Source organism: Bacillus sp. SH5-2, assembly GCF_008368905.1.
GTDB lineage: Bacteria > Bacillota > Bacilli > Bacillales > Bacillaceae_G > Bacillus_A > Bacillus_A luti.
On record NZ_QOSD01000020.1, the window covers coordinates 458,561 to 515,281 of the forward strand.

The following is a 56,721-nucleotide window of genomic DNA, read 5'->3' on the forward strand; positions in this document are numbered from 1 at the left end:
TTTAGTGCACCATATGTACCAGGTTGGGATACGCATGGTTTACCAATTGAGCAAGCTTTAACAAATAAAGGTGTAAAACGTAAAGAAATGACGGTTGCTGAGTTCCGTAAGCTATGTGCAGAGTATGCATATGAGCAAGTAGAGCGTCAACGTGAACAATTTAAGCGTCTAGGTGTACGTGCAGATTGGGATAATCCATATATTACTTTAGAGCCAGCTTATGAAGCACAACAAATTAAAGTGTTTGGTGATATGGCGAAAAAAGGTTATATCTATAAAGGACAAAAGCCAGTTTACTGGTCTCCAACGAGTGAATCAGCTTTAGCAGAAGCTGAAATTGAATATCAAGATAAAAAATCAGCATCTATTTACGTAGCATTCCCTGTTAAAGATGGAAAGAACGTATTAGAAGGTGATGAGAAATTCATTATCTGGACAACAACACCTTGGACGTTACCTGCAAACTTAGGTATTTCTGTTCACCCAGAACTTGAATACAGCATCGTGAAAGTAAATGACGAAAAATATATTATTGCTTCTGAACTATTTGAAACAGTTGCAAAAACGTTAGAGTGGGAAAATGCTGAAGTTGTGAAAGCAGTAAAAGGTAGCGAACTTGAGTATACAGTTGCAAAACATCCATTCTACGATCGTGATTCATTAGTTATGCTAGGAGATCATGTAACAACAGATGCAGGTACAGGTTGTGTTCATACAGCACCAGGACACGGGGAAGATGACTTCGTTGTTGGTAAAAAGTATGGATTAGACGTACTTTGCCCAGTTGATGATAAAGGTGTATTAACAGAGGAAGCACCTGGATTTGAAGGCTTATTCTATGATAAAGCTAACAAGCCAATTACAGAAAAATTAGAAGAAGTAGGTGCGTTACTGAAACTAACATTCATTACGCATTCATACCCACATGATTGGAGAACGAAAAAACCAATTATTTTCCGTGCGACAGCACAGTGGTTTGCATCTATTGAAGCATTCCGTAAAGAGTTATTAGAAGCTGTTGCGGAAACAAAATGGGTACCAGCATGGGGAGAAACTCGTCTTCATAATATGGTTCGTGACCGTGGTGATTGGTGTATTTCTCGTCAGCGTGCATGGGGTGTGCCAATTCCTGTATTCTATGCAGAGAATGGCGATCCAATTATTACGGATGAAACAATTAATCATGTAGCAGATTTATTCCGTGAGCACGGTTCTAACGTATGGTTCGAGCGTGAAGCGAAAGATCTATTACCAGAAGGATTTACACATCCAGGTAGCCCAAATGGTGAATTCCGTAAAGAAACAGACATCATGGATGTATGGTTCGACTCAGGTTCTTCTCACCAAGCGGTATTAGAAGAGCGCGATGACTTACAACGTCCAGCTGATTTATATTTAGAAGGATCTGACCAATATCGTGGTTGGTTTAACTCTTCATTATCAACAGCAGTTGCTGTAACAGGCAAAGCTCCATATAAAGGCGTACTAAGCCATGGTTTCGTATTAGATGGCGAAGGACGTAAAATGAGTAAGTCGATTGGAAATATCGTTGTACCGAAGAAAATTATGGATCAATTAGGTGGAGACATTTTACGCTTATGGGTATCTTCTGTTGACTATCAATCTGACGTACGTATTTCAGATGATATTTTAAAACAAGTAGCAGAAGTGTATCGTAAAATCCGTAACACATTCCGTTTCTTATTAGGAAACTTAGACGATTTTAAGCCAAGTGAAAATACAGTAGCGGTAGCTGAACTTCGTGAAGTAGATCGTTATATGTTAGTGAAATTAAATGACTTAATTACAAAAGTAAAAGAAGCATATGAAACATACGACTTCGCTGCTGTGTATCATGCAATTCACAACTTCTGTACAATTGATTTAAGTTCATTCTACTTAGACTTTGCAAAAGACATTTTATACATTGAAGGTGCAAACCATGCAGATCGTCGTGCAATTCAAACTGTATTATATGATGTTCTTGTTGCATTGACGAAACTTGTAACACCAATCTTACCGCATACGGCTGATGAAGTATGGCCATATGTTCCAGGTGTAACTGAAGAAAGCGTACAATTAACTGATATGCCAGAAGCTGTACAATTAGATGGTGCGGAAGCATTAAAAACAAAATGGGATGCATTTATGACATTACGTGATGATGTATTAAAAGCGTTAGAAGTAGCGCGTAATGAAAAAGTAATCGGTAAGTCATTAAATGCAAGCATTACACTATATCCAACTGCAGAAATGAAAGCTATGTTAGAGTCTATTAGCGAAGACTTAAAACAATTATTCATCGTTTCTGAGTATAAGCTTGGTGGTCTGATGGAAGAAGCTCCAGCAGATGCGCCTAAATATGAGCATACAGCGGTTGTTGTTGCTCAAGCAACTGGTGAAACATGTGAACGTTGTTGGGTAGTTTCAGAAACAATTGGTAAAGATGCTGAACATGAAACATTATGTGAGCGTTGTGCAACAGTTGTTAAAGAAAACTATGTAAAATAATAAGGAATGGCTGCACGTAAAGTGCAGTCATTTTTTGTTAACAGTATATTGAAATAACTTTCACTCTCTTTCCTATGAAGGAAAAATGTGTGTGAGGTAAGCAAATAGATTTCGGACACACTAACTGTACATTACAGCTAGGAGGAATGTACACGTGAATGAAATCTACATGGAAATCAAAGAAGAATTGCAATTGATGAGAAAAGAGTTGCAAGAGAGACTAGCTAAAGAAGTAATGCATAAATACGATACGGAGTTTAGTGGGGAGCTCGGATATGAAATTCAGGAAGAGATAAAGAAAAAATTGCTATTACATGATATGAAAGAGGATTTAAAGGATGTAGAACGTGCATTATTTAAAATGGAAATAGATATGTACGGTATTTGTGAAGAAACGGGGAGAGTAATTTCGGTAAAACAAATGAAAACAATGCCCACTGCCCGTACGATTCATGAATTTTTCTATGAAAAGGTAAATGTATGAATACGCACAACGATATTATATTACCTTTTTTTAATTTATTTTATTCTTCTATAAAGGTTCATTGTGAAAAGGTAGCAGCTATGCTAAAATTTTGAGGTACACTGTCTTTGTGGGGGAAATGAAAATGATATATTATGTAATAGCGTTATTTGTCATTGCCATCGATCAAATATCGAAGTGGCTAATTGTAAAGAACATGGAATTGGGTACAAGCATTCCGATTATCGATAATGTATTATATATAACATCACATCGAAATAGAGGAGCTGCCTGGGGTATTTTAGAAAATAAAATGTGGTTTTTCTACATTATTACAGTCGTTTTCGTAGTGTTTATCGTATTTTATATGAAAAAATATGCGAAGACAGACAAGCTTCTAGGTATTTCATTAGGTCTAATTTTAGGCGGAGCAATTGGCAATTTTATTGATCGTGTATTTAGACAAGAAGTAGTGGATTTCATTCACGTGTATATTTTCTCGTATAACTATCCAGTATTCAATATAGCTGACTCAGCATTATGTATTGGAGTTGTATTAATTATTATTCAAACCGTATTAGAAGGAAAGAAAACAAAGGAGTAATTGAATGAGTGAAGTAGTACAAGTAACAGTTGCAGAAGAACAAAAAAGCGAGCGAATTGATAAATTCGTTGCAGGAATAAATAATGAATGGTCACGTACACAAGTACAGCAATGGATTAAAGATGACGTCGTGACAGTTAATGGAAAAGCAGTAAAAGGGAATTATAAAGTTAAAGAAAATGATGAAATTACAGTGACGATTCCTGAGCCAGAAGAGTTAGATATTCAACCAGAAGATATGAACTTAGAAATTTATTATGAAGATGCCGATGTACTCGTTGTTAATAAGCCACGTGGTATGGTTGTACATCCAGCGCCTGGTCATACAAGTGGTACGCTTGTGAACGGTCTTATGCACCATTGTACAGACTTATCAGGCATTAACGGTGTAATGCGTCCAGGTATCGTGCATCGTATTGATAAGGATACATCAGGCCTATTAATGGTTGCTAAAAATGATATGGCACACGAATCACTTGTAAATCAACTTGTAGCAAAAACAGTAACAAGACGTTACAAAGCGATTGTGCATGGTGTTATTCCGCATGATAAAGGAACTATCGATGCACCAATTGCTCGTGATAAGAAAGAGCGTCAAAGTATGACAGTGGATGAAAATGGTAAGAACGCTGTTACTCACTTCCAAGTGTTAGAGCGCTTCAAAGACTTCACACTTGTAGAATGTCGCTTAGAAACAGGGCGTACACACCAAATTCGTGTTCATATGAAATATATTGGTTATCCACTTGCAGGAGATCCAAAGTATGGACCAAAGAAAACATTAGACATGAATGGACAGGCACTTCATGCTGGTATTTTAGGATTTGATCACCCTCGTACTGGTGAATATATTCAGTTTGAGGCACCGATTCCAGAAGTGTTTGAAGATGCATTAAATATTTTACGAAAATAGTATTGACAAATCATAAGAAAACTGAGATACTGACAACAGTTAAATAATGATCCTTTAACACAGCCCCGTGAGGTTGAGAAGGTAACGGTTTGAAATACATAGGGTATGCTGTACCCTTTTTCAAAAGTCCTCTCGCACACGCTGAGAGGACTTTTTTTATACCATTACTCTCACGCAAGAAAAAAAGCTTGGAGGTGTAGAGCATGCAAGAGAAAGCTGTCGTTTTAGATGACCAAATGATTCGTCGCGCTTTAACACGAATTAGTCATGAAATCGTGGAACGAAATAAAGGTGTCGATAATTGTGTTCTTGTCGGAATTAAAACTCGTGGAATTTTTATTGCACAACGTTTGGCAGAACGAATTGGTCAAATTGAAGGAAAAGAAATGGAAGTTGGAGAGTTAGACATTACGTTATATCGTGATGATTTAACACTACAATCGAAAAATAAAGAACCACTTGTAAAAGGTTCTGATATCCCTGTAGATATTACGAAGAAAAAAGTTATCCTTGTGGATGATGTATTATATACAGGCAGAACAGTTCGAGCAGCAATGGATGCTCTTATGGATTTAGGTAGACCATCACAAATCCAACTGGCGGTTCTTGTTGATAGAGGTCATCGTGAACTACCAATTCGCGCTGATTATGTAGGAAAGAATATTCCAACATCAAGTGAAGAACGTATTGAAGTTGATTTGCAAGAGACAGATCAACAAGATCGAGTAAGTATATATGATAAGTAAGCCCTTTTAAATGTAGTCCTGTGAGGCTGCCAAAGGGTCTTGGCTTTCATATGTCAAATTTGGCATACGAAAGTATAGGACTCTTTGTGCACAGGCACAAAGAGTTTTTTTATTGTAAAGATTTCAACTGAAGGAGGATGTAACAATGGAACAAAAGCCAGTGTTAGACGTTAATGAAGTACCGAAACCGGGAAAATGGTTATTTTTAAGTATACAACATTTGTTCGCGATGTTTGGATCAACAGTGCTTGTTCCGTTTTTAACAGGATTGAATCCATCAGTAGCATTAATATCAAGTGGATTAGGAACGTTAGCGTTTCTTCTTATAACGAAAGGTCAAGTACCTGCCTATCTAGGATCATCATTCGCCTTTATCGCACCGATTATAACAGCGAAAACAGCAGGTGGACCGGGAGCAGCAATGCTTGGTGGTTTACTTGCAGGACTTGTGTATATCTTAATCTCACTCGGAATTAAGAAATCAGGATCAGCGTGGATTATGAAATTACTACCACCAATCGTAGTTGGTCCAGTAGTAATGGTAATCGGTCTAGCTTTAGCACATACAGCCGTTAACATGGCGATGAACGGTGCGGATGGAAAATATAGCTTTACACACTTTTCAGTAGCATTAGTAACATTAGCAATTACAATCATTTGCTCCATATTCGGGAGAGGGTTCTTCAGTATCATACCAGTTTTACTTGGGATCATCGGGGGTTACATCTTTGCTTACTTCCAAGGGCTAGTCGATTTAAAGCCGGTAGCTGAGGCAAAATGGTTTGTCATACCAGATTTCACAGTACCATTTGTAACATACACACCAGAGTTTTCATGGAAGATTGTACTCTTAATGGTACCAGTTGCACTCGTAACAATTTCAGAACATATCGGACATCAAATTGTACTAGGAAATGTTATTAAAAGAGATTTAATTGAAAAACCAGGTTTACATCGTTCAATCTTCGGTGATGGAGTAGCAACATTGATCGCATCACTAATCGGTGGACCACCGAATACAACGTATGGTGAAAACATCGGTGTGCTAGCAATTACGAGAGCGTACAGTGTATACTTATTCATCGGTTCAGCAGTGTTCGCAATCATGTTCGGATTTATCGGTAAGATTTCTGCACTGATTCATTCGATTCCAACACCAGTTATGGGTGGGGTGTCAATCTTACTATTCGGTGTAATCGCATCAAGCGGATTACGCATGATGGTAGATGATAAAACAGATTTAAGTGACAAACGAAATTTAATGATTGCATCAGTAATACTAGTAATCGGTATTGGTGGAGCGGTACTTCACGTAGGAGAATCGTTCCAAGTAGAAGGAATGGCATTAGCAGCAATTGTAGGTGTACTGTTAAATCTACTACTACCGGAAACGAAACAAATAAAACAATCTAAGCAGATTGCTTCATAATAATAACCTTTTAATTCAGTCCTGTGAGACAGAAAAGGGTGGCTTCTTCCTTGCACCCTAGTCTTACATGACTAGGGTATTTTTATACAAAGGTTGTTATAAAAATACAAAAGTGGTAACATAAAAATCAGAAAGATGAGGGATGACGATGAGCCATTTGTTAACGATGAGTGAATTATCGGAAGTAGAAATTTCAGAAATCCTAAAAGACGCAGAAGATTTTGCGAATGGAAAAGAGAGCAAAACGACAGAGCAAACTTTTGTTGCAAACTTGTTCTTTGAGAATAGTACCAGAACGAGATTTAGCTTTGAAGTTGCTGAGAAGAGATTAGGACTTGATGTTTTAAACTTTTCAGCAGATGCATCTAGCGTACAAAAAGGAGAAACTTTATACGATACGATAAGAACACTAGAATCAATCGGAACAAAAGCAGTGGTCATCCGCCATGAGCAAGATCGCTACTTCGATGAACTAAAAGATCAGGTGAATATCCCGATCTTAAACGCTGGAGATGGATGTGGAAACCACCCAACGCAGTGCCTACTCGATCTTCTTACAATTAAACAAGAGTTTGGAAGATTTGAAGGTTTGAAGATTGCAATAGTAGGAGATGTTCGTCATAGCCGAGTAGCACGTTCGAATGCAGAAGCATTAACGAAGCTCGGTGCAACAATTTACTTTGCAAGTCCAGAAGAGTGGAAAGATGAAGACAACACATTTGGAACATACAAACCATTAGATGAACTTGTTCCGGAAGTTGATGTAATGATGTTACTTCGTGTACAACATGAGCGTCATGATCATTATGAAACAGACATTATGAAAGAGTATCATGAGAAACACGGATTAACAGTGGAAAGAGAAAAGCGTATGAAAGAAGGAAGCATTATTATGCATCCAGCTCCTGTAAACCGAGATGTTGAAATTGCAAGTGAACTTGTTGAGTGTGAGCGTTCACGCATATTTAAACAAATGGAAAATGGAGTTTACGTAAGAATGGCTGTACTAAAACGCGCCTTACCAAATGTATTAGGAGGAATGAAACATGAATTACTTGTTTAAAAATGGTCGTTATATGAATGAAGAAGGAAAAATTGTAGCAACAGATCTTCTCGTACAAGACGGTAAAATCGCTAAGGTAGCAGAAAATATTACGGCAGATAATGCTGAAGTAATCGATGTGAACGGAAAGTTAATCGCACCTGGATTAGTAGATGTACACGTACATCTTCGCGAACCAGGTGGTGAACATAAAGAAACAATTGAAACAGGTACACTAGCAGCGGCAAAAGGTGGATTCACTACAATTTGTGCAATGCCAAATACACGCCCAGTACCAGATTGCAGAGAACATATGGAAGATCTGCAAAATCGTATTAAAGAAAAAGCGCATGTCAACGTACTACCATACGGAGCAATTACAGTACGCCAAGCGGGTTCTGAAATGACAGGTTTCGAAACATTAAAAGAACTTGGAGCATTTGCTTTCACTGATGACGGTGTAGGCGTACAAGATGCTAGCATGATGTTAGCTGCTATGAAGCGTGCAGCGAAACTGAATATGGCAGTAGTTGCACACTGTGAAGAGAACACACTTATTAATAAAGGTTGTGTACATGAAGGGAAGTTTTCTGAGAAACACGGATTAAACGGTATCCCATCAGTATGTGAATCTGTACATATTGCAAGGGATATACTGCTTGCTGAAGCGGCAGATTGTCACTATCACGTATGTCACGTAAGTACGAAAGGATCTGTACGTGTAATCCGTGATGCGAAACGCGCTGGAATTAAAGTAACAGCAGAAGTAACACCTCATCACTTAGTGTTATGTGAAGATGATATCCCATCAGCTGATCCTAACTTTAAAATGAACCCACCGCTTCGTGGAAAAGAAGACCACGAAGCATTAATTGAAGGTTTATTAGATGGAACAATCGATATGATCGCAACTGATCATGCACCGCATACAGCGGAAGAGAAAGCACAAGGAATTGAAAGAGCACCATTCGGAATTACTGGTTTTGAAACAGCATTCCCGCTTCTATACACAAACCTTGTGAAAAAAGGAATTATTACATTAGAGCAGTTAATTCAATTCTTAACAGAAAAGCCAGCTGATACATTCGGCTTAGAAGCAGGTCGCCTGAAAGAAGGTAGAGCAGCTGATATTACAATCATTGATTTAGAACAAGAAGAAGAGATTGATCCAACAACATTCTTATCAAAAGGAAAAAATACACCATTCGCAGGTTGGAAATGCCAAGGATGGCCGGTAATGACAATCGTTGGTGGTAAGATCGCATGGCAAAAGGAGAGTGCATTAGTATGAAAAGACAACTTATCTTAGAAGATGGAACAGTATTAATTGGAAAAGGTTTCGGAGGAGAAATCGAAAAGTCAGGTGAGGTTGTATTTACAACAGGAATGACTGGATATCAAGAAACATTATCTGATCCATCATATTGCGGTCAAATCGTAACATTCACGTACCCATTAATCGGAAACTACGGCATCAACCGTGACGATTTCGAATCGATTCACCCATCTGTAAATGGTTTAATCGTAAACGAAATTTGTGATCACCCATCAAACTTCCGTAATGAAATTTCGTTAAATGATTACTTAAAAGAAAGAGACATCCCAGGGTTAGCAGGAATTGATACGAGAAAATTAACGAGAAAAATTCGTCAATACGGTACATTACGCGGACGCCTTTGTAACATGGATGCAGATGTAGAATACATCGTGAGCCAATTAAAAGCGACAGTATTTACAGATCACGTGAAACGCGTATCAACGAAAGATCCATACCCAAGTCCAGGCCGCGGACACCGAGTTGTACTTGTAGACTTCGGAATGAAACATGGTATTTTACGAGAATTAAATAAGCGTGACTGTGATGTAATTGTAGTTCCTTACAACACAACAGCAGAAGAAATTTTACGCCTTAGTCCAGATGGAATTATGTTAAGTAACGGACCTGGGGATCCAAAAGATGTACCAGAAGCAATTGAAATGTTAAAAGACATTATCGGTAAAGTTCCTTTATTCGGAATTTGCCTAGGACATCAATTGTTCGCTCTAGCATCTGGTGCGAATACAAGTAAGTTAAAATTCGGTCACCGTGGTTTAAACCACCCAGTAAAAAATATTGCAACTGGAAAAGTAGCAATTACTTCTCAAAACCATGGTTACGCAGTAGAAGAAGAATCAGTTGAAAATACAGAGCTTGAAATTACACATGTTGCTTTAAATGATGGAACAGTAGAAGGTCTTCGTCATAAGAAGTTCCCAGCATTTACAGTTCAATACCATCCAGAAGCTTCAGCAGGACCAGAAGATGCAAATGATTTATTCGAAGATTTCTTAGAAATGATTGAAAACTTCAAGAAAGAAGGGGAAGAGTTATGCCAAAACGCCTAGACATTAACACAATTTTAGTAATCGGATCAGGACCAATTGTAATTGGGCAAGCAGCGGAGTTTGACTACTCTGGTACACAAGCTTGTCAATCTCTTAGAGAAGAAGGTTACAAAGTAATCCTTGTTAACTCAAACCCAGCAACAATTATGACAGATACTGCGACAGCAGATAAAGTATATATAGAACCACTAACATTAGAATTCGTAAGCCGCATTATTCGTAAAGAACGTCCAGATGCAATCTTACCAACATTAGGTGGTCAAACAGGCTTAAATATGGCTGTTGAACTTGCGAAATCAGGCATACTTGAAGAGTGTGGAGTTGAAATTTTAGGAACAAAATTATCAGCAATCGAGCAAGCGGAGGATCGTGATTTATTCCGTACATTAATGCAGGATTTAAATGAACCAATTCCATCTAGCACGATTATTCATACGCTGGAAGAAGCACATGAATTTGTAAAAGAAATTGGTTATCCAGTTATTGTTCGCCCGGCATTTACAATGGGAGGAACAGGTGGTGGAATCTGTAGTAATGAAGAAGAACTAATTGAAATCGTATCAGGCGGATTGAAACATAGTCCGGTAACACAATGTTTATTAGAAAAGAGCATTGCCGGTTGTAAGGAAATTGAATATGAAGTAATGCGTGATTCGAATGATAACGCGATTGTAGTATGTAACATGGAAAATATCGATCCAGTTGGGGTTCACACAGGTGATTCAATCGTTGTAGCACCGAGCCAAACATTAAGTGACCGTGAATACCAAATGTTACGTAACACTTCATTACGAATTATTCGTGCACTAGGAATTGAAGGTGGATGTAACGTTCAGCTTGCACTAGATCCACATAGCTTCCAATACTATGTAATCGAAGTAAACCCACGTGTAAGTCGTTCATCTGCACTAGCATCTAAAGCAACTGGATATCCAATTGCAAAATTAGCAGCGAAAATTGCAGTCGGTTTAACATTAGATGAAATCATAAACCCAGTAACACAAAAAACTTACGCTTGCTTCGAGCCAGCATTAGACTATGTTGTTTCAAAAATTCCACGCTGGCCATTTGATAAGTTTGAATCAGCAAACAGAACGCTTGGTACACAAATGAAGGCAACTGGTGAAGTTATGTCAATCGGACGTAACTTAGAGCAATCATTATTAAAAGCGGTTCGTTCTTTAGAGCTTGGCATTTATCACTTAGAATTAGACCACTTAAAAGAACTTGATAAAGAAACAATGAAAAAACGCATTATTAAAGCAGACGATGAGCGACTGTTTATCGTAGCCGAAGCGATTCGTCAAGGTGTAACGAAAGAAGAAATCAACGAATGGTGTGAAATGGACTTCTTCTTCTTACAAAAAATTGAAAACATCGTAAATATGGAACGCGAAGTAAAAGCGTATGTAGGAAATATGGAAGTACTACAAACTGCGAAAGAAATGGGCTTCAGTGATCACTACATTGCAGCTGCTTGGAACAAAACGGAGCGTGAAATTTACGATATACGTAAAGAAAGCAATATAACTCCTGTTTATAAAATGGTAGATACTTGTGCGGCAGAGTTTGAATCTGCAACACCATACTACTACAGCACATATGGTGACGAGAATGAATCGGTTATAACAGATCGTAAGAGTGTTGTTGTACTAGGGTCTGGTCCAATCCGTATCGGTCAAGGTGTTGAGTTTGACTATGCAACAGTTCACTCTGTATGGGCAATTAAAGAAGCTGGATATGAGGCAATCATTGTTAATAACAATCCAGAAACAGTTTCAACAGACTTCAGTATTTCTGACAAATTATACTTTGAACCATTAACAATCGAAGATGTAATGCACATCATTGATTTAGAAAAACCAGAAGGCGTTATCGTTCAGTTCGGTGGACAAACGGCAATTAATTTAGCGGCGAAATTAGAGGCTCACGGTGTGAAAATCTTAGGAACATCACTTGAAGACTTAGACCGTGCAGAAGATCGTGATAAATTCGAAGCTGCTTTAACAAAACTTGGTATCCCGCAACCAGTTGGTAAAACAGCAACGACTGTAGAACAAGCGGTAGCAATCGCAGAAGAAATTGGTTACCCAGTATTAGTAAGACCATCTTACGTACTAGGTGGACGTGCGATGGAAATCGTATATCGTCAAGAAGAACTGCTGCACTACATGAAAAATGCAGTTAAAGTTCATGCAGATCACCCAGTATTAATCGACCGTTACATGGTTGGTAAAGAAATTGAAGTAGATGCAATTTCGGATGGTGAGAATGTATTCATTCCAGGTATTATGGAACATATTGAACGCGCTGGAGTTCACTCTGGTGACTCAATTGGAGTATATCCACCACAAAGTTTATCTGAAAAACTAAAAGAACAAATCATTGAACATACAATTGCACTTGGAAAAGGATTAAACATTGTTGGATTACTAAATATCCAGTTTGTAGTATTCAAAGATCAAGTGTACGTAATTGAAGTAAACCCACGTGCAAGCCGTACAGTACCGTTCTTAAGTAAAATTACAGGCGTACCGATGGCGAATGTTGCAACGAAAGTTATTTTAGGTCAAGACCTAGTAGAGCAAGGATACGGAACGGGCTATCACCCAGAAGAGAAAGAAGTATATGTAAAAGCTCCGGTATTCTCATTCGCGAAACTACGCTCAGTTGATACAACATTAGGACCTGAAATGAAATCAACAGGGGAAGTAATGGGTAAAGACTTAACGCTTGAAAAAGCATTATATAAAGGATTAGTTGCTTCTGGAATTAACATCCCAACGCACGGCTCAGTAATCATCACTGTAGCGGATAAAGATAAAGAAGAGGCGATGGAAATTGCAAAACGTTTCCACGAAATCGGCTATAACTTATTAGCGACAGCTGGAACAGCACAATCATTAGAAGAGCAAAATATCCCAGTACAAGTTGTAAACAAAATTGATTCTGAAGACTACAACTTACTAGATATTATCCGTCAAGGAAAAGCACAGTTTGTAATTAACACATTAACAAAAGGTAAACAACCAGCGCGTGATGGTTTCCGCATTCGCCGTGAATCAGTAGAAAATGGTGTGGCTTGCTTAACATCACTTGATACAACAAGAGCAATCTTACGAGTATTAGAATCTATGACATTCTCAGCTCATTCAATGAAAGAAATTACGCAAACAAAGCGTCACGAGGTGGTACATGCATGATGCAAAAGCAAAATATGATCGTCGTTAATCAAAAAGAAATCGCAAAAAACATTTACGAGTTAGTGCTTCAAGGAACTTTAGTACAGCAAATGAACGAACCAGGGCAGTTTGTACACATTAAGGTAGCAGAGGGCATTGCGCCCCTTCTGCGCCGCCCGATTAGTATTTGTAATGTAGATCAAGAGAAGAACGAATTTACAATGCTATATCGTGCGGAAGGACAAGGGACAAAAACATTAGCAACTAGAAAACAAGGTGAAATGGTAGACGTACTAGGACCACTAGGACACGGTTTTCCTGTAGAAGAAGCAGAAGCTGGTCAAACAGCTTTACTAGTAGGCGGGGGAATTGGTGTACCACCACTTTATGAACTATCACAGCGTCTCGTTGCAAAAGGTGTACGTGTGATTCACATCTTAGGTTTTCAAACGAAAGATGTAGTTTTCTATGAAGAAAAATTTGCAGAACTTGGTGATACGTACGTTGCGACAGTAGACGGTACACACGGTACAAAAGGATTTGTCACAGATGTAATTGATAATTACGGAATTGACTTTGATATTCTTTATTCATGTGGTCCGTTAGCGATGCTTCGTGCATTAGAAGGACGTTACAAAGAGAAAAAAGCCTATATTTCATTAGAAGAACGTATGGGCTGCGGTATTGGAGCTTGTTTCGCATGTGTATGCCACTTACAAGAAGATCCAAGTGGACATTCTTACAAGAAGGTGTGTAGCGACGGACCAGTATTTCCAATCGGGGAGGTTGTACTATGAACAGATTGCAAGTTGAATTACCAGGATTATCATTAAAAAATCCAATTATACCGGCATCTGGATGCTTTGGATTTGGTCGTGAATATGCACAGTTTTACGATTTAAGTGTACTAGGATCAATCATGATTAAAGCGACGACAGAACAACCACGCTATGGAAATCCAACGCCTCGTGTTGCTGAAACACCGGGCGGCATGTTAAATGCCATCGGACTGCAAAACCCAGGGTTAGAAAAAGTAATGAATTCTGAATTACCATGGTTAGAACAATTTGACCTTCCAATCATTGCGAACGTTGCAGGATCACAAGCTGAGGATTACGTAGCGGTTGCAAAGGAAATTTCTAAAGCGCCTAATGTCCATGCACTAGAATTAAATATTTCTTGTCCGAACGTAAAAACAGGTGGTATCGCCTTTGGTACAAACCCTGAAATTGCTGCTGATTTAACGAAGCGAGTAAAAGAGGTTTCTGAAGTACCTGTATACGTGAAGTTGTCACCGAACGTGGCAAACATTGTGGAAATTGCAAAAGCGATTGAAAATGCAGGTGCAGATGGTTTAACGATGATTAATACATTGCTTGGTATGCGTCTAGATTTAAAAACAGCTAAACCAATTTTAGCAAACCGTACAGGCGGATTATCAGGTCCTGCGATTAAGCCAGTAGCAATTCGTATGGTACATGAAGTAAGCCAAGCGGTTAACATTCCAATTATCGGAATGGGTGGTATTGAAACAGCGGAAGATGTAATTGAATTCTTCTACGCTGGTGCAAGCGCAGTTGCAGTAGGTACAGCGAACTTTATCGATCCGTTCGTATGTCCGACAATTATTGAAGAGTTACCAGCATTACTAGATGAATTAGGATTTGATCACATTTCGGAATGTCAAGGAAGGAGCTGGAAGCAAACATGTCACAGTCGTTAATCGTTGCACTAGATTTTCCAGGGAAACAAGATGTAGAACAATTCTTGCGCCACTTTGAAGGGGAAGAGTTATTTGTCAAAGTTGGTATGGAGTTATTTTACAAAGAAGGCCCTGCAATTATTACGTACTTAAAAGAAAAAGGACATAAGATTTTTCTAGATTTAAAACTTCATGATATTCCGAATACAGTAAAAAGCGCTATGCGTAGCCTAGCTAGTCTAGATGTTGATATGGTAAATGTTCATGCTGCTGGGGGAAGTAGCATGATGAAAGCTGCGATTGAGGGATTAGAGGAAGGTAAGCAAGAAGGAAAAGAGAGACCGATTTGTATTGCAGTTACACAACTAACAAGCACTTCGGAAGCTATGATGAAAAAAGAGATCGGCATTGAGAAAACGTTAGAAGAAGCGGTTGCTCATTATGCAAAACTAACGAAAGAAAGTGGACTGGATGGCGTTGTTTGCTCAACGCTTGAAGTTCCAAAATTACGTGAAGTATGCGGAAATGAATTTGTAACAGTAACACCGGGGATTCGTCTTGCAAGCGATGATGTAAATGACCAGGTGCGCGTAGCAACACCGAAACGTGCGAGGGAACTTGGCTCAAGCTACATCGTAGTTGGACGTAGTATTACAAAAGCAGAACATCCGCTTGAAGCGTATAAAACAGTAAAACAACAGTGGGAAGGTGTAACAGTATGAAAAAAGAAATCGCATCGCATTTATTAGAAATTGGAGCAGTATTTTTACAACCGAATGATCCATTCACATGGTCTTCAGGTATGAAATCACCAATTTATTGTGATAACCGTTTAACTTTATCTTATCCAAAAGTACGTCAAGCGATTGCAGCTGGATTAGAAGAGTTAATTAAAGAGCACTTCCCAACTGTAGAAGTTATTGCAGGAACAGCAACTGCTGGTATTGCGCACGCTGCATGGGTAAGCGATCGTATGGATTTACCAATGTGCTACGTACGTAGTAAAGCAAAAGGCCACGGTAAAGGGAATCAAATTGAAGGAAAAGCTGAAAAAGGTCAAAAAGTTGTAGTAGTAGAAGACTTAATTTCAACTGGCGGTAGTGCAATTACATGTGTAGAAGCACTTCGCGAAGCTGGCTGTGAAGTATTAGGAATCGTATCAATCTTCACATACGAGCTAGAAGCAGGAAAAGAAAAGCTAGAAGCAGCTAACGTAGCATCATATTCTTTAAGTGATTACAGTGCATTAACTGAAGTTGCAGCAGAAAAAGGTATGATCGGACAAGCTGAAACGAAAAAATTACAAGAGTGGCGTAAAAATCCAGCTAACGAAGCTTGGATCACAGCGTAACACGAAAAAAGACGACCGCGGGGGAACGCGGTCGTTTTTTATATGATTTCTAAAACTTCGTATAAAGAATGTATAGTGGATACATCGTATTTTTGCAATGAGCTGTTCCTGTTTAACCATATCCCTTGCATTCCAGCTGCTGTACTACTAATTGCATCAGTCTCTAATCGATCGCCAATATAATAGCAATCACTCATTTCAAGATTCGATTGTAATACGGATCGGTGAAACATTTCAGGGTCTGGTTTTGATATCCCGAGTTCACTAGAAGTAAAAATATATTTGAAATATTGTAGAATGTTTAGAGCAGTTAATTTTTCGATTTGTTGTTCATAGTCACCATTACTAATGATACCTAATGAGTGTCCTCTTTGCTGTAAGCTTTGTAATGTATAGAGTACATCCTCAAACGCGGTCCAGTTGTTCTTATATAATTCTATATATTGATTGAATCTTTGCTGAGATTCCCTAGGTGATAAGTTTACTCCATATGTTTTAAATAAATGATACATTCGCATCCTTTGTTGTTCTTGAAAAGATAATTCCTTGGATAAAAATTTGTTGAAATATTCTTCTGATAATTCATGCCAGATTTTTGTGGCGTCTAATTCATTACCTGAAAAAATGGTGTGATATGTTTGAAAGAAATCTATAATCCCCTTACTCTCAGCGGTATCATAATCAAGTAAAGTTCCATCAATATCAAAGAAAATCATATTACAATCCCCTTACTAATAACTACTTTGCGTTTTCCACAATTTCATATCCTCTCACAAACAAGAGAGTCATATAAGAAACAATAAATGAGAAGATGCTGTACATGCCAACCCAAAAGAAAAATTTTGGAGTAAAGGCGATGACACCTATTATTAAAAAACTAGCAAACGTTACAATCGGCATTACGTAATACGTTTTCGACTTGCGTGTTCCAATAACAGAAACGATAAAGATAAGTAATGGACAAATTAATAAGACGAAAATCAATTCATTCATAGGTATGTCCCCTTTTCTAATTGCAGTAATCTGTTTCTCGTAAACGTTTTGAAATAATTACTCTCCTAATATAATTTCGCTAAGTAATAATGAATCCCTCTTGAAAACCAGTATTTCATGATGAATTTTACAAGCAAAAAACGTAAGCAAGAGAACACTTGCTTACGTTATAGAATAAACATCGCAACGATTGTAGTGACAATTAAGCCAATCACAACCGGTAAAAAGTTTCGACGTGCAAGTTCAAATGGATCTACCTTGCAAATCGCAGCGGCAGGAATAAGTGCCCAAGGAATTAATACACCAACACCAATGAAAGACATTATGCTATTTAACTGAAACAATGATGATTTCTCTTGGTATACCAGTACCTCTTTTATATTCTTCTTCGGTATCAATAACAATTTGAGAAAAGAGTGTACACATCATTTGTTTTTTTTCGGAGTCATTAGCTTTACTCCATAATGATTCTATATTTCTAGCGATAAAAGAAATATCTTCTATATTTTCATGACTCCTTTTGTAATTTTGGAGTTCTTTAGTGAGATCCTTTTCTCTTTGTCTCAGTTCCTCGGTTTTTTCAACTAGTTCATCAATATCAATAATATCTCTTTCATACATCTTTTTATGCTTAGTTAGAGACTTTTCTATTGCCGATAATTCAGCTTCCAACTCTTTAACTTTCCTTGTGGAAGATTGTGTTTCAGTATTAATTTGCGGGGTGACCAAATCTACTAGTTCGTTAAATCTTTCGAAAATCTTCTTCACTAAAGTAGATTCTAGAATGATATGGCTAGAACAAGTTTTCCCTGATTTTTTCCCAGAACAACGATAAGTTTTTTGACCCACACTACCTCTATGACCAGACATAGAATGACCACAACGACCACATTTTAATATAGTTGAGAAAAAATAATTGCTTGTTTGTCGTTTTCCACCTGGTCCACGTCTTGTATCTAAAACATCTTGTAATGACCAAAATTCATCTCTTGGTATGATTCTTTCGTGAATTCCTTCGTATAATTTTTGTTCTCTTGGAGGTTTTTTGTAAGCTCGAAGAGTTTCATTGAAAGTGAGGTATCCAGCGTATACTGGGTTATTAGCAATCCCTCTAACGGTATCTACATGCCAATCTTTATTTGATTTAGTATAGCACCCAGATTCGTTTAGCTTCTTAGCGACTGTCACGAATCCATATGTCCTTGATAGTTCGAAGATTTTTTTTACAATGGGGGCTTCTGTAGTATTAATTTTCAGTTCATCGTTTTTATATGTGTATCCGTAAGGTGCCACTCCACCTTTCCATTTCCCCATTTTGGTCTTTTTTTCTATTCCTAACCTAACACGCTCAGCTAAGTTTTCTCTTTCCCATTGAGCCATTCCTGCTGCAAGCGTAATAAATAATCTCCCCATAGCATTCGTTGTATCATAAACTTCTGTGGCGGATTTAAAAGAGCAATCACTTTCCTCTAAAATTTTTAATATTTTATAAAGGTCTAAAACAGACCTAGTTAAACGATCTAGACGATAAACAAGTAATACATCGATTTCTTTCTTTTTAATTTCCTCTATCATTAATTGGAATTTAGGACGATTTAAATCTTTAGCAGAATATCCCTCATCAATATACGTATCAATAATTTCCCAACCTTGTGATGCACAAAATGCTTCGAGTTTTTCCTGCTGTGCAGCAATTGAATATCCATGTTTTGCTTGTTCTTCTGTTGAAACGCGAACATATAAAACACATTTCATGAAAATCACCTCATATGTATTAGATACCGAAAAGTATAAAATTATGAGTAAAAAGGCATGATAGTCAATTAAGTAATTGACTTTAGGGCGCAGTGAGGTCAATTCCTCACTGGTCGACCCAAATGAAATCATATAGTTCTTCGACAGGAACATCGAGATGATGTGCAATGTTTTTGGCTGTTTTTAATGTCATTGTACTCGTATTGTTAGCATAGGCATGGACTTGTTGTTTTTTCATGCCAAGTTGTAAGGCTAAATCAACCTGTGTCATTTTCCTGGCTTTTAAGATTTCATTTAGTCGACACTTGCCGACTATAAACACTTATCATCACCTAATTACTCATCATAGGACTTACACTATATAAAAATTTACCTATGATTTTAATGTCTTCACAATTATCTTGTGAGAATTGTTGGTCCTTAAAACTTTCATCGTAAGAGCACGGTTCTAATACCATTAAATCAGTAAATTTGTAAACCTTCTTAAGAGTTGCATAATGACCATTCACAATAACAGCTGCAATTTCACCATTTTCAACATCTGGTTGTTTTTTTAGTACAGCATAATGTCCGTTTGGAACAATTTTGTTCATAGATTCACCATTTACCACAAGACCAAATAGTTCATCCACATGGTGTGTTTTGTATGGTGGTGCAATTCTGTCAACTATATCTTGTACAGCTTCTATTGGGGTACCAGCAGCGATTTTTCCTATAACAGGTATAGTATTAACAAAATGATTGTTCATTTCTTCAATCTGCATTCTTTCCAATTGATTTGCTAGATACAATGTTGCTAGGTCGTTTCCATCAATCTCTCTGTTGATTGCATGTGCAATTTCATTTCGTTCTTCTGAAATTAATTGCAACACACCATCTATAATAGCAACTTTTTTATTTTTATAAGTAGTATCAATGTCTGCTTTGGTAACTCCGAATACCATCGCCATTTTTTCTAATACACCTGAACTTGGTTTAGATCTGTAATTCATATAGTCACTCATTGTACTTCTTGCAATACCTATTTTATTGGCTAGTTCTGATTGAGTCATATCATGTTGTTTTAAAAGCCTTTTTATATTATCTACTATTATTTGTTTTTGTGATTCGCTCATTAATTTCACCTCCTATGTTAACCACGTTTTTAATATATCACATTACGAAATATTCGTAAAGTGTTCGTTTTGTATGGTTTTTTCGTACTTTTGTATTGTGTTTACATAAAATTAGTAATACAATAAGTTTCGAAGGAGGGACGGAAAACAATGGAATATGCTAAAAGAACTCTTCATGAACTAAGAACAAGCGCTGGATTAAATCAAGCTGAACTTGCAGACATACTTGAAGTTTCACCAAAAACACTTTGGTTTTATGAACAAAATTCAAGTAACATACCTGATGAACTAATTCAAAAATATATGTATGTATTTAATGTTCCTTACGAGGATATATTTTTTGGTGATAAGTACGAAAAAATCGTACAAATAAAAAATAACGTATTGGCAAGGGCTCAAAACTTGAAAAAGTTACGAAATAGTATGTAGTCCAAATGTCCAATCAGCATATGTTGTGTTGAGGTGAGAAAAATGAATAACTGGACTATTGAGATTACAGAAGAAAAGCTACGTAAGTTAAAGCCAATATTTGAGAGTATCTTGTCTAGAGAACAAGGTAAAACAATTAAAATCACGTCTTTAACGATGGGACATGTAACTATCAAGGATAAATAAGGGCTTCATTTTTTTTATACATAATGTCGAAAAATGAAGTCGTTATTTATCAAAAATAAATGAGAGATGGTGAAAAGTATGAACGGAGTATTATCAGCAAGTAAATTAATGAAAGCATCAGAAGTTGTAAAAAAATGTGCAGAAACGAGAAAGCATCCAGCAATGTTATTAATTACTGAAATTGAAGTAAAGCGCAAGATGTACGAAATGAACCGTGAGGTTTCATCTCGAAGGGAGGTGAGTTAATTGAAGGAAGTAACATTGGTTTTTAAGTCGGGTGCAAAGGTTAGTTTTACAGCTGAACAATTTAAAACAATTACAAATGGATTTGGTTCTTTAACGAAAATTGAATATACGGGTGCAGCTACGAAGGTGCCATTCCACATTAGTGTTTGTAATATCGATGCAATATTTGTGGAAGACATCATCGAAAAGGAATCGATTAAGGAGCCTGATCATCCAATTGAAGATTTCTATGGTTGTGAAATTCAACAAGATGATAAGTATTTTGTGTTTGGACAAGATATCGTACTTAAAGAAAATCTGACGGAATACTTAATTGAGCAACACAATGTTGAATGCTTTAAAGCAGTATAAAAAGAAAAACCACCTGCGCCAACAGGTGATTTAAGTAAAAATATTCACAGTCATTATAGCATGAATTGATTTCGTGTAAAGGGGGTACATATCAATGGGCATTAAAGAAGTTTCTAAAGCTGTACAAGCTATACGAGAAGCCCGAAATGAACATGGCATTATCAGTGTTCGCGGAAAAGAGGTCCATCTTAGTAATGAAGTACTGGAATCATTGTTGGATGAATCTAAGGTTAAACCACTAATACTAAAACGTGAGTCAAAGGATTATCCTTATGAAGTTTCATTTATTAGTGAACATGTAATCTATTTTTCTCTTTATACTTCAGAACGATTAAAAACTAAACTTGGAGGTAATATCGATGAATGCATTACAACAAAATGAATTATTGGAAGTGGACCAATTACAAGATGCGGAGCAACAGTTTGAAATTACGGATATTAATGGTTTGAACTGGGCATTCCGTAAACTATCTGCTCTTAAATCAAAGGAAAAAGAAATTAATCAATTAGCAAACGTTGAACGTGATCGCATTGCTGAATGGGAAAAAGGTGAGTTGATTTCCGTCCACAATAGTATCACCTTCTTTGAAAGTCATATTCAACGTTATCATGCGGAACAACTTGCAGCGGATCCAAAACAGAAAACAATTAGTACGCCTTACGGTAAATCAAAAACTCGTAAGAGTAAGGAAACCCCTGATAAAGGTGATGAAGCGTTGCTTCTAGATTATGTTATTCAAAATGACCTTGCTGAATTTATTAAAAATAGTGTTAAGTGGGCTGATTTAAAGAAGACATTAAAAATTGTTCAAATTGGTGATGAGAAAGTAGTTGTAGATGGGGATGGACAAATTGTCCCAGGGGTTACGGTTAAACCTGAATCTATTTCTTATAGTGTAGAGGTTTAGGTAAATGCTTTGTCCTTATTGCGGCAAAGAACCAAAGTTCATGTCCAGTAAAGAATTCTACGGAAAAGATTATGGCTCAAATATATATGTTTGCCGTCCGTGTGATGCTTATGTAGGAACTCATGGGAAAACTAAGACACCATTAGGGACATTAGCAAACAAAAATCTAAGAATAATGCGTAAGCGAGCCCATAAATCATTTGATCCATTGTGGAAGTCAAAGAGAATGAGTCGTTCACAAGCATATAAATGGATGGCTGAAGTTATGAACCTTCCATCAAAAAAAGCACATATAGGCATGTTTAATGAAAGACAATGTTTTAAATTATTGAAGCATATTAGAGAAATTTCATTAGTTCATTTTTAGAAAGGATTGATTCTATGTTCCAAGTAACAGAAGCAAAGCGTGAAAAGATGAAAGCTGTAATTGGATTTATCGGTTGTAGTGGCTCAGGTAAAACAGGTAGTTCATTACTTACAGCCTTTGGAATGATGCAAGAAGCATACCCTAACTTATCAGAAGAAGAATTGTGGAAGAAGATTGGAGTTATCGATACAGAGCATGAACGCTCAAAACTCCATGTAGGTCTTGTATATGGGGAAACGAAAATAGGAAACTTCCTTCACATTAATTTTACTCCACCGTACACAACTGAAAGATATAACGAAGCGGTTCGAGTTATGAAGAACGCTGGTGCTGAAGTACTTATCATCGATTCCTTATCGCATAACTGGCAAGGTGAAGGTGGCATTATAGAAACTCATGGTGAAATGTCTGGTAACTCATTTCAAAACTGGGGCAAGCTTTCATCTGAAACTACTAAATTAATAAAAACGTTAACTCAGAACAATGTTCATATTTTAGCGACCCTACGAACTAAAACTGAGTATGTAGTTGAGCCTGATGCAAAAGGGAAAATGGCTCCACGTAAAGTTGGAACTAAACCAGTACAAAAAGATGAAATGGAATATGAGTTCATGCTCAATTTTGTAATTGATATTGACCATGTAGCTGATACTTCAAAGGATAATACGCAAATGTTCGAAGGACATCCACAGAAGATTACTGCTGAAGTAGGTCGCAAATTGTACAAATGGCTTGAGTTAGGTGTTGATGTGAAAACCGAGGAAGAAAATGAAAGAAACAATCTTATTGCACAAATTAAAGAAATTGCTAGTACGAGTGACGAGGCAACTAAGATGCTCTCTGAAATTGAATTTAAAACGAATCAAAAACTTGAAGATTTCAATATGAAATTTTTAAGCGTTGCTTTAGAGAGGTTGCAACCCTTTAGTAAATCCGGAGAAAAAGCATGACACAAGAGCAACTTATTGAAATTCAAAAGAAGTTAGCAGGTCAATTTATGCAAAAAGTTGATGTTTATCACTATGAAAAATACAGAGGGATTTTAGTTGTAGGTCATGGAGAAGTACTCCATCCGCACAACATCCTTGCTGTAATACCATATTAAAATATTGGAGGAATAAATAATGTTTAAAGTAGATCACAGTCAAGCAGCAGAATTTGAGGTAATTAAACCAGGTGAATATGAAGTAACAGTTGTTAATTATGAATTAAAACAAGCTGAGTCAGGCAATAACCGAGTAATCGTTGATTATGAGATTCGTAGCGATGTGGAACAACCATTCCAAGGTCAAAAGATTTTATTTGATAACTTTACAGTGACTGAAAAAGCAATGTGGCGATTCCAAGCAGCATCAAAGGCAGCACAATTCCCAGATGGAATGCAATTTAGCAGCTACAAAGAATGGGCTGATACATTCTTAAATAAACCATTGCGATTAGTAGTAGGTGAGCGTGAGTACAACGGTAAAAAGTATCCACAAGTAAATGGTTTTAAGGTATCTGAAGTAGCAGCTCCAAGTAGTGGATTTACTGTTTCAGATGAGGATATTCCATTCTAAAAATTAATTAACAAGATTCAAATAGGAGGGAGCTACTAACGGCTCCCTTTTCCAAAGGGAGAAAATCAAATGAGATATAAATTTAATCAAATACCGGCAGAGCTTAAAAACACTCCTCATTGGATCTTATGGCGGTCAGAAGTAAGAAACGGTAAGAAAACAAAAGTTCCTTATCAAATCAATGGGGAAATGGCTCAATCAAATAATAAACGGAGCTGGTCAACGTTTCCGACAATCGTAAAGTTCTATGAACAAGGAGATTATGACGGGATTGGATTCATGTTTTCAAAGGATGATCCATTCATTGGAATTGATATTGACCATTGTATCCAAGAAGGTGCTCTTACAAGTTTAGCTGAGGATGTTATTGAAACTGTAAATAGTTACACGGAATATTCACCAAGTGGTGATGGTATCCACATTATTGCAAAAGGTAAGCTGCCATTAAAAGGACCAGGTACAGGACGGAAAAATGTAGATATCGGATTGGAAGTATACAGACATGGACGGTACTTTACTTTCACCGGTGATTGCTTAGATCAAGTTCCTGTGGAAGATAGAACGGATAAATTAAAAGTTTTATTTGAGAAGTATTTGAAAGAGAAGCCAAAGCCTGAAAAGAAGCAAAGCACTACTTCATTTGAACGAGAAGATATTACTAGTTTATCGAATGCCGAATTATGGGAGCGAATGTTTGATAGTAAAAGCGGTGCAGCCATTAAAGATTTATTCCAGGGCATGTTGATTAACGGTGATCACTCTTCAACTGATATGGCTTTATGTAATCATTTAGCATTTTGGACTGATAAAGATTCAACAAAGATGGATTCAATGTTTAGAGAGTCTTCATTACTTCGTGAGAAGTGGGATAGACCACATTCTAGTGATGGTCGTACATATGGACAAATGACAATCGATACAGCGATTCTTTCAACACCTTCCACAATAGCTGATTATGAACCACCTGAAGAGAAAAAGTATGAAGTTTATATTTCCGATAACTCAATTGAAGATACTGAGGAAATTATCGATGAAGCTCCAAAGTTTCATTTAACTGAGTTAGGAAATGCAGAACGTATTGCTTATTATCATGGCGAAAATATTCGCTATTGCAATGAATTGGAATGGCTCATATGGAACGGTAGGCATTGGCATGAGGATAGTAAGAGACAAATTGAAGCTATCACAGCAAAAACATTTAGAGCTATATATGGAGAAGCGAAAGCTACGGAAGATAAATATCAATCAAAGTTGTTAAATGATTGGGCAAAAAAATGTGAAAGACGGTCCATACGGATAAATAGCATCTTGGATGTAAGACCTATGGTATCGGTGAAAAAGAAAGAATTGGACTCTCATAGTTTTCTATTTAATTGTGATAACGGAGTTATCGATTTAAAGACCGGTGAATTATTACCGCATGACCGTGATTTGTTATTAACAAAGATTTCTCCAATCAAGTATGACAAAAATGCTGAATGTCCAAACTGGAAGGCTTTCTTAGAAAGTATTTTTAAAACACATACTGGTGCAGCGGATCATGAACTCATTAACTATCTGCAGAAAGCTATTGGCTATTCATTAACCGGTGTAACAAAAGAGCAAGTAATGTTTTTCTTATTCGGTAATGGACGAAATGGTAAATCTACTTTTATTAACATCATCCAAGATTTACTTGGTGATTATGGAAGACAGACGAACAGTGACACTTTCTTAAAAAAGAGAAATGATTCAGGTATTAATAACGATGTAGCCCGACTTGATGGAGCGCGTTTTGTATCAGCTGTCGAGAGTGAAGAAGGGCAACAATTATCTGAAGCCCTGGTTAAACAAATCACCGGTGGTGAGAAAATGTCAGCTCGTTTCTTACGCCAGGAATATTTCGAGTTTACACCTGAATTTAAAGTATTCTTCACTACCAACCATAAGCCAATTGTTAAAGGTTCCGATGAAGGTATTTGGAGAAGGATTATGCTTATTCCGTTTACCGTAACAATCCCAAAAGACAAGATTGATTATGATCTACCAGATAAATTAGCAAAAGAAATGCCTGGCGTTTTGCGTTGGGCGGTGGAAGGCTGCATGAAGTGGCAGACCGAAGGGTTGCGTGCCCCTGAAGCCGTGAAGGCAGCGACTGCAGAATATCGTGAGGACATGGATATATTGGCACCTTTCATTGATGAGAATTGTACGGTACATCCTACAGAGAGAATTGAAGCGAAGCTACTATACGAAAATTATACAAAGTGGTGTTATCAAAATAATGAATTGGATTTAAAAAATCGTGCCTTTTATCGTCAATTAGAAATTCGAGGATTCAAAAAAGAAAAAGGTTCGAAAAACAAAACTTTTATTATAGGCATGACATTAAACAATCATGCTAGTGCAAGTTTATTTTCAACAGACGATAAAAAAGAAGAAAGTAACATAACTCCTATAAATAGGAAAAAGATTTGATGTTGGGTTACTGAAGGGTTACTAAACTGTTTTTTCAGTAACCCGTATAAATGTTTTTATATCAATGGTTTATAGCTTATGGGTTATTAAGGTTACTGAGTTTCCTATAACAGCCTATAAGAAAATAAATATATAAAAAAATAATATATATATAGGACTTTAATAGAAAATCGGGTAACTTCAGTAACCCTGATAACCCAAAGTGACCTTGAACCCTTGATACGATTGGTTTTATAGTGGGTTACTGAATAAAAAACTTAATAACCCTCGATAACCCTTTTAGAAAAAGAGGTGTAATATGCATCCAAAACAAATATGTGCTGATGTTCAATCAATGGGAGCGAAGCTCGTTCTTGATGGGAATGATTTATATATTGAAAACCATGAAAAGGTTGCTCCTGAAATTGAATCAGTTATTAAAGAATACAAGCTACGGATTATTAAATATTTGCAAGGTAATTATTCAGACCAAGATCATGCGGTAAAACAAACGATAGATAAAATTATTAATTTTTTTATCGGTGTCGAACAAGACATGAATCCAAAAATAAATGATTGGTTTAATCATGATGAAGCTGCTGCAAGGTTGGTTATGGAATTAACGTTAAATTTCTCACTTAATGGCTGGTTATATGTAAAAGAATCAGTAGCAAACTATGAAAATAAATTAACGGACGAGCTTTCACAGGAAATATTCAATCGTGCAATGTCGCATTTTAGGAAGGTGAAATAAATGCCAGCAATTCATTATCGATATTCAGAAAAAGAGTTAAAAGAAATTCTCGATACATTAGAAATCATGGTGGATACAAGGGAACAGAAAAACCAACATGTACTTGATTATTTTCGCAAAAAGAATGTTCCATTTAGACTTAGAAAAATTGATACGGCCGATTATTCAGCTGTAATTCCTAAGAATCCTGAAATGGGAATTACACGAGATATTTATTTAAGTGCCGGAGTAGAACGTAAAAATGGTGTAGATGAATTGGTTCAATCAATTAAAGATCGTACAAGATTTGAAAATGAATTAATTCGTGCTGCTAAACATCCATTTGTTCTACTTGTGGAAGATTTAAAAGGCTATCAAAAAATCTTGAAAGGCGAATATATAAGCCAATACAAACCAGAGGCATTACTTGGTAGCTTAAAAACATTTGAAGTGCGATATGGATTTTCAACAGTTTTTATTGAGCCGGCTACAACAGGCAATTACATATACCATCATTTCTTATACATGGCTCGTGAGTATCTGAAGAAGGGAGTCATATAAATAATGATTTATTCTCGTGAAGAGCAAGAAACTACATTGGTTTTTGACTATAGTACAGGTCAGTGGAATGTTTACTCTACTGTTCCTAAACACATTCGAAAACTTAGTAATCTATGTGAATTACAAACCTTAGAAGAAGAGGATGGAAGACCAACAGCCGTTAAAGGTATTCTTCAAGAAAAACAAGTAACGATGAAGAATTTACGAGTTATGACAGAAGAACAAAGATTGAAAGCGGCTGAAAGACTTTTTAAGGCTAGAAACGTACAGAAATAACAGGAAAACTTTAGTTCTAATATCAATCTAATACAAAAGGAGCCCGAACCATGACAAAGGTAAATTTGAACGTATTATTCAAGAAAATGCAAAAGGACGATAAAAAGGAAGTTTTAATGTTCCACGTATTAAGTGATGAACTTCCACATGCTGATGAATTATTAAAAATGCCAGGTACTATTGTTCATCTAACTGTGGAGAAAAGTGAAGTTGAGCCAATCGGTGCGGAGTTTGTTAATATTCAACGAGATAGCAAGAAAACAGCAATTAAATTAAATGTAAAACGTGATGCAAAAGGTGTAGTAAATCAGCTTTATCCTTTCGCTGGGGGAAATGTTGATATCATTCTTGAGCCTTCTCAAATGTCGATTGATGAGTTCTATGAAGAACCACATGAAGGTGTAAATTACAAAGTTAATCCTGATGGAACAACGGAAGTTGCTCCTGGTCAGTTGAAAATTGTTGATGATGAAAAAGTTGCTGAATAAATAACTGTCCTGGGCTTTGGCTCAGGATATCACTTGTAAATTGAAAGGATGTAATTAAAAATGGCTAATACTGTAGTGGATCTAACAGAATTATTTACAATGCAAAAGGCACTTGATGATGATATCAAAGTTAAACATAAAAAGAATTATCTTCGCTATGATGCGATGTTCAATAAAGCTTACGCATTAAAAAATGAAGTGAATGAAGCATGGAACGTTACAAATGCTTTCAAGATGTGGTCAACGAAATTTGAAAAGCCGAAAGAATCATTATTAGAAGAAATGATTGATATTCTTCACTTCTGGTTATCTGTTGCAATGGACTTTAAAGTTGAACAAACAATGCATAGAGTGCGAATTACAGAAAGTAAAATTCATGGATTTAATAAAGCATTCTTCCATATGGATAAGAACGTTAATTATCTAATAGGAAAAGTAGAGTACAAGGATAATGTTGGTGCAAGGGGTCCGTTATTAGGAATCATGGATTTGTTCTATAAAATCGTTGTATTCGCTGGATTTACATGGGATGACGTAGTACGGATGTATAAGGAAAAGAATGAAGAGAATTTTAATAGATTAGCGGTTGGATATTAATATAATTTTTATTTTATCGAAAAAACGGCTTATCAGATTAAGAAAAAACTGACATGTTTTTATTTCCTAATGCAATTCATCATGTGGAAGGTAAAACGTCTTAGAAAGGAAAATAAACGTGTTTTATGATATTTATAGTTTTTGGATGGAAAGTAAAGATAAAACCATCCTAAAAAGGATGGTCGGATGTTTTATTTCTTAAAATTTTCAACAGTCGCTACAATAAATTTTCTAGCTGATTGAATTTTACTTTCCTTTTCAAGTTGATGAATTTTTTCATCAAGTATTAATTCAATCGCAACCTTGACATTAGGGAATAATTCTAGACATGTTTGTTCGTCTAATTCATGTATTCCTTTGCTCAAAATCCCATAAAGTTTTCTGTTTTCAACAAGAAAACTTGGAAGATATGTTTTTAACATTAGTATTTTTTCATCCATCTTGGAGCCTTGGAAATCGGTATCGTTAAATGAAGGATCGTTTTGTGCTTCAATTCTACATTCTTGGATGAGGTTTTCGAAAATTCTACGTAGGTAGACGAATGAACCAGCACCAATTCCATGAGAATACAGTCCGATGGCTTTAGAAAAATCGCGATAATCATCACTTAGAATCTTACGGTACTTGTCTATAGTATGTACTTCTAAAGACGCAATAGAAGGGAATTGTCCAATCTTTGTTATTTTATTATCAGTAATTCGGAAAGAGAATGTGTAAATATGTAGGGTATCCCTTTGGCATGTAAACATTAAATCAATAGGTACTGAATACTGGTTTAATTTATGTTTAGCTGAAAAGGTGTTTGGACTGAGGGCTCGTGTGTAGCCTCTGATCTCGGAATATTTAAAAGTAGATTCCTTTTTACATTGGGTACAATAGCAATCAAATTGAAGGTTTTCAGGATCGTTGAACATTGCTACTAGCGTGCGAACGTCAGTCTCGTCAAATTCGATAGGATCGTATAACCCAAGGTGTAATAAAAGGTAATTAGAATCAAGTTTGTTTGACATAGTTTATCCTCACTTGGTTGTTTTTTATTATTAGTATAGCAAATTTAAAAGGAATAGTTTGGTAAAATAGTAGGTTTCAAAAAGAAAGTAGGTGAATCATCATTTGTTTGACTGGCTGAAAGACTATCAGAAATTAGAGGAACGAATTGCATACTTAGAGTACAACTTAGACAAAACAAAAGCTGAATTAAAACGCTGGATTAGTGGTGATTTGCAAGATGTACGTTTAACTGCTGAATCAGAAGGCGCGAAAGTAGAAGAACGTATTGAAGCAATTGAATATGAATTAGCACATAAGATGAACGACATTTATAAATTGAAAAAGTTAATTCGTACATTCAGAGGTTTAGACCATAAAATTGCATATTTCAAGTATGTGGAAGGTATGACATTAGAAAAGGTTGCTGAACATCTAAATTACAGTCCGCAATATATCTATAATAAACATGCTGAAATGAGAGGGAAGGTTGAGTATGCAGTAGATTTGAAATGAAAATGTGCCATTAATAAAAAACATGATGTCATGAATAAAATTATGATAAGAGTGTGTTTGGATAAATCTTTATTCAAAAAACGCACTCTTTTTTGTTTATCAAGGCAATGATAAAACTTAATTCTAAAGCAATATTAAAGTTTTCTAATTAGATAATTATGTATAAGTGTACAAGAGAAAAATTTAAGTACATCATACATATACCATATATGATAAACAAAGGAGCATGATTATTAATGAATCCATATTATAAAAATAATTGCAATCCATGTGCTTTTCCTATTCCAGGAGAACAAGGAATCCCAGGCCCAACAGGGTCAACAGGAGAACAAGGTGTTCCGGGACCTACAGGATCCACGGGAATGCAAGGTCCACAGGGACCAACAGGCTCTCAAGGAATTACTGGTTCAATAGGCTCAACGGGAGTAACAGGACCGACAGGTGATATTGGGCCAACGGGCTCTCAAGGAATACAAGGAATACAGGGACCAACGGGAGTAACAGGACCGACAGGTGATATTGGGCCAACGGGTGAAACAGGAGCGCAAGGAATTCCAGGGCCAGTGCCTCAATCTGCATTTAAAGCCGTGAAATCAAATAATCAAAACTATAGTGAGGGTGTTTTTACTCAGGTTACTTATGAATCTGAGGTATTTGATTTAAATGATGAATATAATCCCATTACCTCTACATTCATTCCTAAACAAAATGGAGTATATTTTGTTTTAGCAAGCATGATTATAGTTGTTCTTGATCATGCAGAGAAGCTAGATTCGAGATTAAACATTCTCGTAAACAATATTCCTGTAATAACTGTTACTGAAGCTTTTCCATCTTTTTTCACATTTAATGCTATTATAAGTATCTCTGGAATTTTGCGTTTAAATGCAGGAGACAAGGTTACCGTAGGTCTGGAGTGTTTTGACCCTGGTGTTATTAATAGTTTTCCTAATTCAACACACTTCGAGGCTGCTAGGTTTCCATCTCCATTATAAATTATTTTGAAAAAAGTCAGGATCACTCAATCACTTTTTTATATGAAATACAAATTTCTATTTTGATTAAACTGTATTTTAAAGTAATATATATACTAGTAAAACTTAACATTAATTTAAGGTAAATTCTCATTATACAAACCATTGAAAATATCGATTATAGTAATAACATAAGAAATTGACGAAAGATAATTGATGTGTAAATTTGTCAATTGTTGTCGATTTATTAAACTAGAAAGATATCACCGTCTATCTGATAATGAGAATAGGAGGTGATATCGTGGATGTTAAAGAGATAATTTGTCAAATCTTAGAGGCAATTAATGCTGGTGAAAAAGATATAACTGCTGATAAGTTAGAAGTCGATAAGACAATACTTAGAGATTTATGCGAATGGATAGATGATAATGATTTGGCTGTCGGTATCGATTTTCAGTATTATGAAGTTGATTTTTCAAATGCAAAGGTTACTTCGAAAGGTGAAAAATATTTAAAGCAAAAATCTATATAAATTTTGAAGAAAGGGCAACTGATGCATGGTTGCTCTTTTATTATGTATATAATGATGACAAACATTGTCAACTCCATTATGATTAGTTGTGGAGGGATGTTTAAGTGAGTACTGAACAAAAGGTTAATGAACAAGTTTTACACATCCAACAGAAAGATAAAACGGTTAATAACATGGATGTATTTAATGAATTAAAGCGAAGAGTTGATTTAACTAGAAGAGCAAGAATAAAAGCTTCCGCTAGATTAAGAGAGAAGCATGAGTTTTTTGAAAGAACATCATACTTCTATTCTGTAGTAGTATTAATTCTATCTATATGGTTTATTGATGGGAAAGGAGATATACCAAAAGTATTATTAATATCTTCTTTATCATTAACATTTTTTACTATGTTTTTAGGGGTTAAAAGTTACAAAGAGCGTGCTAGTAATTTTGAAAATAACTATCAACAATTAAATGTGTTATTAAATAAACTACAACGATTAGAAGCTGATCCAAATTCAATTAATCAACTGAAATTAAAGGAACTTCATCGAGAGTATGAAAAGTTAATTTTGGAAAAAGAAAATCATATTAGTATTGATTACATGACATGCAAACCTGATCATGAAGAGAAATATAAAGATGAAATAAGAAGATATGTGTGGCAAGAAAGGTTTCAAAGATTTATTGTATTTTGTTTACCTTTAATACTATTGATTTTATTTATTAAAAAGTAAAGATTAAAGCATTCCGTATGGAGTGCTTTTTATTATGCAAAGAAAAAAGCCCTAATAGGGCTATATGCTTTTCTTCATACCACACTGACGGCATTCTCTCAAATAGATGAAATCTTTAACGGAACTCTTGAATGCGGTGTTGCCGCAATTGTCACATCGCCCGCTAATTCTATCGGGATGCTCTTTGTACGTGTATGTCTTGCTTAGATCGTACTTTTGTTCAGGTTGTTTATTTTCCATTCGTTTCACCTGCAATCTGAATTAATATAGCTTAAATATAATAACACGAAGCGTTCATGTAGTGGATGCTTTTTTATTTTGAATAAAGATAAGGAGTGAGGATAGATAGATGGCTAAGGAATATGCAAAACACTTTTATAAATCAACAGCATGGAAGAAGTGTAGAGCATCATACATAGCTACAACACTGGATGGTATGTGTGAGCATTGCAAAGAAGAACCAGGATATATTGTTGACCATATCGTTGAGATAACGCCAGATACTATAAACAATCCAGATATAACATTGAACCATGATAACCTACAATACTTATGCTTGCCTTGTCATAATACAAAGACATTTGGTAATTCAGTATTGATTAGAGAAGATGTAATGTTTGATGCGAATGGTGATTTGATTAGGAGGGATAGAGATGGAACTAACTAAACTTGAGATAGCAATTATTCTTGGTGCATTCGTTCAAGGGTTAGGTGAGGAAGCACTTACTAAGGGTAATGATTCCTTAAAAGAATTAGAAAAAGAATTAGATAAAGTAGTTAGTAATTCAACATTAAATCAAATGAAGGAAGCTAGCGAAAGTGTAATAGAAAAATTAATCCATAGTTTATTAGAAGAAAACAATCAAAAACAAAAAGAAACAATCCCCCCCATTAAAAAATAAAAATTGGTCTCTATAGGGGACCGAGAGGGGGGGCTTCAAAAAATAAATGGGTCATTTTCGTATGAGGGGGGTATCAAAAATTATGGTTAAATTAAGCAAGAAAAAACAAGATGAATTAATTAAAGAAGAAATACAAAGATATGCTAATATTTTTCAATATTTACAGGAAGATAAAAAACAAGTTGCACAAAAGCTTATTGAGAGAGTTGCTTTTATGACTGTAACTTTGGAAATATTAGAGGAAGCAATTAAAGAGAAAGGTCCGACTTACGAATTTGTAAATGGATCTCAGAAGATGATTGTGGAAAATCCAGCGCAAAAATCCTACAACACTATGATTAATAGATACACCTCAGCATACGAAAAGCTGTTTAATCTTCTTCCAAAGGAAGGATTAACTGTAAAAGATGATGGAGATGATGGATTTGAAGAATTCGTGGATAACAAATGAAGCTTCGTAAAAAATATCCGATTTCTTATAATCCTATAATCGAATATCATAGCAAAATTGAATCTGGTGAGGAAGTTGTAGGATATAAGGTTAGAAGAATATACAAAAAGCTTGTAGATGATATTTATGATCAAGAATCTGTATATGAATATAGTCCTAAAAGGGCGAATCATGCTATAGAATTCATTGAAAATTTCTGTAAGCATTCCAAAGGAAAATGGGCTGGTAAACCAATTGACCTGGAGCTATGGCAAAAGGCTTTTATTGCCGCTTTATTTGGATTTATTCACAAAATTGAAGGCACACGTAAATATCGTGAAGCCTTTTTGGTCGTTGCTCGTAAAAACGGGAAGTCTACATTATCATCAGGTATTTGTTTGTATTTACAAGTAGCTGATGGAGAAGGTGGAGCCGAAGTTTATGCTGTAGCAACAAAAGAAAAACAGGCGAAAATTGTTTGGTCTGAAGCAAAGCGAATGGTAAAGAAATCGCCAGTTCTTTCAAAACGTATTAAAGCATTAGTAAAAGAATTAAATGCAGATTTTAATGACAGTACTTTTCAGCCCGTTGGAAGTGATAGTGATACTTTAGATGGTTTAAATGTTCATGGAGCGTCCCTTGATGAAATCCATGCTTGGAAAGATAAGAATCTTTATGATGTTATTGTGGATGGCACATCAGCGCGGGAACAGCCCCTCATCCTCATGATCACGACAGCAGGAACGGTCCGAGAATCTGTTTATGATATGAAATATGAAGAATCTGAAAGGTTTTTATTGAGCCTTGATGATGAAAAAGAATATACAGACCCAACATTTTTACCAATTATTTATGAATTAGACAATCGTAAAGAATGGACGGACCCAAAATCTTGGAAGAAAGCTAATCCAGGTTTAGGCACAATTAAAAAAATCGATAACCTGGAAACAAAGGTGAAAAAAGCGCAAGCTAACCCTTTACTTGTTAAAAATTTACTAACAAAAGATTTTAATATCCGAGAAACTTCAAGTGAAGCCTGGTTAACATTTGAACAATTGAATAATAAACAAACATTTGATGTGATGGAATTAAAACCTAACTATGGTATAGGTGGAACTGACTTGTCAGAAACGACCGATTTAACCGCAGCAAAGGTTATTTTTATGCTTCCAAATGATATAAATGTGTATGTTTTACAAATGTATTGGTTACCTGAGGAATTATTAGAGCAACGTTCAAAAGAAGATAAGATACCATATGATTTATGGCATGAAGCTGGTCTTTTAAGAACAACTCCAGGTAATAGTGTTCATGCTAAATTTGTTACTGAGTGGTTTTTAGAAGTAAGGGATGAATATGGAATCTATCTTCCTTGGATTGGTTATGATAGATGGTCCGCAAAATATTGGGTTGAGGAAATGCAAGGATATTTCGGTAAAGAAGCACTGGTACCTGTAGCACAAGGTAAGCAAACATTATCAATGCCGATGAAACTTTTAGGCGCAGATTTGGAAGCCAAGAGAATTATTTATAACAATAATCCAGTTGATAAATGGTGTTTATCAAATACAGCAATTGATGTGGATAAAAACCTTAATATACAACCCAATAAAACTAATAATCAGCGCCGCCGTATTGATGGTACGGCAGCTCTTTTAGATGCTTATGTAGTCTTGCAAGAAAAGAAGAATGATTATCTAAATATGATTTAAAGGGGGTGATAAATTGGGATTGTTCGAAAAAATATTCGGTAAGAAACAACCACCTTCCACAACTCGATTTGAAATGGTCAATGATGATGGTGGCGGTTTTTATTCCTGGGACGGTCAACTTTATAAAAGTGATATTGTCCGCGCTTGTATTCGTCCTAAGGCTAAGGCGGTTGGTAAATTAATTGCAAAACATATTAGGGAAAATGCAAATGAATTTAAGGTCAATCCAGATGCGTATTTACGGTTTGTTTTAGAAGAGCCTAATCCATTAATGACTGGGCAGGTTATGCAAGAAAAGTTGGCAACTCAATTAGAGTTAAATAACAATGCATTTGCGTATATTAAGCGAGATGAATTAGGATATGTCACTGAAATTTATCCGATTCCTTGTGTATCTATTGAAGTTGTGCAAAATACTTCTGGCGATATATTTTTGACGTTCTACTTTAAAAACGGTAATCGTATGACTATTCCTTATGCGGATATTATTCATTTGCGGCAAGACTTTAATGATGATGATTTCTTTGGAGAGCATCCAGGTAAAGCTCTTTCTTCATTAATGGAAGTCATTAACACAACAGATCAAGGCATTGTTAAAGCGATTAAGAATAGTGCAGTTATTAAATGGATACTTAAATTTAAAGCAGTATTAAAAGAAGAAGATGTTGATGCTCAAATTCAAAAGTTTGTTAAGAATTATATGAGTATTGATAGTGTTAATGGTGGGGCGGCTTCATCTGATCCACGTTATGATTTGGAACAGGTAAAACCAGAAGCGTTTGTTCCAGATTCTAAACAAATGCAAGAAACTACCCAAAGAATATACAATTTCTTTAATACAAACGAAAACATTATTCAAAGTAAATATTCAGAAGATGAATGGAATGCATACTATGAATCTTCAATTGAGCCATTGGCGATGCAGCTTGCTGGAGAATTTACCAGGAAGCTTTTTTCACGTCGTGAACGTGGATTTGGTAACAAGATAATCTTTGAAGCGGCAAGCCTTCAATACGCTTCTATGTCAACAAAAATGAGTTTAGTTCAAATGGTTGATAGGGGAGCGATGTTACCAAATGAATGGCGTTCTATTCTTTCATTGGGCCCGATTGAAGGTGGGGATAAACCAATTCGTCGATTAGATACAGCTTTAGTTAAGGGTGGCAATGTTACTGGTAAAGGAGGTGAGAAGAATGGACAAAACGGAAACGAGGGAAATAGTAACGCAGAAGATTGAAATTAGGGAAGATGACAACGGTAATCGAACTCTAACTGGTTACGCTGTAAAGTGGGAAAAGAAATCTTTAGTAATGGGTTATTACCGTAAGTTCCGTGAGCAATTCAAAAACGGAGCCTTTACAGAGTCATTGCAAAATGATGACCAACGTTTTTTATGGTCTCATGATACATCAAAGGTTTTAGGAAGAACTAAAAATAATACTTTGCGTTTAAGCGAGGATGCAGTTGGTTTGCGTTTTGAATTGGATTTACCTAATACAACTTTAGGTAATGACACTTATGAATCTATTAAACGCGGTGATGTGGATGGTGTTTCCTTTGGATTTAGCATGATTAATCAGGATATTGAAGAACCAGATGATGATCTCATGCTACGAACTGTTACGAAGGCAAAGTTATTGGAAGTAAGTGCCGTAGCTTTTCCAGCTTATCCAGATTCAGAGGTAAGTGCTAGGGGATATGACCCATATAAACATTTGACAGAAGAAAGAAACCGCTCGGAAAAGCGAAAGAGACTTTATTTACAAACATTATTATAAAAAAGGTGGAAACTTAAAATGAATAAAGAACAATTACTAAGACGTAAATCTGAAATTAGTGAATTGCTAGGTGACGAAACTCGATCTATCGATAATTTAAATGATATCGAAAAAGAATTACGAGAAATTAATGAACAGTTAGCAGCAATTGAAAAACGTGAGCAACTTTTAGCAGATGCTCGCTCAATTAATGATGGTAATGCAGCTGGTACTCATAAAGTTGAAACATTTAATGCAAATCCAGGGGATGAGCAACGAGAATTCGGTACAGATTCACTGGAATATCGTAATGCTTTCATGAATTACGTATTAAAAGGTGAAAATATTCCAAATGAGTTACGTGCAAGTGCTGTTACAAAAACAGGTGATGTTGGCTCTGTTATTCCACAAACTGTGTTAGATAAGATTGTGGAAAAAATCGAAGCTGTAGGAATGATTCTACCATTAGTTACTCGTACAGCCATTAAAGGTGGAGTGACTGTACCAACGTCATCAGTTAAACCAATTGCTACATGGGTAGCTGAAAGTGCTGGAAGCGATAAGCAAAAGAAAACTACTGGAAGCATTACTTTTAACTACCATAAATTACGTTGTGCAGTAGCCGTTTCTCTTGAAGTAGATACTATGTCTCTAGCTGTATTTGAAACAACGTTAATCAATAACATTGTGGAAGCTATGACAAAAGCGATTGAACAATCAATTGTTAATGGTGATGGAACAGGAAAACCAAAAGGGATTTTATCAGAAACTCCTGTTACTGGACAGGCTTTAGATGTAGCGAAAATTAGTTATAAAACATTAACGGATGCAGAAGCAGCGTTACCTCTCGAATATGAAGCAAGTGCAGTTTGGACAATGACCAAAAAAACATTTATGGAATATGCAGCTATGGTAGATACTTCAGGACAACCAATTGCACGTACTAATTATGGTATTGCTGGTAAACCAGAGCGTATTTTATTAGGACGACCAGTTGTTTTATGTAACTATGTTGATAGTTTTGCAACGGCTACTGAAGGAACTCCATTTGCTTTCTTATTTAATTACAAAGATTATGTTCTGAATACTAACTACCAAATGGGTGTTAAAAAGTATGAAGACAATGAAACTGATGATCTTGTTACAAAAGCAATTATGATTGTGGATGGTAAGGTTGTAGACAAAAACTCTCTAGTTGTTCTGAAAAAAGCTAAAGCAGTTTAATAAAGGAGTGATTCGATGGAGCTTTTAGTTTTAAATGCTTTCATTGATAAAGAAACTAATATTGGATATTCACAAGGTGATATGTACGAATCAAATGATTCTGGACGTATTGCCTTTTTAATTGAAAAAGGATTTTTACAAGAGAATCAAAAACCTTCTAAATTTCCTAAACATGCTGGTGGTGGTTGGTATGAATTATCCAATGGTGACAAGATTCAAGGGAAAGATGAAGCTGTGGAAGCGGAACAATCATTACGAGGTGAGTAATTATGCTTTTGGATGATGTTAAAACTACCTTACGTGTATCTCACAATGCCTTAGATAATGATATATCTGATTTAATTGAAGAAGCTCGACACGATTTAATGTTGTCGGGCGTTTCTTCAAATAAAGCAAATGATGATATAGATCCATTGATTAAACGTGCAATAAAAACATATTGTAAAGCAGAATTCACTTCTGATGCCAGGGAATCCGAGCGTTTCAAAACATCTTATAACATGTTGAAAAACCACCTAACATTAGCAGGTGATTACAAGTGAATGATATTTTGTATTTTCCAATTGTAACGACTAGTAAAGATGAATTGAATCAAATAGAAATCTCAGAAGACTTTACAAGACAAGTATTTTGCGAGAGAAAAAGTGTTTCTCAAGATGAGTTTTTCAAGGCTGGTCAAAATGGTTTTAAGCCTAAATGTGTATTAATTGTTTATACATTGGATTACCAAGAGGAACAAAAAGTAAAATACCGTGAAAAAGAATATAGTATTTACCGCACATATGAAAGAGATGATGAAAAGATTGAGCTTTATTGTGAGGTGAAGTCTGGTGACTAATATCAATAATTTAGCGAATGAAATCGCTAAAGAAATGCAAAGGTATGCCGATGTTGTGGAAGAGGAACTAATTGAGGCTCAAGAAGAAGTTGCTGATGTTGCTATAGACAAATTAAAGCAAGATAGTCCTAAAAAAACTGGTGGTTATCGTAAAGGGTGGCGTAAGAAAAAAGAAGGTAAGGGCATTGTTCTTCATAATACAAAAGGACAATTAACGCATCTCTTAGAAAACGGACATGCAAAAGTTGGTGGCGGACGTGTCCCAGGGCAAGAGCATATTCGTCCAGTTGAAGAGTATGTAATTGACGAATTGCCAAAACGTATTGAAAGGGCGATTCAAAGATGACATTAGGTGAATTAACAAAAATACTTGAAGCTACAGGTTACCCTGTGGCTTATTCGCATTTTACACCAACGCCAGGTAATCCTGTACCAGATCCACCGTATATTTGTTTTCTTGTGGACGGATCAGCAAATTTAATGGCTGATAACAAGGTTTATCATAAGATAAATGATTTAAATATAGAGCTTTACACAATTAAAAAAGATTTAGTTGCGGAAGCAAAACTGGAAAGAGTCCTGGACGATCATGAGATTCCTTATGATTCGTATGGGACTTTTATTGAATCTGAAAAAATGTATCAAAAAATATATGAAACGAGGTCGATATAAATGAACAAAGTTACTTTCGGTTTAAAAAATGTCCATTATGCATCATTAGATACAACAAATGGTGCGGTTAAATTTGGAGTTCCAATTCGAATGCCCGGAGCTGTCGAGTTAACAACTGAGCCAAAAGGTGAACTAACAGAATTTAATGCTGACGATATGGTTTATTATTCTTCTGATAATAACCAAGGTTATGAGGGAACTTTATCAATTGCTATTATCCCAGAGCAATTTGCCATTGATGTATTAGGGGAGCAATTAGATGAAACTGATGGTGTATTACATGAGGTTGCAAACGCAAAAGGAAAACCATTTGCAATATTATTTGAGTTCGATGGAGATGAAAAAGCAGTTAGACATGTTATGTATAGCTGTACAGCAAGCCGTCCAACAATTTCATCGAAAACAAAAGGTAGTTCGGCAGAGCCAAACGTAAATGAATTAAAGTTTGTTGCTAGTCCGATTCATATTAACGGAAAACCATTAGTTAAAACGAAAACAGCTTCTAAAACAACAGCAGCCATTTATGATGGTTGGTACACAGCAGTCTATACCAAAAAATAATGATGTAAGGGGGATATTCAGGTGGAAAAGATAATTGTAATAGATGGTAAAGAAGTTCCTATGAAAACTACTGGTGCAACAGGAATTCGATACAAAGCGCAGTTTGGACGGGATATGTTTGCTGATATGTTTGGTTTACAGGCATTTATGCCCTTGTTTACAGGTGGAAATATTCCTAATAAAGCACAATTAAAAGATATGGATTTTGATATTATTTATAACTTGGCTTGGGTTTATGCTAAAACAGCTGACAAGGATATTTCCGATCCTCTTTCATGGTTAGATTCATTTAGTGAATTTCCAGTATGCGATATTGTTGTTGAATTACAAGATTTAATTATAAGATCACTGAAAACCTCAAAAAAAAAATAAAGAATGAAGAAGAGGAACAAGGAAGTTCAAGTGATGAAAGAATATCGTTTGATACATTTCTTGTTCTTTGTCATAGGGTGAATTTAACCATTGATGATTTGGAAGTTATGACTATCGGAAACTGTTTAGATTATATTCAAACGGTGCTTGATATGAATAAGAAAAAAGAAAATGAAGTTAGAAAAGCAAATCAAAAAGACTTCGATTCATTCTAAGAAAGGGGTGAGAAAATGGCAGGAAGAATTAAAGGGATTACGATTGAAATTGGCGGAGAAACTACCGGTCTTCAAAATGCCTTAAAGGATGTAAATAAGCGTAGTAATGATTTGGCGAAAGAACTTAAAGATGTAGAGCGATTATTAAAATTTAATCCAGGTAATGTGGAAGCGTTGGCGCAAAAGCAACAATTGTTAACGCAACGTGTGGAAGCAACAACCAACAAGTTAAATCAATTAAAAGCAGCGGAACAACAAGTGCAAGCTCAATTCGAACGTGGAGATATTGGAGAAGAACAGTATCGATCATTTCGCCGTGAAATTGAATACACGGAAGGTTCATTACAAGGCTTACAAAGTAAATTAAAAGGCATGAAAGATGAACAAGAAAAGGTAGCACATGCAACTCAACAATTAAATACAATTTTACATACAACGGGCTCTAGTATAGATAAATTTGAAGAAGCTATAGGGAGTCGGTTAACATCAGCGATACGGCAAGGTACTGCATCATCGTCTCAACTTGAAGAAGCTATAGGGAAAATACAAAATGAACTAAAAGAAGCGGCAGAAGAAGAATCTAAGGTAGAAAAATCTACCCGTGAATTAAATGCTATTTTTGCTATATCGGGAAGAAACGTTGAGGAATTTTCAACTATACTTGGATCCGATTTAACATCCGCTATCCGAAATGGCACAGCGACTTCAGAACAATTAGGAAAAGCAATTGAGCTTATTGGTCGTAAAGTGCTAGGCAGTAATGGTGATTTAGAAAAGTTTAAAGCTACATTAAGAACAATTCATGATGGGGCTAATTTAGATCAAATAACAAAAGAGTTAGATGAGATTACTCGAGAAGCTCATAACGCGGAAAAAGCTGTAGATGAATTTGGAGTAGGACTTGAAAATGTTGCAGGAGCATTAATGGCTGGTGGGGGAATTGCTGAAGCTATTAAACAAGCATTAGATGTATCGAGTTTAAACACTAAAATAGAAATTTCTATGGAAGTACCAGAAGCTTCTAAGCAATCCGTAAAGGATGCAATTAGAGGGGTAGAAACATATGGTGTAGATGCAGAAGCAGCTTTGGAAGGTGTTCGTAGGCAATGGGCTCTGAATAAGGGCATAAGTGATGAAACGAATGCAGCTATTGTAAAAGGAGCAGCTGCAATTTCAGCGGCTTATGGAAATATAGATTTTACAGAATTAATTCAAGAAACACATGAAATTGGTAATGAACTAGGAATATCAAGTGAGAGCGCTCTTGGATTAGTAAACAGGTTATTGAAAATAGGCTTTCCACCAGAACAGCTAGATATTATAGCTGAATATGGAGGGCAGCTAACTCGTGCTGGTTATAATGCTGAAGAAGTCCAAGCTATTATGGAAGCAGGTATTGATACAGGAACCTGGAATATCGATAATCTCTTAGATGGTTTAAAAGAAGGGCGTATTCGAGTAGCTGAATTTGGTCAAGAAGTACCAAAAGCACTTCAAGATTTACTTAAAGGTACAAAAATTTCTACTGAACAAATGCAAAAATGGGGTAAAGCTGTAGCTGAAGGTGGTAAAGGCGGTTCCCAGGCAATGACAGAAATTGCAATTGCATTAGATGGTGTAGAAGATGCAACGCAGAAGAATTTAATAGGTGCCCAAATTTTCGGGACAATGTACGAAGATCAAGGGCAAAACATCACCAACACCTTAATAAACGCTAAAGATAAAGTTGTGGATTTCAAAGAAAATCAAGATTCGTTAAATGAATCCGTTAAACAATTAGATCAAACACCAGCTGTAAAGATGCAACAAGCCATGGTAGAACTAAAAACAGCTATGGAACCATTGTTATTAGTAATTGCCGATGTTATTAGCTCAATTGCATCATGGGCTGCAGAAAATCCAAAACTAGCATCCACAATTGCAGCTATTAGTATAGCGCTCGGTGTAATAATTGGGGCTATAGCCGCCCTAGCCCCCGGATTTATTGCATTGTCAGGAGCGATTGCAGGAGCAGGTGGAGCCGCCGCTGTATTTGGTGGAGCGTTAGCTGTTATGACAGGTCCAATTGGATTGGCTATTGCAGCTATTGCAGGGTTAACAGCTGGAGGAATTGCTTTATACAATCACTTTAAGGAATCATCACTTGAGGTTGAAATATTTGGGGATAAGGTTTCCGAATCAACGGAAAAAGCTGTAGGTGGATTTTTGAATTTAAATGAACAGGCTACAGTATCCTTAAATCAAATGTCTTGGAGTGGTCAAACTGTAACAACAGAAATGGCTAATGGAATTGTAAATACAATTTCTCAAATGGGTGACCAGGTACTTGTAGCAATGCAAGAGGATCATGCTGCTCAGTTATCAACTATGCAGGCATTCTTTGATTCAAGTGCTGCTATAACCGATGCTGAGGAAGCAGAGATTATAACGAAAATGCAAACGAATCAACAACAACAACAAGAGGTTATTACAAATGGTAAAAATCGAATTGTCGAGATAATGAATACGGCTAAAGAAGAAAAACGTGCGATAACTGATGCTGAAAGACAAGAAATTAATGGCATCCAAGAGCAAATGACACTAAAAGCTGTTGAACATATGTCTGCAAATGAAATGGAGCAAAAAGTAATCTTAGAGCGTATGAAGATGCAATCAAGTCAGATAACAGCTCAACAAGCTGCAGAAACAGTTGCAAATTCCGTTAAACAAAAAAATGAGGTTGTAAAAGAAGCAAACGATCAATATAACAAAACTATCGCTGAAATTATAAGGCAACGTGATGAGACAGGAACGATATCAGCCGATCAAGCAACAAAGCTAATTGGTGAAGCAGAAAGACAAAAAAACGAAACAGTGAAAAAGGCTGAAGATATGCATCAAAAGGTGGTTAATGAAGCACAAAAACAAGCTACTGAGCATGTAGATAAGGTTAATTGGCAAACAGGTGAAGTACTATCAAAATGGGAAGTTTTTAAAAATGATTTTGGTAGAACAACAGATTTGATCGGAAAAATCGCATCTAATAAGTGGGAAGAAATGAAAAATGATACTAAAAATAAATGGGAAGAAATTAGAAAGTGGCCAGGTCAAAAAATAAAAGAAATGAAAAGCGATGTGGAACGTGAAATGGGAGAAGTCAAAAACCGCATTAAAGGAATTTTAGACGACATAACAGGTTTCTTTAAGAAATTAGATTTTAAAATGCCAGAGATTAAATTACCTAAACTACCACGCTTTTCAATGTCAGGAAACTTTAGCTTAAATCCACCATCTGTACCATCTTTAAGTGTTGATTGGTTTGATAAAGGCGGTATCTTCACTGGTCCGCAAATTATTGGGGTAGGTGAAAAACGACCTGAGTTTGTAGGGGCTTTAGAAGACTTAGAAGTGATAGTAAAAAAAGCAATGCTAGATGTTTCAAGTAGTAATAACAAAATTAATTCTATTGATGCTTCATTTTCAGTAAAAGATAACAGAATAGAAAATTCAGCATCCTTACCAACGCGAGGTAGGGATATAGTCATTGAAGTACCGGTTGTTTTAGAAGGAAGAGATGTGGCTCGTGGCACTTATCGATATACGAAAGAGTATCAAGAAAGAGAAGAACAAAGAAACTCAGCCTTTTAGGTTTGGGTTTCTTTTATTTTATAAAGAAATGAGGTGTGAAAATGAGCTCTTTTAAATTTAACAATATACGTAATGATTATATTCAAGTAAAGAAAGGATGGAGTCCACCAACGTGGGCGCCTTTGAAGCGTAATTTCTTAACTACTCCTGGGTATCCAGGTGCAAGATTATTAAGTACGGATACTGAACCTCGTCCGCTTCCTGTACCTGTTGGAATTATCGTTCCTGATGGAGCGGATTTAGAAACATTAAAAGAGGAAATAGCCGATTGGCTTATTACAGAAAAAGAAGCTGAACTAGTATTTGATGTAAGGCCCGATAGAACATATTTAGCTGTTGTGGATGATAGTTTTGATTTAGATGAATTTGTAACCCTTGGAATAGGTACGATTCAATTTATTTGTCCAATGCCGTATAAATTAGGACCTGTACAAAAGAAAATGATGGCAATTGATCAGGCTGGTAAGTTAAGAGCTGAAATGTATAATAAGGGATCTGTGGAGTCCAATCCTATTATAAATATCACTATAGGGGCACAAAGCCCGTTTCTTGATGTATGGAATGATGATGATTACTTTAGGATTGGATATCCTATTGGGCACAAATCTAAAATTGTACAAGAAGATGAGAGGCTTATTAACGATGATTGCTCTAGTTTAAATGGGTGGACTACTTTCGGGGGGCAGTTAGAGAAATTCCTTGCAAGAGGTTCTATGGAAGTTATAGGTGGGAAAGCTTTTAAAGCTTCGAATTATGGCACGATGGAGCCGTTCAAGTGGCGTGGACCTTTTGTAATGAAAGAAATTCCGAAGGCAGGTAAGAAAATCACAGACTTCAAAATGGATGTCCAGTTTGCCTTACAATCTACGAAATATGATCAGATGGGTAAAACTATTGCGATGGTTTTGGATGCGAACTACAACATTATTTGTCAGGTAGATATGAGTGATGAATATATGAGTCATGAAATCACGTTAGCTCATTCTGTTGTAGGAAGTGAGGGGAATAATGAACAACTCCTATCGAATGAAACGGGACATTACATGGATACATTCAATCAATTTTCAGGACACTTTGCCATTGCTCGTAGAGGAAATCACTGGAGAGTCTATTGTGCTAAATATATTGAGGGTACGGAACAAGATGGAGCAAGTTTTGTACACGAATGGTATGACGTAGGTAATTGGAATCCAAACACTACCAGAGAACCGAAATATGTTGTTGTGGGCTGTGTAGCCTTTGGAGAGTATAATCCAGTTAATGTTTGTCAAATCAAGGACGTTAAATTCTGGCGTATTAATACTTTAGAAATAGATGAAACTCCTTATATTTTCGATGTGGGAGACAAAGTGCAAATAGATACAGAACGTTCATTGGTTACAGTCAATGGAACTGATGCAATTGCATTAAAAGATATATTCAGTTCATTCCCTGTTGTAAAGCGGGGGAAAAATGAAATGATAGTACGTCCAGCCGATGTAGGAATAGTTGAAGTGATGTATAGGGAGCGATATAGATGAGGGCACCAAGTGGAGACTTACACATTGTTGACTTTAAAACAAGTCAAATCGTTTCAGTTATACAACCAAAAGATTACCGTGATGATAAAAGGCATTGGGAAATCAAAAATAATATCGATACATTAGAGTTTAAGGTATTTGATGGCACAAAACATGCAATAACACTTATGCAGCAGAATCTAGTGTTAAAAGAAGTGCGAGATGGTCGAATTGTTCCCTATGTTATTACAGAAGTTGAAAAAGATTCTGATGGTAGATCGTTAACTACCTATGCATCTGGTGAATGGATTCTACTTGCTAAAGCGGGAATTATCGACCCACAAAAAATTGAAAGTAAGACATTGAAAGAGTGTATGGAAATAGCCCTTAAAGGGACGAAGTGGAAAGTAGGTAAAACGGAACATGATGGTGCACATTCAATGGCAATTGATGAATTTACTGATCCGCTGGATTTACTTAAAAAAATTGCCGCTTCTTTTGAAATGGAAATCCAATACCGTGCTGAAGTTGTAGGCTCTAAAATCGTTGGTCGTTATGTTGATATGGTTAAAAGGCGAGGACGATATACAGGGAAAGAAATAACTCTTGGTAAAGACTTAATAGGAATTAAACGAATTGAAAACTCCCAAAATATTTGTACCGCCTTATTGGGTTTTGTAAGAAAAGAAGGTGGAGAATTCATTACCATCTCAGAAATAAATGATGGTGTTCCTTATCTTGTGGATGACGAAGCTTATCAGCGTTGGAATGAAAAAGGACAACATAAATTTGGTTTTTATAGTCCCGAAACAGAAAACCAAGATATGACTCCACAACGCCTAAAGATTCTTATGAAAACAGAAATGGCAAAACGTGTGAATACTTCCGTTTCATATGAAGTAGATGCAGCTAGTATTGGACGTATATTCGGAATGTCTCATGAGTTAATCAATGAGGGTGATGTCATTCGAATCAAGGATACAGGATTTACTCCACAATTATTTTTAGCAGCACGAGCTATTGCTGGTGATGAATCTTTCAAAAATCCATCGCAAGATAAATATATATTTGGTGATTATTGTGAAATTGTGGATACAAGAGAAGAGTTACAGAAGTTATACAATAAAATTCGTGATTCTTTATATGATAAGGCTAATATAGATGCTTTAAAAGAACTTGAAAAACTATTAGAAGACACATCTAGCGATTTTAACGATAAATTAATCGCTATGAAAACGAGCATTGAAAAAACAGACCAATCGATTGTTTTAAACGCTCAAGCGGTTAATCAAAAGCTAGAAAAGCTAACAGGCGAGTTGAAAGTCACAGCTGAATCTGTAAGTTCAAAAGTTGAGAAAGATAACATTATATCTACTATTAACCAAACAGCAGAAAGAGTAAAAATAACAGCTGATTTAATTGATCTAGTTGGTAAAGTAAAAGCTGAATGGTTAATTGCTGGTTTACTAATGGGTATGACCATTAAAACGAGCAATACAAATGAACATTTGCATATGGAAAACCAAGTCTTACGCTTTGTGAATCAAGGGACAGACAAACTTGTCATAGGCTTCGAAAATGAGAGGAAAAGTAAAACTTTAAATCCTTATATCGTCCTGGGGCAAGGTGATGGTAATGGCAGGAACTTTGGTAGTATCTACAAGGATAACGATGGTGTTTACTATCGATATGTAGATAATGCTGGGGCTGAAAGTAATATTCGCTTAACATCCCAAGGTAACATTGGTATCACGGCTCAAGACGGGCTTTGGTTTACATCTAAAAGAACTAATTTTACAGCTCCAATTGAAACGCCAGCAATTAAGTTTAACTCGTTTGGTAGCACTCCTGGTTCTCAACAAGGAGTAGTATGGGTAGGACACGGTTATAACGGATTCGGACCTTACTTCTATAATAATGGCTGGATTCCATTAAAGTATTAATTTGAAAAGGAGTAGTTTTATGAATAAATTTTTAGGTGTTTTGGCAACTGTAACCGAAGAGGGAACACTTCAATTACCGCTAGATATGTTGGAAACAGCAGGTATCAAGCCAAACACAAAAGTTGAAATATTTGCAGATACTTCTCATTTATTTATAAGAACCGCAGAAAGGTTTTGCGATATTTGTGGTGTGAATGCAAATACAACAAGAATTGGATATCAAGAGATTTGCAAGGATTGTATAGATCAAATAGCGTATGCGTCACAAGAACAGCAAAAGACGGTCTCAGAATCGGAAGAAGAAAAATAAATCATTGAAAACAGAGGGAGCAGCAAGCGCTGGTCTTTTTTATTTTGCATAAGGGAGTGGTTAGATGACATTCAAAACACATGAAATCACTGTAGATTTAGTAAATGCGACACCTACAAAGGAGCTCCGTTTTTCACAAGGTGATAGAAATTCCGCTAAATTTGTATTAAATATAACAAATGAAGGGCAGGAATTAGATTTAAGTAAGGCAAAAGCGGTTCGAATTACTTTTAAGAAGTCAGATGGAACAACGGTATTCCAGCAAGATTGCCAAGTAATTAATGCTTTAAAGGGTAAATATCAAATTGTATTAAAAACACAAACTCTAGCCGCAGTAGGAAATGTGTACGCGCAAGTTCGGATTTTTGAAGATGATAGGGAACTAGATGCTGAACCGTTTGTATTTACTGTTAAACAATCATATTCAGGCGATACAGTGGTTGAGTCCACAAATGAATTTACTATTATCCAAAAGGCAATTGAAGCGGGGAAGAAGCTTGAAGGTGTAGACATCGATGGTATCATTGCCGCAGGTGCTAAAGCAGACGCCGCACTACCTAAAACGGGCGGTACGATGACTGGTCCCCTTGTGATGAATGGTTCAAAAGTAACTTGGAAGAATACTGCAAGTACTGGCGAAATTGATATGGCGGTCGCTAGCGATGGTGTTTTTTGGATAACTGATAAGAAGACAGGCAGGACGATTGCGACTATTAAAGAGGGAGTTCTAAATGTTCCTTCTGAAACCAACCTCCTAAAAAAAGCCGGGGATACAATGACGGGCGACCTTGCAATGAACAACGAAAGAAACTTAGTGTTCAAAGGTAGTAATGACTACGAATTTAAATTACGCGCTCAACTGAATAATAACAAAATGGTTATGCAGTCCACACACCCTACAGGTAATAAATTTATATGGGACTACTGGGCAGATACTGATACGTTTAGCATAACATCCAATACAAACCTTGTTAAAAAGACAGGGGATACGATGACGGGCAGTTTGAATTTCGACGTAAAAGCCGGAGCATCAAAAGCGTTACGAGGAATTATTGACGGTCAGGTTCAAAGCGGACTATTACTAGAACAAAGCGGGTTCCAGGCTTTTGACTGGAAGAATAATAAACAGGTATTCCAATACCTTGAGGCAACGAACACGTTCAATGTTACCGCCACAAACACAAATCTAGTAACAAAAGCAAAAGACGATAGAGCTATTATTCCTGTCACAGCTGATGCTGAATTAATCACTTCTTATGGTGTTATATCTGACAGACGAGGCAATACAGTAACTTTAAGAGCACCAATCAGAAGAAAGGTAGGATCTACTAACGGACATGTATTTACATTGCCACCAGGTATGCGACCTACTATGATGTTAACTCAAGTAGTACATGCAAGTGATGGGACACCTGCTCTAATGACAATCCCTAGCGATACTGGTCAAGTGCTACTTCAGACGATTACCCCTGCTATTATGGGTAAGGACTATCACATAGTATTAACGTACGTAGTAGATTAATAGTGTTTAGATTAAATAAATATAGAAGGAGATGTTTTATAAATGAATGTATCTAAAGGTGATAAATTTATTATGGATAGTAAGTATATTTGGGAATGTATTGAAATTATTGTGGAAGAAGTAACTAGAATTGCTCTATCTTTTAAGGTTTTAAGTGAGGTTTTAGAAGGAATCTATAATTCAAATAAGGATTTACCTGGTGGGGACAGTAATAGAGTAACCCATTTGAAATTTTCATGTGTAGGAGATGAGAGTACGTATGCGTTGGTAGATGTTTCTGGAGAAAAAAGCCCCGCTTTCGAGTCTTACGTGGAAGGAGAATTAGTCAATTGGAGTAATAACCCTTCAGCAGATAACATTTTATATGCGTTATATTATTCTGTGTCACGAAACGGCATTAGGGAGTATGACTTGCATGACGATAAAGGTAATTTGGTAGGGAATTACACTGTATTAGATTACTCTGAAATACATCAATAAGGAGGAAGCATTATGGCATACGGATACTGTTATGACGAAAACGGCAAATTCACTGAAATGATTCGCTTAGAAGAGAAGCCAATTTACGAGAAACAAACCTTCTACCGAGAAGAATTAAAAGAAATTGTAACGGAAGAGAAACTATGCGAACTTCATCAATCTATTCAAGATGGTACTTATGTGCCTGATCAAGAGGATGCAGAAGAACCAATTAGCAAGTACGATTGTCCTGATTGTGTAATGGCAAATGTAGAATATGAACCTATTAGAGTACCATACCAGGAAGATGTTGTGATTGGATATGAACCTGACATTCCTGAAAATTGTACTTTAGAGGTTTGCCCGTGGTTAGGGTACGAACCTGTATTCAAAGATGGTAAGTGGGTGAAAACAGTTGAGCCAGAGCCCGTTGAACCGCAACCAGAAGAACCATCGGAATTAGAAATACTTAAAAAGCAGATGGAACTAATGCAGAAAGCAATGGATGAAATGATTATTGCAGGTATCGAATAAAAAGGAGTAGATACAGAATGGCAGAATACATGGCACAACGAGTAATCGATGAAGTTTTTACGTATGCATATATCATTTCAAAAATGAAGGCGTACAAAGAGCGCATCGATAAATACCTAACTGACAATGGAAGAGCAGATTTAATTGATAGCGCACAATAGTGGGCTTTTTTATTTTCTGATAAGCAGGTAGAAATATATTAAAAAAACACAAGTACTACACCGTTAGTACACAATGATATTATATTCTATTGGAAAATACACATAGATATAAGAGGGTATATATTATGGGAAAAGACGTTAATTTCTTTGTAGGGTTATTTTGGGGTGGCTTATTCTCAATAGTTTTATGGATAGCATTTTATCAATTAGTAGTTTTATTATAAAAACAAATTAAAACTGAACAACATACGGCTTGTATAACAAAAGGGGGACATAACTGTCTCTCTTTTTATTTTGGGAAAGAGGTGAGAAGATTGCCAGAACACGAGAATCACGATGATTTCACAAAAGTAATTATAGGACTTACAAGGGTAGAAACAAAAATCGATGGTCTGGGAAATGTGAGGGAGCTAGCCATTGAAGCGCAACAGTCAGCTAAGAGTGCTCATTTGCGTGTGGATCGATTAGATAGACTTGTATTTTGGATGGGAACAACAGTTATTGGTTCGCTTATCGCTGGTGCGATTGCATTACTATTTAAATTTGCAGGGAAGTGATCGTATATACGGTCACTTTTTTATTTGAAAAGAGGTGATAACATGAAAACTTTTGATACGGCTTCAATTAGTCGCTATGTCGTACTAGTAATTGCTGTGATAAATAGTGTTTTAAATCTTGTGGGATACCAAACGATTGATGACAAAATCACTAACGATTTAGTGGCTGTAATTACAGGGGCATTCACTTTGTATGTGGCTTGGAAAAACAACTATTTAAGCAATAAAGGGTTGCAACAAAAAGATGTATTAGAAAAAAATAACTTACACTAAGAGGAGATGTTGAATAATGGGTTGTTTCGCAGGTTCAGGTGGTCATAATAAAATTGTGCCAGGTGCAGATAGTCAATTTGGAATTGAGCATGTGGAGGATAGAAAATTCTTAGATGCTGTTGCTAAGTATGTACAAGCGGCAGGATGGAAATATGTAAACTGTTCAGATGAAGTAGGCACAACAAAAACCGCAGTTTGGAGTAATGCAGCAAATAACCATTTACGAGTAAAAGATAGCAATGTAGATTTACAGTTTCATTTAAATGCTTCTCCAGGTGGTACAGGCTGTGAAGTTTGGTTACATCCTTCATACGGGAATAGAGAATTAGCAGCCAAGATTTCAAAAGCAATGGCTGATGCGTTCGGATTAAGAGATAGAGGAATCAAATTTTCTACTGATTTAGGGTGGATTAATAAAACGAAAACAGGATTATTACCAGAGATTTGCTTTATTGATAATGAAACGGATATGCAAAAGTATCGCGCTAATTTTGATAAAGCAGCCAAAGCTGTAGCGGAGGTTATTGTGGGTAGATCCATTCAATCTTCTGGTACAAGTCAATCTATTGCACCGTCTAAACAAAATGTTATTCAAACAGGTGCTTTCTCACCGTATGAAACTCCTGATGTGATGGGAGCATTAACTTCTCTAAAGATGACAGCTAACTTCAAATTACAATCAGATGGATTAACATATTTCGTTACTGATCCTACTTCAGATGCGCAACTTAATGGAATGAAAGATTGGTTAGAACGTAAGGGATGGCATTACGAAGTTAAGTAAAAATAAGAGCCGTCATTTGACGGCTTTTTTTATTTCTTTCATATTAAATGGGGTCGACTGGAAAAAACGGTTCAGTTGGCGCAAACTGTTCATTCAACACCGTATTACCTTGCTGAATTACCCCTGCAAAGTTAATGCCCCATGTGTTTATGGTAACTGGTCGGAGAGGGTCTTGTGGAGCAGTAGGGTCTTGTGGAGCAGTAGGGTCTTGGGGGAAGAAAGGGTCAGTTGGTGTCGTCACCCGAACTACGTATACAGGGTCTTGCGGTCGTGCCGGGTCACCGGGGATAAACACCCTTACGCTAAAAAGTTGCCGTGGTGGAATCGTAAATGTAACTGGACCAATAAACGGAGTTACTCCTTCAGGCTCACAATAGATACATCCTCCGTTGCCATTTCCATTGCTTACTTCATCATCGGAACCTCCATTATCATCGTTTATTAACTCCCCACAAAGATATCCATAAGAAGGATATACATTCCCCTCACAAGTATCTTGATAATTCTGTACAGCTATAGTTACAGTTTGCGGCTCGTCTGTTTGATTGAACGCGGATACTTGTATGAAGTCGGTATTTGCATTACGGAATAAAGGTCCAGATGTTAACGTTTGGTAGCGAGGTTCACAATGACAATCACAGTCGCATTTTTTATGTTTCTTCCGATAGCACTTATATGAACGGTCGTAATAATAGTTTGACATATTAAGCATACATCTCCTTTTTAGTACATGCTATGCGGAAAATGAAAGTTGTGTTTGGACAGTAAATTGTGGATGTTTAGATAGGGAAAAAGGAAGAGGAAAATAAAAAAACCGCCTATTTAAAAGACGGCTTTTTTATTTCTATTAAACTTAGAATTTACTTTTAGATAATGCTTTTAATATAGGGTTTATGATTTTACTCAACAAACGGAACGCGTTAAATATTGAGCGAACGACCTTCATAATATACCCTCCTAAAATTTAAGTAGATTATTTGTTCATTTTAGTTAAAGCTTTGTCCATTTGACGTTCATTTGCTTGTGTAGCACTACTTGTTGCATTTTCTACGCCACGGTAGTTGTATTTAGAGTTTTGCCAGAAATCGAAAGCGAAATCTTTTAATGGCTTTTCTGATGCGTTGCTATCAACAACTTGTGACTTGAAAATGTTCGTTAACATATACTCATGGTTAGCTACATCTTTAATATAATTTTTATCTTTATATTCTTTAATGATGTCATCGCCAAATTGTTTAACTTCATCTTTAGATGGTTTGTAATCATGAGCGTATTTGCTTATTTCATCAAATTTCTCATTTGGATTCTTATCACTTGATGCTACTTCTTTAATTTTATTTCCCCAGTCAACTGTTTTAACATTTTCTTTTGCGTCAGTGAGTTCTTGTTGAAGCTGTTCTTTATTTTTCAGCAATCCAAAGTCTAAAATAGTATCTACTTTGCTGTCATTAAACAGTATGTAAACATATCCATCTTTCACTGCACCATCCAATGCAGGATATTTATATTCAACAAGTGACGGATTAAATTGATTAACACTTTCTTCTCCTTTTCCGCCTACAATTTTCTCAACCTCTTTCATACTCATTCCTTTTTCAATCTGTTTAAATTCTTCTTTAGAAATTTTCCCGTCAGCTGTACTACATGATGAAAGTACTGCTATTAGGAAAGATAGTAATACTATAAAAGATAGTGATTTTTTCAATATTAGACCTCCTAGTTGATATTAATAACTGTATTATTATATCAAACTTTGGAGATGTTGGGATTATTTATCAATATTTACTTAATTGTATACAGCTCTACTTGCTCAAGTAATTGGGTAATTTGCTTATGTCTTTCTCTAAGTTCATCTAAAGGTATATTTGTAATGGCAGCGTTTTGGATAAAAAAGTTTTTATGGGACTGCCATTTATAAACAAGGTGTGCAACCTCTTGACGGTTTCCATGCTTTAATAATAAAGCTGCAATATCTTTTTGCTTAGAATAAACATCCCTAATCAATTTGTCTTTTTCAGATGCTACTGGATTGGTAATCATGTTTAAATCCTCCTTTTAAAATTTTGATTGTACGTGACTTGGATGGGTCGCGGTGAATATAACCTTTCTCTTCTAAATGCATTAAATGCCCATGTACTGTGGAACTAGAGGCGAGTCCAGTTGCTTTTCCGATTTCCCTGACAGTAGGCGGATATCCGTTTTCTATGACCCGTTCTTGGATGAAAGTTAATATTTGAGCTTGTCTACTTGTTAATGGTTTCATGGTGTATACCCCGCTTTATGTATGAAATATCTAACCATATAATACCAAGTTGTTGAGAAAAAATCAAACACTTGTTCGTATCTTTGAAAGGTATTATGCTCCCATAAACTCTTTATCAAAATAGAACTTGTCCATTAAGTTATTTACAATCCCGTTGAAATAAGCGAATTTACCTTTGTTCATTTTTGTACCAGATTTAATTTTCATAACGAATTCTTTAATAGCTTTTAAGCCAATAGTAAGTTCCTGGTCTGTAGTAAATGCTTTATCACCTGTAGAGAAGTTTGTAACTTTATTGCACTGTCTTACGACCTTCCAGAACTCTTGGATTGTTTTTGATTCATGATAAAAAGAGCTAACTAAAGAAATAAAACGTTGCGGTACCCAATGAGCTACAAAATCAGCTTGTTCAATATTCTCTTCTGGTGTATTGCTATTCTCATTACTATTACGTTTGTTTTTATCTTTTATATTTTGTTTTAAGGAAACAGGGGTTGTTTTAATGGTAGGACACTTTGTAGGACTTTTTGCATCTACCTTGTTGGACACTTCTTCCACAATCGGTTGAATAATAATAGCGTTAGAAGTTTGTAACATATCTTTTGTACGCTTCATTGCCACCTGTTTAATCATCTCTAGATCCACAAGTTTCTTCATTAAACGTTGTACAGTTTTATATGAAACTTCCATCTTTTCAGCAATTCTATTTTTGCATAGGAAACTAACGCCTACATATTTGCAGCTGTGGCGCTTTAAAATTTCAAGTAATGTAATAAGTTTAGATTGTACGTCAGTACGTTTAATAGACATACGGATAGTGTCTCTATATGCACGTACAGTTTTATTAAGTTCTTCTACTTCCTTAAATGTAGAAAGATTGTGGAAGGATTCTTTAATTGCGATAACATCGATACGTTTCTTTTCCATGACATTTAGGCTCCTTTGTAAAACAAAAAGCAACAGAATGCCAAGTGTAAGCAAACTGTTGCTAAGAAGCCCTTACGTACTGTAAAATAGTTCGTAAGAGTACAGCAAGTGTTTGCCTATTCA

Annotated in this window: 71 protein-coding genes and 2 pseudogenes (1 of these 73 running past the window's edge); 60 read left to right on the forward strand and 13 right to left on the reverse strand. The window is 36.1% G+C overall.

Annotation, left to right across the window (positions count from 1 at the left end; genetic code table 11):
- From ileS2 to pyrE, 14 genes are all read left to right on the forward strand, one after another.
- On the forward strand, positions 1 to 2,511 hold the 3' portion of the coding sequence (ileS2, locus tag DN410_RS17615) for an isoleucine--tRNA ligase (protein ID WP_149177429.1). The gene continues 255 nt to the left of window position 1, outside the view; 2,511 of the gene's 2,766 nt are visible here — the last part of the coding sequence; its start codon lies off the left edge, out of view; the stop codon is at positions 2,509 to 2,511.
- Between the two features lie 154 nt (positions 2,512 to 2,665).
- Positions 2,666 to 2,995: a TraR/DksA C4-type zinc finger protein gene (locus tag DN410_RS17620; protein WP_149177430.1), complete on the forward strand. Its 330-nt coding sequence runs from the start codon at positions 2,666 to 2,668 to the stop codon at positions 2,993 to 2,995.
- Positions 2,996 to 3,119: 124 nt separating this feature from the next.
- Positions 3,120 to 3,578, forward strand: a complete 459-nt coding sequence (lspA, locus tag DN410_RS17625; protein ID WP_000642182.1) for a lipoprotein signal peptidase LspA — start codon at positions 3,120 to 3,122, stop codon at positions 3,576 to 3,578.
- A gap of 4 nt (positions 3,579 to 3,582) precedes the next feature.
- Entirely contained in the window at positions 3,583 to 4,491 is a 909-nt protein-coding gene (locus tag DN410_RS17630) for an RluA family pseudouridine synthase (RefSeq protein ID WP_149177431.1), read from the forward strand.
- Between the two features lie 203 nt (positions 4,492 to 4,694).
- Positions 4,695 to 5,237, forward strand: a complete 543-nt coding sequence (gene pyrR, locus DN410_RS17635) for a bifunctional pyrimidine operon transcriptional regulator/uracil phosphoribosyltransferase (RefSeq protein WP_001156491.1) — start codon at positions 4,695 to 4,697, stop codon at positions 5,235 to 5,237.
- A gap of 145 nt (positions 5,238 to 5,382) precedes the next feature.
- On the forward strand, positions 5,383 to 6,666 hold the full coding sequence (uraA, locus tag DN410_RS17640) for a uracil permease (protein ID WP_149177432.1): 1,284 nt from the start codon (positions 5,383 to 5,385) through the stop codon (positions 6,664 to 6,666).
- A gap of 148 nt (positions 6,667 to 6,814) precedes the next feature.
- Positions 6,815 to 7,729, forward strand: coding sequence for an aspartate carbamoyltransferase (gene pyrB, locus DN410_RS17645; protein WP_000018850.1), 915 nt, complete (start codon positions 6,815 to 6,817; stop codon positions 7,727 to 7,729).
- Positions 7,713 to 8,999, forward strand: a complete 1,287-nt coding sequence (gene pyrC, locus DN410_RS17650; RefSeq protein WP_149177433.1) for a dihydroorotase — start codon at positions 7,713 to 7,715, stop codon at positions 8,997 to 8,999. Before pyrB ends, pyrC begins: the two co-directional genes overlap by 17 nt.
- Positions 8,996 to 10,093, forward strand: coding sequence for a carbamoyl phosphate synthase small subunit (locus tag DN410_RS17655; RefSeq protein WP_149177434.1), 1,098 nt, complete (start codon positions 8,996 to 8,998; stop codon positions 10,091 to 10,093). The genes pyrC and DN410_RS17655 overlap by 4 nt, the downstream gene beginning before the upstream one ends.
- Positions 10,078 to 13,296 (forward strand): carbamoyl-phosphate synthase large subunit, encoded by a 3,219-nt coding sequence (carB, locus tag DN410_RS17660; protein ID WP_149177435.1) that lies wholly within the window; start codon positions 10,078 to 10,080, stop codon positions 13,294 to 13,296. Before DN410_RS17655 ends, carB begins: the two co-directional genes overlap by 16 nt.
- Positions 13,293 to 14,072: a dihydroorotate oxidase B electron transfer subunit gene (gene pyrK / locus DN410_RS17665; protein WP_000983359.1), complete on the forward strand. Its 780-nt coding sequence runs from the start codon at positions 13,293 to 13,295 to the stop codon at positions 14,070 to 14,072. Before carB ends, pyrK begins: the two co-directional genes overlap by 4 nt.
- Positions 14,069 to 14,998, forward strand: coding sequence for a dihydroorotate oxidase B catalytic subunit (gene pyrD, locus DN410_RS17670; protein ID WP_001081057.1), 930 nt, complete (start codon positions 14,069 to 14,071; stop codon positions 14,996 to 14,998). Before pyrK ends, pyrD begins: the two co-directional genes overlap by 4 nt.
- Complete coding sequence (pyrF, locus tag DN410_RS17675; RefSeq protein WP_149177436.1) at positions 14,983 to 15,699, forward strand: orotidine-5'-phosphate decarboxylase; 717 nt, start codon at positions 14,983 to 14,985, stop codon at positions 15,697 to 15,699. The genes pyrD and pyrF overlap by 16 nt, the downstream gene beginning before the upstream one ends.
- Positions 15,696 to 16,328 (forward strand): orotate phosphoribosyltransferase, encoded by a 633-nt coding sequence (pyrE, locus tag DN410_RS17680; RefSeq protein ID WP_000711449.1) that lies wholly within the window; start codon positions 15,696 to 15,698, stop codon positions 16,326 to 16,328. Before pyrF ends, pyrE begins: the two co-directional genes overlap by 4 nt.
- Positions 16,329 to 16,366: 38 nt before the next feature.
- Here the strand turns inward: pyrE and DN410_RS17685 are convergent, their stop codons facing one another.
- The 6 genes and pseudogenes from DN410_RS17685 to DN410_RS17705 all read right to left on the reverse strand — a co-directional run bounded on the left by DN410_RS17685 (position 16,367) and on the right by DN410_RS17705 (position 20,191).
- Complete coding sequence (locus DN410_RS17685; RefSeq protein WP_149177437.1) at positions 16,367 to 17,044, reverse strand: HAD family hydrolase; 678 nt, start codon at positions 17,042 to 17,044, stop codon at positions 16,367 to 16,369.
- Between the two features lie 22 nt (positions 17,045 to 17,066).
- Complete coding sequence (locus DN410_RS17690) at positions 17,067 to 17,321, reverse strand: YbeF family protein (protein WP_001003928.1); 255 nt, start codon at positions 17,319 to 17,321, stop codon at positions 17,067 to 17,069.
- Positions 17,322 to 17,488: 167 nt separating this feature from the next.
- Positions 17,489 to 17,632, reverse strand: a pseudogene (locus tag DN410_RS28015) (hypothetical protein); the annotation flags it as partial.
- 16 nt (positions 17,633 to 17,648) lie between these two features.
- Entirely contained in the window at positions 17,649 to 19,076 is a 1,428-nt protein-coding gene (locus DN410_RS17695) for a recombinase family protein (RefSeq protein WP_179958621.1), read from the reverse strand.
- Positions 19,077 to 19,182: 106 nt separating this feature from the next.
- Positions 19,183 to 19,398 carry a helix-turn-helix transcriptional regulator gene (locus DN410_RS17700; protein WP_149177439.1) on the reverse strand — a complete coding sequence of 72 codons (216 nt, stop codon included), beginning with the start codon at positions 19,396 to 19,398 and terminating at the stop codon, positions 19,183 to 19,185.
- 10 nt (positions 19,399 to 19,408) lie between these two features.
- Positions 19,409 to 20,191 (reverse strand): LexA family transcriptional regulator, encoded by a 783-nt coding sequence (locus tag DN410_RS17705; protein WP_149177440.1) that lies wholly within the window; start codon positions 20,189 to 20,191, stop codon positions 19,409 to 19,411.
- Positions 20,192 to 20,341: 150 nt separating this feature from the next.
- On the opposite strand from DN410_RS17705, the gene DN410_RS17710 reads away from it, so the two are divergent.
- The 16 genes from DN410_RS17710 to DN410_RS17770 all read left to right on the forward strand — a co-directional run bounded on the left by DN410_RS17710 (position 20,342) and on the right by DN410_RS17770 (position 29,328).
- Positions 20,342 to 20,620: a helix-turn-helix transcriptional regulator gene (locus DN410_RS17710; protein ID WP_149177441.1), complete on the forward strand. Its 279-nt coding sequence runs from the start codon at positions 20,342 to 20,344 to the stop codon at positions 20,618 to 20,620.
- 42 nt (positions 20,621 to 20,662) lie between these two features.
- Positions 20,663 to 20,806, forward strand: coding sequence for a hypothetical protein (locus tag DN410_RS28020; protein ID WP_179958622.1), 144 nt, complete (start codon positions 20,663 to 20,665; stop codon positions 20,804 to 20,806).
- Positions 20,807 to 20,884: 78 nt separating this feature from the next.
- Entirely contained in the window at positions 20,885 to 21,052 is a 168-nt protein-coding gene (locus tag DN410_RS28025; RefSeq protein WP_179958623.1) for a hypothetical protein, read from the forward strand.
- Positions 21,053 to 21,403: a YqaI family protein gene (locus DN410_RS17715; protein ID WP_149177442.1), complete on the forward strand. Its 351-nt coding sequence runs from the start codon at positions 21,053 to 21,055 to the stop codon at positions 21,401 to 21,403.
- Between the two features lie 94 nt (positions 21,404 to 21,497).
- Positions 21,498 to 21,785 carry a hypothetical protein gene (locus DN410_RS17720; protein WP_149177443.1) on the forward strand — a complete coding sequence of 96 codons (288 nt, stop codon included), beginning with the start codon at positions 21,498 to 21,500 and terminating at the stop codon, positions 21,783 to 21,785.
- Entirely contained in the window at positions 21,763 to 22,311 is a 549-nt protein-coding gene (locus tag DN410_RS17725; protein ID WP_149177444.1) for a host-nuclease inhibitor Gam family protein, read from the forward strand. The genes DN410_RS17720 and DN410_RS17725 overlap by 23 nt, the downstream gene beginning before the upstream one ends.
- Positions 22,312 to 22,315: 4 nt before the next feature.
- Positions 22,316 to 22,678, forward strand: a complete 363-nt coding sequence (locus DN410_RS17730; protein ID WP_149177445.1) for a zinc-finger-containing protein — start codon at positions 22,316 to 22,318, stop codon at positions 22,676 to 22,678.
- A gap of 14 nt (positions 22,679 to 22,692) precedes the next feature.
- Positions 22,693 to 23,628, forward strand: coding sequence for a DEAD/DEAH box helicase family protein (locus DN410_RS17735; protein WP_149177446.1), 936 nt, complete (start codon positions 22,693 to 22,695; stop codon positions 23,626 to 23,628).
- Complete coding sequence (locus tag DN410_RS28030) at positions 23,625 to 23,783, forward strand: hypothetical protein (RefSeq protein ID WP_176364463.1); 159 nt, start codon at positions 23,625 to 23,627, stop codon at positions 23,781 to 23,783. Before DN410_RS17735 ends, DN410_RS28030 begins: the two co-directional genes overlap by 4 nt.
- Positions 23,784 to 23,802: 19 nt before the next feature.
- Entirely contained in the window at positions 23,803 to 24,237 is a 435-nt protein-coding gene (locus tag DN410_RS17740) for a DUF669 domain-containing protein (RefSeq protein ID WP_149177447.1), read from the forward strand.
- A gap of 69 nt (positions 24,238 to 24,306) precedes the next feature.
- The gene (locus DN410_RS17745) at positions 24,307 to 26,694 is read left to right on the forward strand and encodes a phage/plasmid primase, P4 family (RefSeq protein ID WP_149177448.1); all 2,388 of its coding nucleotides are present in this window, start codon (positions 24,307 to 24,309) and stop codon (positions 26,692 to 26,694) included.
- A gap of 298 nt (positions 26,695 to 26,992) precedes the next feature.
- Entirely contained in the window at positions 26,993 to 27,427 is a 435-nt protein-coding gene (locus DN410_RS17750) for a hypothetical protein (protein ID WP_149177449.1), read from the forward strand.
- Positions 27,428 to 27,967, forward strand: coding sequence for an ERCC4 domain-containing protein (locus DN410_RS17755; RefSeq protein ID WP_098770028.1), 540 nt, complete (start codon positions 27,428 to 27,430; stop codon positions 27,965 to 27,967).
- 3 nt (positions 27,968 to 27,970) lie between these two features.
- Positions 27,971 to 28,243 (forward strand): hypothetical protein, encoded by a 273-nt coding sequence (locus tag DN410_RS17760; protein ID WP_149177450.1) that lies wholly within the window; start codon positions 27,971 to 27,973, stop codon positions 28,241 to 28,243.
- A 50-nt stretch (positions 28,244 to 28,293) separates the two neighbouring features.
- Complete coding sequence (locus DN410_RS17765) at positions 28,294 to 28,731, forward strand: hypothetical protein (RefSeq protein ID WP_149177451.1); 438 nt, start codon at positions 28,294 to 28,296, stop codon at positions 28,729 to 28,731.
- 60 nt (positions 28,732 to 28,791) lie between these two features.
- Entirely contained in the window at positions 28,792 to 29,328 is a 537-nt protein-coding gene (locus DN410_RS17770; RefSeq protein ID WP_149177452.1) for a dUTP diphosphatase, read from the forward strand.
- 191 nt (positions 29,329 to 29,519) lie between these two features.
- Here the strand turns inward: DN410_RS17770 and DN410_RS17775 are convergent, their stop codons facing one another.
- A complete protein-coding gene (locus DN410_RS17775; RefSeq protein ID WP_149177453.1) occupies positions 29,520 to 30,338 on the reverse strand; it encodes a short-chain dehydrogenase in 819 nt (272 codons plus the stop codon).
- Between the two features lie 103 nt (positions 30,339 to 30,441).
- Between DN410_RS17775 and DN410_RS17780 the strand changes: the two genes are divergently transcribed.
- From DN410_RS17780 to DN410_RS17795, 4 genes are all read left to right on the forward strand, one after another.
- Positions 30,442 to 30,831 (forward strand): hypothetical protein, encoded by a 390-nt coding sequence (locus tag DN410_RS17780; protein WP_149177454.1) that lies wholly within the window; start codon positions 30,442 to 30,444, stop codon positions 30,829 to 30,831.
- Between the two features lie 236 nt (positions 30,832 to 31,067).
- Positions 31,068 to 31,826: a collagen-like domain-containing protein gene (locus tag DN410_RS28690; protein ID WP_179958624.1), complete on the forward strand. Its 759-nt coding sequence runs from the start codon at positions 31,068 to 31,070 to the stop codon at positions 31,824 to 31,826.
- A 280-nt stretch (positions 31,827 to 32,106) separates the two neighbouring features.
- Entirely contained in the window at positions 32,107 to 32,337 is a 231-nt protein-coding gene (locus DN410_RS17790) for a YjcQ family protein (RefSeq protein ID WP_149177455.1), read from the forward strand.
- A 104-nt stretch (positions 32,338 to 32,441) separates the two neighbouring features.
- Positions 32,442 to 33,056 carry an SLATT domain-containing protein gene (locus DN410_RS17795; RefSeq protein WP_149177456.1) on the forward strand — a complete coding sequence of 205 codons (615 nt, stop codon included), beginning with the start codon at positions 32,442 to 32,444 and terminating at the stop codon, positions 33,054 to 33,056.
- Between the two features lie 60 nt (positions 33,057 to 33,116).
- On the opposite strand, the gene DN410_RS28540 is transcribed toward DN410_RS17795, so the two are convergent.
- Entirely contained in the window at positions 33,117 to 33,296 is a 180-nt protein-coding gene (locus tag DN410_RS28540) for a DUF8096 family protein (RefSeq protein ID WP_149177457.1), read from the reverse strand.
- A 109-nt stretch (positions 33,297 to 33,405) separates the two neighbouring features.
- Here DN410_RS28540 and DN410_RS17805 point away from each other — a divergent pair, with 109 nt between their 5' ends.
- From DN410_RS17805 to DN410_RS17920, 26 genes are all read left to right on the forward strand, one after another.
- Positions 33,406 to 33,723: an HNH endonuclease signature motif containing protein gene (locus tag DN410_RS17805; protein WP_149177458.1), complete on the forward strand. Its 318-nt coding sequence runs from the start codon at positions 33,406 to 33,408 to the stop codon at positions 33,721 to 33,723.
- Positions 33,710 to 33,958, forward strand: a complete 249-nt coding sequence (locus DN410_RS17810) for a hypothetical protein (RefSeq protein WP_149177459.1) — start codon at positions 33,710 to 33,712, stop codon at positions 33,956 to 33,958. Before DN410_RS17805 ends, DN410_RS17810 begins: the two co-directional genes overlap by 14 nt.
- An 82-nt stretch (positions 33,959 to 34,040) precedes the next feature.
- A complete protein-coding gene (locus DN410_RS17815) occupies positions 34,041 to 34,409 on the forward strand; it encodes a hypothetical protein (RefSeq protein WP_149177460.1) in 369 nt (122 codons plus the stop codon).
- The gene (locus tag DN410_RS17820; protein ID WP_149177461.1) at positions 34,406 to 36,100 is read left to right on the forward strand and encodes a terminase large subunit; all 1,695 of its coding nucleotides are present in this window, start codon (positions 34,406 to 34,408) and stop codon (positions 36,098 to 36,100) included. Before DN410_RS17815 ends, DN410_RS17820 begins: the two co-directional genes overlap by 4 nt.
- A 13-nt stretch (positions 36,101 to 36,113) precedes the next feature.
- Positions 36,114 to 37,337, forward strand: a complete 1,224-nt coding sequence (locus tag DN410_RS17825) for a phage portal protein (protein ID WP_149177462.1) — start codon at positions 36,114 to 36,116, stop codon at positions 37,335 to 37,337.
- The gene (locus DN410_RS17830) at positions 37,294 to 37,878 is read left to right on the forward strand and encodes an HK97 family phage prohead protease (RefSeq protein WP_149177463.1); all 585 of its coding nucleotides are present in this window, start codon (positions 37,294 to 37,296) and stop codon (positions 37,876 to 37,878) included. Before DN410_RS17825 ends, DN410_RS17830 begins: the two co-directional genes overlap by 44 nt.
- An 18-nt stretch (positions 37,879 to 37,896) precedes the next feature.
- Positions 37,897 to 39,081, forward strand: a complete 1,185-nt coding sequence (locus DN410_RS17835) for a phage major capsid protein (RefSeq protein WP_149177464.1) — start codon at positions 37,897 to 37,899, stop codon at positions 39,079 to 39,081.
- A gap of 15 nt (positions 39,082 to 39,096) precedes the next feature.
- Positions 39,097 to 39,348, forward strand: coding sequence for a hypothetical protein (locus tag DN410_RS17840; protein WP_149177465.1), 252 nt, complete (start codon positions 39,097 to 39,099; stop codon positions 39,346 to 39,348).
- Positions 39,349 to 39,350: 2 nt separating this feature from the next.
- Positions 39,351 to 39,623 carry a head-tail connector protein gene (locus DN410_RS17845; RefSeq protein ID WP_149177466.1) on the forward strand — a complete coding sequence of 91 codons (273 nt, stop codon included), beginning with the start codon at positions 39,351 to 39,353 and terminating at the stop codon, positions 39,621 to 39,623.
- The gene (locus DN410_RS17850; protein WP_149177467.1) at positions 39,620 to 39,919 is read left to right on the forward strand and encodes a phage head closure protein; all 300 of its coding nucleotides are present in this window, start codon (positions 39,620 to 39,622) and stop codon (positions 39,917 to 39,919) included. Before DN410_RS17845 ends, DN410_RS17850 begins: the two co-directional genes overlap by 4 nt.
- Position 39,920: 1 nt before the next feature.
- Positions 39,921 to 40,265, forward strand: a complete 345-nt coding sequence (locus DN410_RS17855; RefSeq protein ID WP_149177594.1) for an HK97 gp10 family phage protein — start codon at positions 39,921 to 39,923, stop codon at positions 40,263 to 40,265.
- Positions 40,262 to 40,591, forward strand: coding sequence for a hypothetical protein (locus DN410_RS17860; protein ID WP_149177468.1), 330 nt, complete (start codon positions 40,262 to 40,264; stop codon positions 40,589 to 40,591). The genes DN410_RS17855 and DN410_RS17860 overlap by 4 nt, the downstream gene beginning before the upstream one ends.
- Entirely contained in the window at positions 40,592 to 41,152 is a 561-nt protein-coding gene (locus DN410_RS17865) for a major tail protein (RefSeq protein ID WP_149177469.1), read from the forward strand.
- A 21-nt stretch (positions 41,153 to 41,173) separates the two neighbouring features.
- The gene (locus DN410_RS17870) at positions 41,174 to 41,524 is read left to right on the forward strand and encodes a hypothetical protein (protein WP_149177470.1); all 351 of its coding nucleotides are present in this window, start codon (positions 41,174 to 41,176) and stop codon (positions 41,522 to 41,524) included.
- Between the two features lie 77 nt (positions 41,525 to 41,601).
- Positions 41,602 to 41,739: a hypothetical protein gene (locus DN410_RS28195; RefSeq protein WP_218947474.1), complete on the forward strand. Its 138-nt coding sequence runs from the start codon at positions 41,602 to 41,604 to the stop codon at positions 41,737 to 41,739.
- A 15-nt stretch (positions 41,740 to 41,754) separates the two neighbouring features.
- Positions 41,755 to 45,366, forward strand: a complete 3,612-nt coding sequence (locus tag DN410_RS17875; protein ID WP_149177471.1) for a hypothetical protein — start codon at positions 41,755 to 41,757, stop codon at positions 45,364 to 45,366.
- Positions 45,367 to 45,407: 41 nt separating this feature from the next.
- Complete coding sequence (locus tag DN410_RS17880; protein WP_149177472.1) at positions 45,408 to 46,886, forward strand: distal tail protein Dit; 1,479 nt, start codon at positions 45,408 to 45,410, stop codon at positions 46,884 to 46,886.
- Complete coding sequence (locus DN410_RS28790) at positions 46,883 to 48,808, forward strand: phage tail spike protein (protein WP_149177473.1); 1,926 nt, start codon at positions 46,883 to 46,885, stop codon at positions 48,806 to 48,808. Before DN410_RS17880 ends, DN410_RS28790 begins: the two co-directional genes overlap by 4 nt.
- Positions 48,809 to 48,827: 19 nt before the next feature.
- Entirely contained in the window at positions 48,828 to 49,118 is a 291-nt protein-coding gene (locus DN410_RS17890) for an AbrB/MazE/SpoVT family DNA-binding domain-containing protein (RefSeq protein ID WP_149177474.1), read from the forward strand.
- 64 nt (positions 49,119 to 49,182) lie between these two features.
- Positions 49,183 to 50,640, forward strand: coding sequence for a BppU family phage baseplate upper protein (locus DN410_RS17895; protein ID WP_149177475.1), 1,458 nt, complete (start codon positions 49,183 to 49,185; stop codon positions 50,638 to 50,640).
- 42 nt (positions 50,641 to 50,682) lie between these two features.
- On the forward strand, positions 50,683 to 51,120 hold the full coding sequence (locus DN410_RS17900) for a hypothetical protein (RefSeq protein ID WP_149177476.1): 438 nt from the start codon (positions 50,683 to 50,685) through the stop codon (positions 51,118 to 51,120).
- 12 nt (positions 51,121 to 51,132) lie between these two features.
- Positions 51,133 to 51,633: a hypothetical protein gene (locus DN410_RS17905; RefSeq protein ID WP_149177477.1), complete on the forward strand. Its 501-nt coding sequence runs from the start codon at positions 51,133 to 51,135 to the stop codon at positions 51,631 to 51,633.
- 17 nt (positions 51,634 to 51,650) lie between these two features.
- Positions 51,651 to 51,794, forward strand: coding sequence for a hypothetical protein (locus DN410_RS28040; protein WP_179958625.1), 144 nt, complete (start codon positions 51,651 to 51,653; stop codon positions 51,792 to 51,794).
- Positions 51,795 to 52,108: 314 nt separating this feature from the next.
- On the forward strand, positions 52,109 to 52,351 hold the full coding sequence (locus DN410_RS17910) for a hemolysin XhlA family protein (RefSeq protein WP_098253122.1): 243 nt from the start codon (positions 52,109 to 52,111) through the stop codon (positions 52,349 to 52,351).
- Positions 52,352 to 52,393: 42 nt separating this feature from the next.
- Positions 52,394 to 52,624, forward strand: a complete 231-nt coding sequence (locus DN410_RS17915) for a phage holin (RefSeq protein WP_149177478.1) — start codon at positions 52,394 to 52,396, stop codon at positions 52,622 to 52,624.
- A 16-nt stretch (positions 52,625 to 52,640) separates the two neighbouring features.
- Positions 52,641 to 53,408 (forward strand): N-acetylmuramoyl-L-alanine amidase, encoded by a 768-nt coding sequence (locus DN410_RS17920; RefSeq protein WP_149177479.1) that lies wholly within the window; start codon positions 52,641 to 52,643, stop codon positions 53,406 to 53,408.
- Positions 53,409 to 53,451: 43 nt separating this feature from the next.
- On the opposite strand, the gene DN410_RS17925 is transcribed toward DN410_RS17920, so the two are convergent.
- The 5 genes and pseudogenes from DN410_RS17925 to DN410_RS17945 form a co-directional block, all read right to left on the reverse strand.
- Positions 53,452 to 54,111, reverse strand: a complete 660-nt coding sequence (locus DN410_RS17925) for a sodium:proton exchanger (protein WP_149177480.1) — start codon at positions 54,109 to 54,111, stop codon at positions 53,452 to 53,454.
- Positions 54,112 to 54,381: 270 nt separating this feature from the next.
- The gene (locus DN410_RS17930) at positions 54,382 to 54,996 is read right to left on the reverse strand and encodes a hypothetical protein (RefSeq protein ID WP_370456822.1); all 615 of its coding nucleotides are present in this window, start codon (positions 54,994 to 54,996) and stop codon (positions 54,382 to 54,384) included.
- 194 nt (positions 54,997 to 55,190) lie between these two features.
- The gene (locus tag DN410_RS17935) at positions 55,191 to 55,448 is read right to left on the reverse strand and encodes a hypothetical protein (protein WP_149177481.1); all 258 of its coding nucleotides are present in this window, start codon (positions 55,446 to 55,448) and stop codon (positions 55,191 to 55,193) included.
- A pseudogene (locus tag DN410_RS17940) lies at positions 55,426 to 55,671 on the reverse strand (LexA family protein); the annotation flags it as partial. The gene DN410_RS17935 and the pseudogene DN410_RS17940, both read right to left, overlap by 23 nt.
- Before the next feature lie 93 nt (positions 55,672 to 55,764).
- Positions 55,765 to 56,598, reverse strand: a complete 834-nt coding sequence (locus DN410_RS17945) for a helix-turn-helix domain-containing protein (RefSeq protein WP_149177483.1) — start codon at positions 56,596 to 56,598, stop codon at positions 55,765 to 55,767.
- Positions 56,599 to 56,721 lie beyond the last annotated feature (123 nt).

Excerpts from the sequence above, each read along its gene's own strand:
- lspA (WP_000642182.1), top strand. The coding sequence starts at position 3,120 with ATGATATATTATGTAATAGCGTTATTTGTCATTGCCATCGATCAAATA.
- DN410_RS17630 (WP_149177431.1), top strand. The coding sequence starts at position 3,583 with ATGAGTGAAGTAGTACAAGTAACAGTTGCAGAAGAACAAAAAAGCGAG.
- pyrR (WP_001156491.1), top strand. The coding sequence starts at position 4,695 with ATGCAAGAGAAAGCTGTCGTTTTAGATGACCAAATGATTCGTCGCGCT.
- uraA (WP_149177432.1), top strand. The coding sequence starts at position 5,383 with ATGGAACAAAAGCCAGTGTTAGACGTTAATGAAGTACCGAAACCGGGA.
- pyrB (WP_000018850.1), top strand. The coding sequence starts at position 6,815 with ATGAGCCATTTGTTAACGATGAGTGAATTATCGGAAGTAGAAATTTCA.
- pyrC (WP_149177433.1), top strand. The coding sequence starts at position 7,713 with ATGAATTACTTGTTTAAAAATGGTCGTTATATGAATGAAGAAGGAAAA.
- DN410_RS17655 (WP_149177434.1), top strand. The coding sequence starts at position 8,996 with ATGAAAAGACAACTTATCTTAGAAGATGGAACAGTATTAATTGGAAAA.
- carB (WP_149177435.1), top strand. The coding sequence starts at position 10,078 with ATGCCAAAACGCCTAGACATTAACACAATTTTAGTAATCGGATCAGGA.
- pyrK (WP_000983359.1), top strand. The coding sequence starts at position 13,293 with ATGATGCAAAAGCAAAATATGATCGTCGTTAATCAAAAAGAAATCGCA.
- pyrD (WP_001081057.1), top strand. The coding sequence starts at position 14,069 with ATGAACAGATTGCAAGTTGAATTACCAGGATTATCATTAAAAAATCCA.
- pyrF (WP_149177436.1), top strand. The coding sequence starts at position 14,983 with ATGTCACAGTCGTTAATCGTTGCACTAGATTTTCCAGGGAAACAAGAT.
- pyrE (WP_000711449.1), top strand. The coding sequence starts at position 15,696 with ATGAAAAAAGAAATCGCATCGCATTTATTAGAAATTGGAGCAGTATTT.
- DN410_RS17685 (WP_149177437.1), bottom strand. The coding sequence starts at position 17,044 with ATGATTTTCTTTGATATTGATGGAACTTTACTTGATTATGATACCGCT.
- DN410_RS17690 (WP_001003928.1), bottom strand. The coding sequence starts at position 17,321 with ATGAATGAATTGATTTTCGTCTTATTAATTTGTCCATTACTTATCTTT.
- DN410_RS17695 (WP_179958621.1), bottom strand. The coding sequence starts at position 19,076 with ATGAAATGTGTTTTATATGTTCGCGTTTCAACAGAAGAACAAGCAAAA.
- DN410_RS17705 (WP_149177440.1), bottom strand. The coding sequence starts at position 20,191 with ATGAGCGAATCACAAAAACAAATAATAGTAGATAATATAAAAAGGCTT.
- DN410_RS17710 (WP_149177441.1), top strand. The coding sequence starts at position 20,342 with ATGGAATATGCTAAAAGAACTCTTCATGAACTAAGAACAAGCGCTGGA.
- DN410_RS28020 (WP_179958622.1), top strand. The coding sequence starts at position 20,663 with ATGAATAACTGGACTATTGAGATTACAGAAGAAAAGCTACGTAAGTTA.
- DN410_RS28025 (WP_179958623.1), top strand. The coding sequence starts at position 20,885 with ATGAACGGAGTATTATCAGCAAGTAAATTAATGAAAGCATCAGAAGTT.
- DN410_RS17720 (WP_149177443.1), top strand. The coding sequence starts at position 21,498 with ATGGGCATTAAAGAAGTTTCTAAAGCTGTACAAGCTATACGAGAAGCC.
- DN410_RS17725 (WP_149177444.1), top strand. The coding sequence starts at position 21,763 with ATGAATGCATTACAACAAAATGAATTATTGGAAGTGGACCAATTACAA.
- DN410_RS17730 (WP_149177445.1), top strand. The coding sequence starts at position 22,316 with ATGCTTTGTCCTTATTGCGGCAAAGAACCAAAGTTCATGTCCAGTAAA.
- DN410_RS17735 (WP_149177446.1), top strand. The coding sequence starts at position 22,693 with ATGTTCCAAGTAACAGAAGCAAAGCGTGAAAAGATGAAAGCTGTAATT.
- DN410_RS28030 (WP_176364463.1), top strand. The coding sequence starts at position 23,625 with ATGACACAAGAGCAACTTATTGAAATTCAAAAGAAGTTAGCAGGTCAA.
- DN410_RS17740 (WP_149177447.1), top strand. The coding sequence starts at position 23,803 with ATGTTTAAAGTAGATCACAGTCAAGCAGCAGAATTTGAGGTAATTAAA.
- DN410_RS17745 (WP_149177448.1), top strand. The coding sequence starts at position 24,307 with ATGAGATATAAATTTAATCAAATACCGGCAGAGCTTAAAAACACTCCT.
- DN410_RS17750 (WP_149177449.1), top strand. The coding sequence starts at position 26,993 with ATGCATCCAAAACAAATATGTGCTGATGTTCAATCAATGGGAGCGAAG.
- DN410_RS17755 (WP_098770028.1), top strand. The coding sequence starts at position 27,428 with ATGCCAGCAATTCATTATCGATATTCAGAAAAAGAGTTAAAAGAAATT.
- DN410_RS17760 (WP_149177450.1), top strand. The coding sequence starts at position 27,971 with ATGATTTATTCTCGTGAAGAGCAAGAAACTACATTGGTTTTTGACTAT.
- DN410_RS17765 (WP_149177451.1), top strand. The coding sequence starts at position 28,294 with ATGACAAAGGTAAATTTGAACGTATTATTCAAGAAAATGCAAAAGGAC.
- DN410_RS17770 (WP_149177452.1), top strand. The coding sequence starts at position 28,792 with ATGGCTAATACTGTAGTGGATCTAACAGAATTATTTACAATGCAAAAG.
- DN410_RS17775 (WP_149177453.1), bottom strand. The coding sequence starts at position 30,338 with ATGTCAAACAAACTTGATTCTAATTACCTTTTATTACACCTTGGGTTA.
- DN410_RS28690 (WP_179958624.1), top strand. The coding sequence starts at position 31,068 with ATGAATCCATATTATAAAAATAATTGCAATCCATGTGCTTTTCCTATT.
- DN410_RS28540 (WP_149177457.1), bottom strand. The coding sequence starts at position 33,296 with ATGGAAAATAAACAACCTGAACAAAAGTACGATCTAAGCAAGACATAC.
- DN410_RS17805 (WP_149177458.1), top strand. The coding sequence starts at position 33,406 with ATGGCTAAGGAATATGCAAAACACTTTTATAAATCAACAGCATGGAAG.
- DN410_RS17810 (WP_149177459.1), top strand. The coding sequence starts at position 33,710 with ATGGAACTAACTAAACTTGAGATAGCAATTATTCTTGGTGCATTCGTT.
- DN410_RS17815 (WP_149177460.1), top strand. The coding sequence starts at position 34,041 with ATGGTTAAATTAAGCAAGAAAAAACAAGATGAATTAATTAAAGAAGAA.
- DN410_RS17820 (WP_149177461.1), top strand. The coding sequence starts at position 34,406 with ATGAAGCTTCGTAAAAAATATCCGATTTCTTATAATCCTATAATCGAA.
- DN410_RS17830 (WP_149177463.1), top strand. The coding sequence starts at position 37,294 with ATGGACAAAACGGAAACGAGGGAAATAGTAACGCAGAAGATTGAAATT.
- DN410_RS17835 (WP_149177464.1), top strand. The coding sequence starts at position 37,897 with ATGAATAAAGAACAATTACTAAGACGTAAATCTGAAATTAGTGAATTG.
- DN410_RS17840 (WP_149177465.1), top strand. The coding sequence starts at position 39,097 with ATGGAGCTTTTAGTTTTAAATGCTTTCATTGATAAAGAAACTAATATT.
- DN410_RS17845 (WP_149177466.1), top strand. The coding sequence starts at position 39,351 with ATGCTTTTGGATGATGTTAAAACTACCTTACGTGTATCTCACAATGCC.
- DN410_RS17860 (WP_149177468.1), top strand. The coding sequence starts at position 40,262 with ATGACATTAGGTGAATTAACAAAAATACTTGAAGCTACAGGTTACCCT.
- DN410_RS17865 (WP_149177469.1), top strand. The coding sequence starts at position 40,592 with ATGAACAAAGTTACTTTCGGTTTAAAAAATGTCCATTATGCATCATTA.
- DN410_RS17875 (WP_149177471.1), top strand. The coding sequence starts at position 41,755 with ATGGCAGGAAGAATTAAAGGGATTACGATTGAAATTGGCGGAGAAACT.
- DN410_RS17880 (WP_149177472.1), top strand. The coding sequence starts at position 45,408 with ATGAGCTCTTTTAAATTTAACAATATACGTAATGATTATATTCAAGTA.
- DN410_RS28790 (WP_149177473.1), top strand. The coding sequence starts at position 46,883 with ATGAGGGCACCAAGTGGAGACTTACACATTGTTGACTTTAAAACAAGT.
- DN410_RS17890 (WP_149177474.1), top strand. The coding sequence starts at position 48,828 with ATGAATAAATTTTTAGGTGTTTTGGCAACTGTAACCGAAGAGGGAACA.
- DN410_RS17895 (WP_149177475.1), top strand. The coding sequence starts at position 49,183 with ATGACATTCAAAACACATGAAATCACTGTAGATTTAGTAAATGCGACA.
- DN410_RS17900 (WP_149177476.1), top strand. The coding sequence starts at position 50,683 with ATGAATGTATCTAAAGGTGATAAATTTATTATGGATAGTAAGTATATT.
- DN410_RS17905 (WP_149177477.1), top strand. The coding sequence starts at position 51,133 with ATGGCATACGGATACTGTTATGACGAAAACGGCAAATTCACTGAAATG.
- DN410_RS28040 (WP_179958625.1), top strand. The coding sequence starts at position 51,651 with ATGGCAGAATACATGGCACAACGAGTAATCGATGAAGTTTTTACGTAT.
- DN410_RS17915 (WP_149177478.1), top strand. The coding sequence starts at position 52,394 with ATGAAAACTTTTGATACGGCTTCAATTAGTCGCTATGTCGTACTAGTA.
- DN410_RS17920 (WP_149177479.1), top strand. The coding sequence starts at position 52,641 with ATGGGTTGTTTCGCAGGTTCAGGTGGTCATAATAAAATTGTGCCAGGT.
- DN410_RS17925 (WP_149177480.1), bottom strand. The coding sequence starts at position 54,111 with ATGTCAAACTATTATTACGACCGTTCATATAAGTGCTATCGGAAGAAA.
- DN410_RS17930 (WP_370456822.1), bottom strand. The coding sequence starts at position 54,996 with ATGAGTATGAAAGAGGTTGAGAAAATTGTAGGCGGAAAAGGAGAAGAA.
- DN410_RS17935 (WP_149177481.1), bottom strand. The coding sequence starts at position 55,448 with ATGATTACCAATCCAGTAGCATCTGAAAAAGACAAATTGATTAGGGAT.
- DN410_RS17945 (WP_149177483.1), bottom strand. The coding sequence starts at position 56,598 with ATGGAAAAGAAACGTATCGATGTTATCGCAATTAAAGAATCCTTCCAC.